48 protein-coding genes (1 of these 48 running past the window's edge) are annotated in these 57433 nt (G+C 71.5%); 29 read left to right on the forward strand and 19 right to left on the reverse strand.

Annotated features, from left to right (window positions below; genetic code table 11):
• Positions 1–177 precede the first annotated feature (177 nt).
• The gene (locus ACLVWQ_RS07915) at positions 178–345 is read left to right on the forward strand and encodes a DUF3117 domain-containing protein (RefSeq protein WP_003966491.1); all 168 of its coding nucleotides are present in this window, start codon (positions 178–180) and stop codon (positions 343–345) included.
• A gap of 241 nt (positions 346–586) precedes the next feature.
• Here the strand turns inward: ACLVWQ_RS07915 and ACLVWQ_RS07920 are convergent, their stop codons facing one another.
• The gene (locus ACLVWQ_RS07920) at positions 587–1285 is read right to left on the reverse strand and encodes an O-methyltransferase (protein ID WP_414107818.1); all 699 of its coding nucleotides are present in this window, start codon (positions 1283–1285) and stop codon (positions 587–589) included.
• A 214-nt stretch (positions 1286–1499) separates the two neighbouring features.
• Between ACLVWQ_RS07920 and sigE the strand changes: the two genes are divergently transcribed.
• The 5 genes from sigE to ACLVWQ_RS07945 all read left to right on the forward strand — a co-directional run bounded on the left by sigE (position 1500) and on the right by ACLVWQ_RS07945 (position 6726).
• Positions 1500–2198 (forward strand): RNA polymerase sigma factor SigE, encoded by a 699-nt coding sequence (sigE, locus tag ACLVWQ_RS07925; protein ID WP_414107819.1) that lies wholly within the window; start codon positions 1500–1502, stop codon positions 2196–2198.
• Positions 2195–3169, forward strand: coding sequence for an anti-sigma factor family protein (locus tag ACLVWQ_RS07930; RefSeq protein WP_414107512.1), 975 nt, complete (start codon positions 2195–2197; stop codon positions 3167–3169). The genes sigE and ACLVWQ_RS07930 overlap by 4 nt, the downstream gene beginning before the upstream one ends.
• Positions 3170–3308: 139 nt before the next feature.
• A complete protein-coding gene (locus ACLVWQ_RS07935) occupies positions 3309–5144 on the forward strand; it encodes a trypsin-like peptidase domain-containing protein (RefSeq protein WP_414107513.1) in 1836 nt (611 codons plus the stop codon).
• A gap of 188 nt (positions 5145–5332) precedes the next feature.
• On the forward strand, positions 5333–5791 hold the full coding sequence (locus tag ACLVWQ_RS07940) for a sec-independent translocase (RefSeq protein ID WP_414107514.1): 459 nt from the start codon (positions 5333–5335) through the stop codon (positions 5789–5791).
• 278 nt (positions 5792–6069) lie between these two features.
• A complete protein-coding gene (locus ACLVWQ_RS07945) occupies positions 6070–6726 on the forward strand; it encodes a hypothetical protein (protein ID WP_414107515.1) in 657 nt (218 codons plus the stop codon).
• A gap of 169 nt (positions 6727–6895) precedes the next feature.
• Here the strand turns inward: ACLVWQ_RS07945 and ACLVWQ_RS07950 are convergent, their stop codons facing one another.
• From ACLVWQ_RS07950 to ACLVWQ_RS07960, 3 genes are read right to left on the reverse strand one after another with little or no spacing between them, the layout of a single operon-like run.
• A complete protein-coding gene (locus ACLVWQ_RS07950; RefSeq protein WP_414107516.1) occupies positions 6896–8029 on the reverse strand; it encodes an Mrp/NBP35 family ATP-binding protein in 1134 nt (377 codons plus the stop codon).
• Positions 8030–8073: 44 nt separating this feature from the next.
• Positions 8074–8694, reverse strand: coding sequence for a DUF1003 domain-containing protein (locus tag ACLVWQ_RS07955; RefSeq protein ID WP_414107517.1), 621 nt, complete (start codon positions 8692–8694; stop codon positions 8074–8076).
• The gene (locus ACLVWQ_RS07960) at positions 8684–10036 is read right to left on the reverse strand and encodes a magnesium transporter MgtE N-terminal domain-containing protein (protein ID WP_414107518.1); all 1353 of its coding nucleotides are present in this window, start codon (positions 10034–10036) and stop codon (positions 8684–8686) included. The genes ACLVWQ_RS07955 and ACLVWQ_RS07960 overlap by 11 nt, the downstream gene beginning before the upstream one ends.
• A 200-nt stretch (positions 10037–10236) precedes the next feature.
• Between ACLVWQ_RS07960 and ACLVWQ_RS07965 the strand changes: the two genes are divergently transcribed.
• Positions 10237–10995 carry a hypothetical protein gene (locus tag ACLVWQ_RS07965; RefSeq protein WP_414107519.1) on the forward strand — a complete coding sequence of 253 codons (759 nt, stop codon included), beginning with the start codon at positions 10237–10239 and terminating at the stop codon, positions 10993–10995.
• A 49-nt stretch (positions 10996–11044) separates the two neighbouring features.
• Here the strand turns inward: ACLVWQ_RS07965 and ACLVWQ_RS07970 are convergent, their stop codons facing one another.
• Entirely contained in the window at positions 11045–12196 is a 1152-nt protein-coding gene (locus ACLVWQ_RS07970) for a hypothetical protein (protein WP_414107520.1), read from the reverse strand.
• Between the two features lie 150 nt (positions 12197–12346).
• The gene (locus ACLVWQ_RS07975; protein ID WP_414107521.1) at positions 12347–13639 is read right to left on the reverse strand and encodes an MFS transporter; all 1293 of its coding nucleotides are present in this window, start codon (positions 13637–13639) and stop codon (positions 12347–12349) included.
• 74 nt (positions 13640–13713) lie between these two features.
• Between ACLVWQ_RS07975 and ACLVWQ_RS07980 the strand changes: the two genes are divergently transcribed.
• Positions 13714–14283: a TetR/AcrR family transcriptional regulator C-terminal ligand-binding domain-containing protein gene (locus tag ACLVWQ_RS07980; protein WP_414107522.1), complete on the forward strand. Its 570-nt coding sequence runs from the start codon at positions 13714–13716 to the stop codon at positions 14281–14283.
• Between the two features lie 203 nt (positions 14284–14486).
• Here the strand turns inward: ACLVWQ_RS07980 and ACLVWQ_RS07985 are convergent, their stop codons facing one another.
• Positions 14487–15113: a hypothetical protein gene (locus ACLVWQ_RS07985; protein ID WP_414107523.1), complete on the reverse strand. Its 627-nt coding sequence runs from the start codon at positions 15111–15113 to the stop codon at positions 14487–14489.
• A 74-nt stretch (positions 15114–15187) separates the two neighbouring features.
• Positions 15188–16297, reverse strand: coding sequence for a magnesium and cobalt transport protein CorA (locus tag ACLVWQ_RS07990; RefSeq protein WP_414107524.1), 1110 nt, complete (start codon positions 16295–16297; stop codon positions 15188–15190).
• A 506-nt stretch (positions 16298–16803) separates the two neighbouring features.
• Here ACLVWQ_RS07990 and ACLVWQ_RS07995 point away from each other — a divergent pair.
• A complete protein-coding gene (locus tag ACLVWQ_RS07995) occupies positions 16804–17445 on the forward strand; it encodes a suppressor of fused domain protein (RefSeq protein WP_414107525.1) in 642 nt (213 codons plus the stop codon).
• 111 nt (positions 17446–17556) lie between these two features.
• On the opposite strand, the gene ACLVWQ_RS08000 is transcribed toward ACLVWQ_RS07995, so the two are convergent.
• Positions 17557–18813 (reverse strand): MFS transporter, encoded by a 1257-nt coding sequence (locus ACLVWQ_RS08000; protein WP_414107526.1) that lies wholly within the window; start codon positions 18811–18813, stop codon positions 17557–17559.
• A 205-nt stretch (positions 18814–19018) separates the two neighbouring features.
• Between ACLVWQ_RS08000 and ACLVWQ_RS08005 the strand changes: the two genes are divergently transcribed.
• From ACLVWQ_RS08005 to ACLVWQ_RS08015, 3 genes are all read left to right on the forward strand, one after another.
• Positions 19019–19660: a DUF6758 family protein gene (locus ACLVWQ_RS08005; protein ID WP_414107527.1), complete on the forward strand. Its 642-nt coding sequence runs from the start codon at positions 19019–19021 to the stop codon at positions 19658–19660.
• A 137-nt stretch (positions 19661–19797) separates the two neighbouring features.
• Positions 19798–20664, forward strand: a complete 867-nt coding sequence (locus tag ACLVWQ_RS08010) for a PHP domain-containing protein (RefSeq protein ID WP_414107528.1) — start codon at positions 19798–19800, stop codon at positions 20662–20664.
• Between the two features lie 293 nt (positions 20665–20957).
• Positions 20958–21563, forward strand: coding sequence for a MarC family protein (locus ACLVWQ_RS08015; RefSeq protein WP_414107529.1), 606 nt, complete (start codon positions 20958–20960; stop codon positions 21561–21563).
• 127 nt (positions 21564–21690) lie between these two features.
• Here ACLVWQ_RS08015 and ACLVWQ_RS08020 read toward each other — a convergent pair whose 3' ends face one another.
• Complete coding sequence (locus ACLVWQ_RS08020) at positions 21691–21843, reverse strand: hypothetical protein (protein WP_007384531.1); 153 nt, start codon at positions 21841–21843, stop codon at positions 21691–21693.
• 213 nt (positions 21844–22056) lie between these two features.
• On the opposite strand from ACLVWQ_RS08020, the gene ACLVWQ_RS08025 reads away from it, so the two are divergent.
• The gene (locus ACLVWQ_RS08025) at positions 22057–22968 is read left to right on the forward strand and encodes an NYN domain-containing protein (protein WP_414107530.1); all 912 of its coding nucleotides are present in this window, start codon (positions 22057–22059) and stop codon (positions 22966–22968) included.
• A gap of 31 nt (positions 22969–22999) precedes the next feature.
• On the opposite strand, the gene ACLVWQ_RS08030 is transcribed toward ACLVWQ_RS08025, so the two are convergent.
• Together ACLVWQ_RS08030 and ACLVWQ_RS08035 are read right to left on the reverse strand one after the other, a co-directional pair.
• Entirely contained in the window at positions 23000–23887 is an 888-nt protein-coding gene (locus tag ACLVWQ_RS08030) for an alpha/beta fold hydrolase (protein WP_414107531.1), read from the reverse strand.
• Positions 23888–24058: 171 nt separating this feature from the next.
• Positions 24059–26620, reverse strand: a complete 2562-nt coding sequence (locus ACLVWQ_RS08035; RefSeq protein ID WP_414107532.1) for a DEAD/DEAH box helicase — start codon at positions 26618–26620, stop codon at positions 24059–24061.
• 480 nt (positions 26621–27100) lie between these two features.
• On the opposite strand from ACLVWQ_RS08035, the gene ACLVWQ_RS08040 reads away from it, so the two are divergent.
• Complete coding sequence (locus ACLVWQ_RS08040; RefSeq protein ID WP_414107533.1) at positions 27101–27838, forward strand: ferritin-like fold-containing protein; 738 nt, start codon at positions 27101–27103, stop codon at positions 27836–27838.
• 214 nt (positions 27839–28052) lie between these two features.
• Here ACLVWQ_RS08040 and ACLVWQ_RS08045 read toward each other — a convergent pair whose 3' ends face one another.
• From ACLVWQ_RS08045 to ACLVWQ_RS08060, 4 genes are all read right to left on the reverse strand, one after another.
• Positions 28053–28319 (reverse strand): hypothetical protein, encoded by a 267-nt coding sequence (locus ACLVWQ_RS08045; RefSeq protein WP_414107534.1) that lies wholly within the window; start codon positions 28317–28319, stop codon positions 28053–28055.
• Between the two features lie 186 nt (positions 28320–28505).
• On the reverse strand, positions 28506–28733 hold the full coding sequence (locus tag ACLVWQ_RS08050) for a DUF3107 domain-containing protein (protein WP_414107535.1): 228 nt from the start codon (positions 28731–28733) through the stop codon (positions 28506–28508).
• Positions 28734–28898: 165 nt separating this feature from the next.
• Entirely contained in the window at positions 28899–29540 is a 642-nt protein-coding gene (locus ACLVWQ_RS08055; protein ID WP_414107536.1) for a TetR/AcrR family transcriptional regulator, read from the reverse strand.
• A gap of 204 nt (positions 29541–29744) precedes the next feature.
• Positions 29745–29969 (reverse strand): hypothetical protein, encoded by a 225-nt coding sequence (locus ACLVWQ_RS08060; protein WP_414107537.1) that lies wholly within the window; start codon positions 29967–29969, stop codon positions 29745–29747.
• Between the two features lie 310 nt (positions 29970–30279).
• On the opposite strand from ACLVWQ_RS08060, the gene ACLVWQ_RS08065 reads away from it, so the two are divergent.
• From ACLVWQ_RS08065 to moeZ, 12 genes are all read left to right on the forward strand, one after another.
• Positions 30280–31305 carry an alpha/beta fold hydrolase gene (locus ACLVWQ_RS08065; RefSeq protein WP_414107538.1) on the forward strand — a complete coding sequence of 342 codons (1026 nt, stop codon included), beginning with the start codon at positions 30280–30282 and terminating at the stop codon, positions 31303–31305.
• A 440-nt stretch (positions 31306–31745) separates the two neighbouring features.
• Entirely contained in the window at positions 31746–33041 is a 1296-nt protein-coding gene (locus ACLVWQ_RS08070; RefSeq protein ID WP_414107539.1) for a DUF3152 domain-containing protein, read from the forward strand.
• A gap of 157 nt (positions 33042–33198) precedes the next feature.
• Entirely contained in the window at positions 33199–33291 is a 93-nt protein-coding gene (locus ACLVWQ_RS08075) for an Ms4533A family Cys-rich leader peptide (protein ID WP_318658070.1), read from the forward strand.
• A gap of 166 nt (positions 33292–33457) precedes the next feature.
• Positions 33458–35185 carry an ABC transporter substrate-binding protein gene (locus ACLVWQ_RS08080; protein WP_414107540.1) on the forward strand — a complete coding sequence of 576 codons (1728 nt, stop codon included), beginning with the start codon at positions 33458–33460 and terminating at the stop codon, positions 35183–35185.
• Between the two features lie 17 nt (positions 35186–35202).
• Positions 35203–36366: an ABC transporter permease gene (locus tag ACLVWQ_RS08085; RefSeq protein ID WP_414107541.1), complete on the forward strand. Its 1164-nt coding sequence runs from the start codon at positions 35203–35205 to the stop codon at positions 36364–36366.
• A complete protein-coding gene (locus ACLVWQ_RS08090; protein WP_414107542.1) occupies positions 36363–37361 on the forward strand; it encodes an ABC transporter permease in 999 nt (332 codons plus the stop codon). The genes ACLVWQ_RS08085 and ACLVWQ_RS08090 overlap by 4 nt, the downstream gene beginning before the upstream one ends.
• Entirely contained in the window at positions 37358–39040 is a 1683-nt protein-coding gene (locus tag ACLVWQ_RS08095) for a dipeptide ABC transporter ATP-binding protein (RefSeq protein ID WP_414107543.1), read from the forward strand. The genes ACLVWQ_RS08090 and ACLVWQ_RS08095 overlap by 4 nt, the downstream gene beginning before the upstream one ends.
• A 190-nt stretch (positions 39041–39230) precedes the next feature.
• Positions 39231–41132 (forward strand): DUF3492 domain-containing protein, encoded by a 1902-nt coding sequence (locus ACLVWQ_RS08100; protein WP_414107544.1) that lies wholly within the window; start codon positions 39231–39233, stop codon positions 41130–41132.
• Positions 41129–42640 (forward strand): hypothetical protein, encoded by a 1512-nt coding sequence (locus tag ACLVWQ_RS08105; protein WP_414107545.1) that lies wholly within the window; start codon positions 41129–41131, stop codon positions 42638–42640. Before ACLVWQ_RS08100 ends, ACLVWQ_RS08105 begins: the two co-directional genes overlap by 4 nt.
• 150 nt (positions 42641–42790) lie before the next feature.
• Positions 42791–43750: an NAD-dependent epimerase/dehydratase family protein gene (locus tag ACLVWQ_RS08110; protein WP_414107546.1), complete on the forward strand. Its 960-nt coding sequence runs from the start codon at positions 42791–42793 to the stop codon at positions 43748–43750.
• On the forward strand, positions 43738–44487 hold the full coding sequence (locus tag ACLVWQ_RS08115) for a spherulation-specific family 4 protein (RefSeq protein WP_414107547.1): 750 nt from the start codon (positions 43738–43740) through the stop codon (positions 44485–44487). Before ACLVWQ_RS08110 ends, ACLVWQ_RS08115 begins: the two co-directional genes overlap by 13 nt.
• A gap of 63 nt (positions 44488–44550) precedes the next feature.
• Positions 44551–45729 (forward strand): adenylyltransferase/sulfurtransferase MoeZ, encoded by a 1179-nt coding sequence (gene moeZ, locus ACLVWQ_RS08120; protein ID WP_414107548.1) that lies wholly within the window; start codon positions 44551–44553, stop codon positions 45727–45729.
• Between the two features lie 191 nt (positions 45730–45920).
• On the opposite strand, the gene ACLVWQ_RS08125 is transcribed toward moeZ, so the two are convergent.
• The 3 genes from ACLVWQ_RS08125 to ACLVWQ_RS08135 form a co-directional block, all read right to left on the reverse strand.
• The gene (locus tag ACLVWQ_RS08125; RefSeq protein WP_414107549.1) at positions 45921–47462 is read right to left on the reverse strand and encodes an alpha/beta hydrolase; all 1542 of its coding nucleotides are present in this window, start codon (positions 47460–47462) and stop codon (positions 45921–45923) included.
• Between the two features lie 167 nt (positions 47463–47629).
• Positions 47630–49192 carry an alpha/beta hydrolase gene (locus tag ACLVWQ_RS08130; RefSeq protein WP_414107550.1) on the reverse strand — a complete coding sequence of 521 codons (1563 nt, stop codon included), beginning with the start codon at positions 49190–49192 and terminating at the stop codon, positions 47630–47632.
• 135 nt (positions 49193–49327) lie between these two features.
• Positions 49328–51991 (reverse strand): lysylphosphatidylglycerol synthase transmembrane domain-containing protein, encoded by a 2664-nt coding sequence (locus ACLVWQ_RS08135; RefSeq protein ID WP_414107820.1) that lies wholly within the window; start codon positions 51989–51991, stop codon positions 49328–49330.
• Between the two features lie 329 nt (positions 51992–52320).
• Between ACLVWQ_RS08135 and ACLVWQ_RS08140 the strand changes: the two genes are divergently transcribed.
• The 3 genes from ACLVWQ_RS08140 to ACLVWQ_RS08150 form a co-directional block, all read left to right on the forward strand.
• On the forward strand, positions 52321–52695 hold the full coding sequence (locus ACLVWQ_RS08140; protein ID WP_414107551.1) for an MGMT family protein: 375 nt from the start codon (positions 52321–52323) through the stop codon (positions 52693–52695).
• 308 nt (positions 52696–53003) lie between these two features.
• On the forward strand, positions 53004–56414 hold the full coding sequence (locus ACLVWQ_RS08145) for an ATP-dependent helicase (protein WP_414107552.1): 3411 nt from the start codon (positions 53004–53006) through the stop codon (positions 56412–56414).
• A gap of 156 nt (positions 56415–56570) precedes the next feature.
• Positions 56571–57433: the start of a UvrD-helicase domain-containing protein gene (locus ACLVWQ_RS08150; RefSeq protein ID WP_414107553.1), read on the forward strand. The gene runs 2665 nt beyond the window's last position; 863 of the gene's 3528 nt are visible here — the first part of the coding sequence; its start codon is at positions 56571–56573; the stop codon falls past the right edge of the window.

Raw genomic sequence — 57433 nt, forward strand, 5'->3', positions numbered from 1 at the left:
TGCTCAAGCGCGTTGCGCAAGCGATGCCGACCGATGTTGGTCATCGGGTCCTGAGATGCGGGATAATGGCTTGGAAGCAATGTGTTCGATGCCGGTGACGCGTGTCCGACGAGAGGATGCGTGCCCTTCAACGGGGCCGTCGGCGACGATGAGCTGGTTTCAGGAAGGGGAACGAGCATGGCGGCCATGAAGCCGCGGACGGGCGATGGCCCGCTCGAGGTGACCAAGGAGGGGCGGGGCATCGTCATGCGCGTTCCGCTCGAAGGCGGCGGTCGGCTCGTCGTCGAGCTGACCCCCGACGAGGCCGACGCGCTCGGCGACGCCCTCAAGAAGGTCGTCGGCTGACGCGGAACGCGACCATACCCTTCCACTGCCCCGGCATCAACGCGATGCCGGGGCAGTGGTGTTTCCGGGGTGTGCGACGGGTGCCCGCCGAAGGTTTCGGCGCGGGGCGGCGGCTGCGTCTGTGCAGGTCGGTGCGTTGTTGTGAGTGTGTTGTGCGCATCGGTCCGGAGCGGGTCCGGAGCGGGTCCGGGGCGGGTCCGGAGCGGTCGGGGGTGGCTCGGCGGCAGGCGGCGCGGCCGGCTCAGCGCTTGACCGCGCACAGCAGGCCGTCGCCGACCGGCAGCAGCGAGGGGATCAGCTCCTGGCTCTCACGGACCGCGCGCAGCAGCTCGCGCAGGCGCAGCACCTCCGTGGGCTGCGGGCCCGACTCCACCGTCCGGCCGTGCGCGAAGACGCCCTCGAACGCGACGAGGCCGCCCGGCCGGAGCAGGCGCAACGATTCATCGAGGTAGTCCAGGCTCTCCAGCCGGTCCCCGTCGCAGAAGACGAGGTCGTATCCGGCGTCCGCGAGCCGGGGCAGGACGTCCAGCGCGCGGCCCGGGATGAAGCGGGCCCGGTTGCTGGCGAAGCCGGACGCGCGGAAGGCCTGACGGGCGAACTGCTGGTGCTCGGGCTCCGGATCCACGGTCGTCAGTACGCCGTCCGGGCGCATGCCGTGCAGCAGATGAATGCCCGAGACGCCGGTTCCGGTACCGATCTCCGCGACCGATTTGGCGTCCACGGTGGAGGCGAGCAGTCGCAGCGCGGCGCCCGTGCCGGGCGACACCGAGCGCAGCCCTGCTTCCCGGGCCCGGTCCCGGGCCCAGTGCAGTGCCTCGTCCTCGGCGACAAAGGCGTCGGCGAACGCCCAGCTCGTCAGCCGGTTGCCGGTAATGGCCCTCTCCTGTCCCCGTGGTTGCCTGGGCGTGACTGTATCCGTTGCCGCCGGGAACCCGCAGATGGGACCAGGCGTTTAGAGAGAGTGGGGAACTACGCGGGGGTGACGGATGAATCTGGACGTCCGGCAAGTGCCGGCGCGGCCCTATGGGCGCGCATCAATTTCTCGTAAAACCGCTTATCCGGAGCTAACGGGCGAGGTGGCTATGGTAGGGGCTCCACTGGACACCACCAGAGCCGACAGGGGAGGTGCGGCTGAACCTGTGGATCGAGGAGGGGTGCTCCGGCGCCTGCTCAGATCGGCGGGGGAGCCGAAATCCGTGAACAACACTGCTGACCGATCCCGCGCTGACTCCGCTCAGACTGCGACCTTCACGTCCGACGCGGACTCCCAGGCGTGGACTCCGCCCACCTGGGAGGAGATCGTCAGCACGCACAGCGGCCGGGTGTACCGGCTCGCCTACCGCCTGACGGGCAACCAGCACGACGCCGAGGACCTCACGCAGGAAGTCTTCGTCCGTGTCTTCCGCTCCTTGTCGACCTACACGCCCGGTACGTTCGAGGGCTGGCTCCACCGCATCACCACGAATCTCTTCCTGGACATGGTCCGCCGTAAGCAGCGCATCCGTTTCGACGCCCTCGGCGACGACGCGGCCGAGCGCCTGCCCAGCCGCGAGCCCTCCCCGCAGCAGGTCTTCAACGACACGCACTTCGACGCGGACGTCCAGCAGGCGCTCGACACCCTCGCGCCGGAGTTCCGCGCCGCGGTCGTCCTCTGCGACATCGAGGGCCTTTCGTACGAGGAGATCGCCGCGACCCTCGGCGTCAAGCTCGGCACGGTCCGCAGCCGGATCCACCGCGGCCGGTCCCAGCTCCGCAAGGCGCTCGCCCACCGTTCTCCCGAGGCCCGTGCCGAGCGCCGCGGTTTCGCGGTCACCGGTGTGCCCGCTCTGGGAGGAGGGGGCGCGAGCGCGTGAGTGGATCACGGCTGAATCCTGCCGACGGGCCCCTTGCCGAGCAGCACCTCGGCGACCGACTTTCCGCACTGGTGGACGGTGAGCTCGGCCATGAGGCGCGCGAGCGTGTCCTGGCCCACCTCGCCACCTGTGCGAAGTGCAAGTCGGAGGCCGACGAGCAGCGACGACTGAAGAACGTGTTCGCGGAGGTCGCCCCCCCGCCCCCTTCCGAGAGCTTCCTGGCCAGACTTCAGGGGCTCCCCGGAGGAGGTGACTCGGACGGCGACGGCTCGCGACCGGGCCGGGGAGCGTTCGGAGCGTCCGGAGTCTTCGACATGACGCCGGACTCCTTCGGTTACCTGCCCTCCGGCCCCCACGCGGCCACCCTGCCCTCGGAGCAGCGAGGGTTCCGTATCCATGACATGAGCCGCCGTGAGGCCGAGCGGTCGGCCTCCCGTGGCCTGCGCTTCGCGGCCGCCGCGGCCGGTGCCGTCTCGCTCGCCGCGATCGCGCTCGGCGGGGTGTCGACCGGCGTGCCCGCCGACTCCCCGGCCGACGCACGGGGCGGATCGGGCTCCGGGAGCAATGTGACCCCGATGCGCACGGCGAGCACCACCGGTGCGACCGGCTCCGAGTCGCAGCGCCGTCGGTCCGTCGCGCCGCTGCTCGCCCAGGGACAGCGTTCCTTCGGCGGCGAGGGAGGCGCGCAGACCGAGCTGTCCGCGCCGCTGCTGCCCGGTGCGCCGCCGCCCGGACCGCCCTCGCCCGGCGACCAGGGGGCGCTGCACGCGCTGACCACGCCCGTGGTGGCGGGTGCCGCCGCCATGTCCCCCCTCATACGTCCGTTCGCCCCGGCCCCACCGGTCACGCTGACCACCTGGTCGTCGGGCGCGGAGTTCGAGGCGTCCGTGCTGTCCGCCGTGCCGACGGCGCTGGCGGCCGCGCCGTCGCCCGTCCCGGCCGTCTCACCCACGCCTTCCTCCTCGGGCTGACCCGGCTCTCTGCGCGACGGCCCGTGAACCTGGTTGAATCCAGGGATGGGCCGCGCCCGCCGCAGTGATCCGGGCGCGGTGGTCGACATACCGCGGCGGGTGCCGATATGCCGTGCCGCGGGTCAGGTGTGGGGAGAACATGGACGAGGGGAAGCCCACGAAGCCGAACTGGTGGAGCCGGCCACGGACCCAGGACCACGTGCCGGACCCCGCTCCGGCGGACTCGGTTTCCACGGGGGACGGCGCGAGTGGGTTTCACGGGGGCGACATGGACGGCGATTTCGAGCTGGAGAAGCCCGCGGGTGCGAGTGCCGGTGCCGCCACCGGAGCGGGTACGGATGCGGGGGCGGGTCCGGGCGCGGAGGCGACCGCTGTGTCCGGTTCCGCCGGTTCCGCCGGCCCTGCCGTCGGACACCTCTCCGGCGAGGCGCGTGACGGACTGAGCGCGTCCGCTCCCGCTGAGCGGCCCAAGCCCCTGCACGATCCGGATCCCTACAGCACACCGCCGTACGGCGGGCCCGGCCCCTGGGCGTCCGCGCCGCCGGTGCAGCACCCGGGGACTCCCGCGCACGGCACGGCGGTGGAGGCCGTGGTCCCGCCCCAGGCCGCCCCCGGGGAAGCGGGGCCCGAGGCGCCCGCCCCGTACGCTCCCGCCCCGCCCGCGGCAGCGCCTGCGCCGCCCGCTCCCTTCCTGCCCGCGGCGACCGCCCCGCAGGCGCCCGGTCCGGCTGCGCCCGTCGCGCAGGCGCAGGGTCATCTCGCTCCGGAGCCGGCGGTGCACACCCCCTGGCAGAACTACGACCCCTGGGCCGCCGCGCCCCTCCAGCACCACGGGGCCGCGGCCGAGGCACCGGGCGTACGCCGCGGGACCACCAGGCGCGGCCTGGTCCTCGGCGCCCTGCTGCTCGCGCTCGCCTCCGGAGGCGTCGGCGGGGCCGTGGGCGCCCATCTGGAGCGCACCGGGGGGATCGACGACGTCGTGCTGCCGCAGGCCGGTGCCGAGGCCGAGAAGCGGGCACCGGACAGCGTGGCCGGTATCGCGGCCAGCGCGCTGCCCAGCGTCGTGACCCTGCACGTGAGCGGCTCGGACGCACAGGGCACCGGCACGGGCTTCGTGCTCGACCGGCGCGGCCACATCCTCACCAACAACCACGTCGTCGACCCGGCGGACGGCAGCGGCGAGATATCCGTGACCTTCAGCGGCGGCGAGACCGCCAAGGCCGAGATCGTGGGCCACGACAGCGGCTACGACCTCGCCGTGGTCAAGGTCACCGGCGTCAGCGGCCTGAGGCCCCTCTCGCTCGGCAACTCCGACAACGTCCAGGTCGGCGACCCCGTGGTGGCCATCGGAGCGCCCTTCGACCTGGAGAACACCGTCACGGCGGGCATCATCAGCGCCAAGGAGCGCCCCATCACGGCGGGCGGTGAGGAAGGCGACGGCAGCGACATCTCGTACGTGGACGCGCTGCAGACGGACGCCCCGATAAACCCCGGCAACTCCGGTGGCCCCCTGGTCGACGCCAAGGCCCGGGTCATCGGCATCAACAGCGCCATCCGCTCCGCCGACAGCGGCTCCGACCCCGAGGGCGGCCAGTCCGGCTCGATCGGACTGGGCTTCGCCATCCCCATCAACCAGGGCAAGCGCGTCGCCGAGGAGCTCATCAACACCGGCAGGGCGACCCACCCGGTGATCGGCGTGACGCTCGACATGGAGTACTCCGGCGACGGCGCCCGCGTCGGCGCCAAGGGCAACGGCGACGACCCACCGGTCACCCGGGGCGGGCCCGGCGCCCGAGCCGGCATCAAGGCCGGGGACGTCATCACGGAGGTCGACGGGCAGCGCGTGCACTCCGGCGAGGAGCTCATCGTCAAGACGCGCTCGCATCGGCCGGGCGACCGGCTGGAGCTGACGCTGGAGCGGGACGGCAAGGAACAGAAGGTCACCCTCGTCCTCGGCTCTGCCGACGGCAACTGACAGGAACTTCACAGGACGAGAGGCCCGAAGCCCGGCCCCACAAGGCAAACATCCTGGAAAACCCGCCGTGTACACGCAGTGCGGAGCCCCCGGACAGTACCGGACAGACAGGATGGCCGGGTACCGTGGACCCGGCCCGGACCACGGACGACCTGCCGAGCGCCGCGGACATCGCAAGGAGCTGCAAGGTGTTCAATGACATAGGACCGCTCGAGTTGGTGACGATCGTTGTCCTTGCCGTGCTCGTCTTCGGCCCGGAGAAGCTCCCGAAGATGATCCAGGACGTCACGCGCACCATTCGCAAGATCCGTGAGTTCTCGGAGAGCGCCAAGGCGGACATCCGTGAGGAGCTGGGCCCGGAGTTCAAGGACTTCGAGTTCGAGGACCTCAACCCCAAGACGTTCATCCGCAAGCAGCTGGACAACGACGAGCTGGGGCTCAAGGAGATCCGTAACGGCTTCGACCTGAAGAAGGAGATGGCCGACGTCACGGACGCCGTGCACGGCCGGGAGTCCGACAGCTCGTCGTCCTCCTCTTCGTCCTCCACGTCCTCGTCGGGCTCCACCGGTGGCACCGTCGACATGACGAAGAAGCCCGGGAAGCTCGCTCCGGACGAGCGTCCGCCGTTCGACGCCGACGCGACCTGACGTGACCTGAAGTGGCGTGACGTGACCTGAGGCGACGCGCCCGCCGTCCGCGGCGCGCTTCACTTTCAGTCGAACGCAGTCCCGCTCCCCGTACCGGACTGGGGTTCCACCTGCTCGGGACGGGCCGGATCAGGTGTGTATGTGAGCCATGTGCCGACTGGTTTCCGGGCTTGCCGCGAAGCTGTGGCTATCCTGCCTAGTTGTTGTGCGGACCGGAAGGACGCCCGAAGGGGGGCGGGCCCACCCGGTCCGACGAGAGCAAGGAGGCGTCCGGGCAGATGGAGACGACAAGTCGGGTAGGCGCGCAGGCGCCGGCAGCGGAGGGTGGACAACCACTCACCTCCGCCCGGCGCACGGTCGACGGCTACCTGCTGGCGCACTTCCCGTGGTACGGCCTCGACGAGGCGTTCACGGGGCCGCGCTGGCTGATGCAGGTCGGTGCCTCGGCCGACGGAGCCGTCGAACACGGCTCGATCGGGCACGGTGACGAGCCGTCGGTTCGCAGCGAGTCCACCGAGGACAAGGAGCGGTTCGCGGTCGTGGTGACCGTCGCGGCCAGCCCCGTGCGGCGCAGCGCCGACGGCACGGGGCTGCTGGAGGCCACCTCGGTGTCCTCGGCGGCCTGGCTCGCCGGGGTGGGGCTGCTGTCCTTCACCTGGCCCGGCCAGATGGACCACACCCGGCGCGACGACTGGCTGGACCAGCAGACCGAGACGGCGTGGGTCCTCGCGGACGACCTCGCGGGGGCCGACTGGTCGACGCTGTCCCTTCCCGTGGACGGGGTGCCGACGCCCTTCCACTACAGAGAATCCGAGTTCGGCTGGGTTCTCGCGGGCTCCACGCAGGAAGGGGTGCACGTGGGGGCGTACGGGCGGGGGATGAGCGCGTACGGGGTGGCTTTCGCCATGATCAAGGACATCGGTACGTACGCCTAGGCGGCGGGCTTCGTGGGTGACTGCGGGCGCGTCGTGGCTGGTCGCGCAGTTCCCCGCGCCCCTGAAAGCGGGGCTGCGCCCCGGCTTTCAGAGGCGCGGGGCCGCACGTTCCAGAGGCGCGACCGGCCCCCACCGGGCCCGCAGCCGCCCACGAAGCCCCGTTACCGTCCTAGAACTTGTTCCGCGGGGTGATTCCCAGGGACATGCCCGACAGGCCGCGCTGGCGCCCGCCCAGCTTGCCGGCGATGGAACGCAGGGCCGACCCGGCCGGCGAGTCGGGGTCGGTGAGCACCACCGGCCTGCCGTCGTCGCCGCCCTCGCGCAGCCGGACGTCGATCGGGATGGAGCCGAGCACCGGAACCGTGGCCCCGGTCGTGCGGGTCAGCCCGTCGGCGACCGACTGCCCGCCACCCGTGCCGAAGATGTCGACCATCTCGTCGCAGTGCGGGCAGGGCATGCCCGCCATGTTCTCGACGACCCCGACGATCTTCTGGTGGGTCTGCACGGCGATCGAGCCGGCCCGCTCGGCGACCTCCGCCGCGGCCTGCTGAGGCGTCGTCACGACCAGGATCTCCGCGTTCGGGACGAGCTGCGCGACCGAGATCGCGATGTCGCCCGTGCCCGGCGGGAGGTCCAGGAGCAGGACGTCCAGGTCACCCCAGTAGACGTCCGCGAGGAACTGCTGCAGGGCCCGGTGGAGCATCGGGCCGCGCCACACCACGGGCGCGTTGCCCGGTGTGAACATGCCGATCGAGATGACCTTCACGCCGTGGGCCGACGGCGGCATGATCATGTTCTCGACCTGCGTCGGATTGCCGTCCGCGCCGAGCATGCGGGGCACGGAGTGGCCGTAGATGTCGGCGTCCACGACCCCGACCTTGAGACCGTCCGCGGCCATCGCCGCAGCGAGGTTGACCGTCACGGACGACTTGCCCACGCCGCCCTTGCCCGAGGCGACCGCGTACACACGCGTGAGCGAGCCAGGCTGGGCGAAGGGGACCTCCCGCTCGGCCTTGCCGCCGCGCAGCGCGGACGCCAGCTCCTTGCGCTGCTCGTCGCTCATCACGTCCAGCGTGACGTCGACGCGCGTGACGCCCTCGACCCGCGCGACCGCCTCCGTCACGTTGTTCGTGATCGTCTCGCGCATGGGGCACCCGGAGACAGTCAGGTACACCGCGACCGCGACCGCGCCGTCCGCGCCGATCTCCACCGATTTGACCATCCCCAGCTCGGTGATGGGTCGGTGGATCTCGGGGTCGTTCACCGTCGACAGTGCTTCACGCACCGCGTCTTCCGTAGCCATGGGGTCGATGGTACGGCGCCGGGCCCGGGGGCCGGAAAGCCCCGTCACCGGTCGTCTACGTCACGTCCCCGAGGGTGTTCTGCCGGGAATACGCCGCGGCCGCCCCCGTACCCCTCGGAGGACCCTTCGGCGGACCGCTCGGAACGCCGGTCCGCCAGCTCCTTGACCAGGTCCTCCAGCTCGGACCTGATCCAGTCCCGGGTGGCGACCTCGCCGAGGCCCATCCGCAGCGAGGCGATCTCCCGGGTCAGATATTCGGTGTCCGCGATCGACCGCTCGTTCTGTTTGCGGTCCTGTTCGAGATTGACCTTGTCGCGGTCGTCCTGCCGGTTCTGCGCGAGGAGGATCAGCGGGGCGGCGTACGAGGCCTGGAGCGAGAGCATCAGGGTCAGGAAGATGAACGGGTAGTTGTCGAAGCGCAGATCGCGCGGCGCGAACACGTTCCACACCACCCACACGATGATGGCGACCGTCATCCAGACGATGAACCGCCCGGTGCCCAGGAAGCGCGCGATCCGCTCGGAGAGCCGTCCGAACGCCTCCGGGTCGTACTCGGGCAGGAACCTGCGCCGCGGCGGCTGCGGCTGGTCGAGCCGCAGCCGCGGCCGGGCGGTGGAGGCCGTCCCGGTGGCCGCCCGCTCGCGGGCCTCGCGCTCAGGAGCCATCAGCGGCCCCCTGGGAGGCACCGTGCCCGACGGCTTCCCCCGCTTCCTCTCCCCGCACCGCTCCCGCTGCTGCCTCGTCCAGGTGGAACTCCTTCTCCCGCCAGTCCTCGGGCAGCATGTGGTCGAGGACGTCGTCCACGGTGACCGCGCCGAGGAGAGAGCCGCTCTCGTCGACGACGGGCGCCGCGACCATGTCGTACGTCGCGAAGAAGCCGGCCACGACGGGCAGTACGGCCTCCGGGTCGAGCGGCCGCAGGTCGTCGTCGATCATCGAGCCCACGAGCGTGTAGGGCGGGTCGCGCAGCAGCCGCTGGAAGTGGACCGTGCCGAGGTACTTGCCGGTCGGGGTCTCGTCCGGCGGGCGGCACACGTACACCTGGGCGGCCAGTGCGGGGGAGAGGTCGGAGTTGCGCACCCGGGCGAGGGCGTCCGCGACGGTCGCGTCGGGCCGCAGCACGATCGGCTCGGTCGTCATCAGACCGCCCGCGGTGCGCTCCTCGTACGCCATCAGCCGCCGTACGTCCGCCGCGTCGGCCGGGCGCATCAGGGCCAGCAGCCGCTCCTTGTCGGCCTCCGGCAGCTCGCCGAGCAGGTCGGCCGCGTCGTCGGGGTCCATGGCCTCCAGGACGTCCGCGGCGCGCTCCTCCTTGAGCTTGCCGAGGATCTCGATCTGGTCGTCCTCCGGGAGCTCCTCCAGGACGTCGGCGAGCCGGTCGTCGTCCAGGGCCGCCGCGACCTCGGCGCGCCGCTTCGGGGACAGATGGTGCAGGACGTTCGCGAGGTCGGCGGGGCGCAGCTGTTCGAAGGTGGCGAGCAGGTTCTCGGCGCCCTGCCCGTGCTCCTCCAGCGAGAACCCGGTCACGGCGGACCACTCGACGGTCAGCGTCTCCCCCCTGGCCCGCCGGAACGCGCTGCCCGCTCTGCCCTTGCGTACGAATACCCGGTCGATCTCCCAGTCGCGGCGGGCGGGCAGTTGCTGGACGGACACGTCCAGGACGGTGACCGTCTCGGACGGCTCCCCGGGCTCGTCGAGCGTGACGCGCCGGTCGAGGAGTTCGCCGAGGACGAGCCGCTCGGTGGGGCGCTGCTCGAAACGGCGGACGTTCAGTACCCCGGTGGTGATGACCTGGCCCGACTCGATACCGGTCACGCGGGTCATGGGCAGGAAGATACGGCGCCGGGTGGACAGTTCGACGACCAGGCCGAGCAGCCGAGGGGGCCGCCGCCCGACGCGCAGCATGGCGACCAGGTCGCGCACGCGTCCCACCTGGTCGCCGCTGGGGTCGAAGACGGCGATGCCGGCGAGATGCGAGACGAAGATCCTGGGGGCGCCTGCGGCCATCCCCGCGCCTCCTTCTTCGTACGGGCTTCGGTTCGGGTGGTTTGGGCCTTCATGCCCGCTCGGGTGGGCTTCAGGCTAGCCCGTCCCGGTCGGATACGCCCTGGTGAGCGGTGCGGACGGACTGACTCCGAGTGACGTGCCGGGCCCCGGTACGCTGCGGTACGCCGTTGAGCACCACCGCACGAGAGGCAGCGCCACCTGTGACTGCGATTCCCCGGGGACGTACCCGTAAGGCCGTGTTGGTGAGGGCCGTCTGCGCGCTCGTCGTGGCGGGGGCAGGGGTGACGGGATGTGGCGGCGACGATCCGGACGCGGGCACCAACGGGGTCGGGAAACTGCCTCCCGCCAAGATCCGGAGCAGCACGATGCAGGCCGCGAAGGCCGCCGGGACGGTGCGCCTGTCCGGAGCCGTGATCAGCAACAAGCGCACCTACAAGCTGGACATGCAGCTCAAGAAGAGCGGCGGTACCGGCTCGGTCACCTCGAAAGGTGTGACGTTCCGGCTGCTGCGGGTCGACGAGCACCTCTTCCTGAAGGCCGACGCGGACTTCTGGACCCACCAGGACGGCAAGGGCGACGACAAGGCGTCCGACACGACGGCCGCGGGCAAGCTCGACGGCAAGTACGTGAAGGTCCCCAAGGGCGACCCCGCCTACCAGCAGCTCAGCGTCTTCACCGACAAGGACGTCCTCCTCGACGGCCTGCTCGGGCTGCACGGGGAGCTCGGCACCGACGGCCACCACGAGCTGGACGGCACCCGCACCATCCGCCTCACCAGCGACAAGGGCTCCGGCGGCAAGATCGACGTCTCTCTGGAGGGCAAGCCGTACCCGCTGCTGCTGGTCAGGGCCGGCGACGCGGGGACGCTTCGCCTGACGGACTGGGGCAAGGACTTCGCCCTGAAGGCACCGGCCAAGGACGACACGGTGGACTACGGCCAGCAGCTTCCGTCGTCCTGAGACCTTCGGCGCCCCAGGAACCACCTGCCTGTACGTGAACCCGTAGTACCTATTTGTTCGGGTCCCGGAAGCGGCCGAGTCCCTTTCTGAAGGCGTCCAGCGGGAAGGTGCCCGTCCTGCCCGTCTCCGGTGCGGGCGGGCGGGGCGCGCCGCCGCCCTTGGTGAACTCGGACAGCGCGGCCTGTGCCGCTTCGGCCGCCTCCCGGTAGAGGTCGCAGGACTTCGTCATGGCGTCGAGCGCTTCGGCGTACCGGGTGGCCATGGCCTGGGCGTGGACCAGTTCCTCGTCCGGGGTCAGCAGGTGCCAGCCCTGGCGCAGTTGTGCCAGGGCCCGCCCGGCGTCCTCGGGCAGGGGGCGCGGCAGCTTGGCGAAGTCCTCGATGCGGCCGAGGAGTTCCGCCGGTTCGGAGCCGTCGAGGAAGACGCTGTGCACGGTGAAGCGCTCCGCGTCGTACTCCGGGCTCCGTGGCTGGGTGGGCAGGACGACGGCGCCGCCGCGCGGCAGCCGTACCTTCAGCTCCCGCTTCAGCGCGAAGTCGACGACCTCCGCCTGCGCCGGCGTGGCCCGGTGCTCGATCACGCGGTGGCGCAGACCGGGCGGCAGGAACACAGAGGTCGGCTGCTGCCCGCGGGCGTCGGGGGTCATGGCCTCGTGCACCACGACATGGATGTACCAGCCGTCGCGGGAGCAGTCCCGCAGGTGGCGGCGCAGTTCGCCGTCGTCCGTCGGCAGGTGGTTGGCCGTCCGCAGGCGGACCCCGGGTACGAAGTCGTGGTCCCAGGCGACCCGGTCGCTGTCGGGCCAGAACATGGTGGCGGGCGAGGGCCACCGGGGGTTCCAGGCCCGCTCCGCCTCGGCGGCCAGCACCCAGGTGGTTCCCTCGCCGTCCGCACGGCGGGCACCGGGCTCGTACGTGGTCAGCTGCGCGCGCACCGTGACGCCGTCGGCCACGCGCCAGCGGGCCTCGAAGAGGCGGCGGGCCGACGGGGCGGGGGCGGCGGACTCGTCCCGCGGGTGCAGGACGGTGGAGCGGGCCGCCTCCACGGGGTCGAGGTCCAGGAAGTCGTCGAGGACCCCGGCGGCCTTGAGGGCGATCAGATTGCGCCGGACGTCCTGCTCGGGTTCGGGCCCGAGATGGCGTCCGCGTGCCAGCCACACGGTGCCGGGGACGGTCGTCGACGAGCTGCTGTTCTTGGACATGGAACCGTTCTGTGGGAGATCGGGGCCCGACCAGTATGGTCCTTGTCGCCGTACATGTCGCGCCCCGACCCCCGTTCAGCGGCAGGTCAATGAGGTGTTCACCGCGTTGACGCGCTTGTCCCCGCGCGTCCCCGGCCGGGTCAGGCCGGGTCAGGCCTGGGGGAAGGCGCCGGGGGCGGGGGCCTGACGGGAGCGGAGCCACTGGGCGAGCAGCGCGAGGGCGGCGAGGAAGGCGACCGTGGCGGCGTAGACGACGGACGTCTCGTGGAGTCCCGTGTGGGTGGCGGCGATCCCGGCGGCGACGGCGGGCACGCTGAAGGACACGTAGGAGATCACGAAGGCCACGGAGAACAGCTCACCGCGTTCGGCGGGTGCGGCTATCCGGGCCAGCGTGCCGAAGCTGGCGAGACCCGAGGCGCCGAAGCCGACCCCGGCGACCACGGTGCCGATCGCCGCGGTGAGCAGCGAGTCCTCCTCGACCCCGGTCAGGCCGATGACCGTGCCGGTGAGCAGGAGGCCGCCGCCGAGCGCGAGGGAGCGGGAGACGGGCCAGCCGCGCAGCGTGAGCGCGGTCAGGCAGGCCGGTGCGGTCAGCAGGGTGACCACGAGACCGCCGACGACGTGACTGGAGAGGCCGAACAGGCCCACGGCGACCGATGGTCCCAGCGAGAGGTACAGGCCGCCGAGCGCCCAGCTCGCGACGAGGATCGGCACCAGGCGCAGCAGCTCCGGCCGCAGGTGGGGCGCCACCCTGAGGCGGGGCTGGAGCGAGCGGGCCGCGCCGGGCCGCCGCAGCGACGTCTCGGGCAGTGTGGTGACCAGGGCCGCGGCCAGCACGAGGCCCACCAGGAGGAGCGCGTACACGAGCCGGGTGGGGTGGGGCCCGTACTCGACGAGGAAGCCGCAGCCCAGTGCGCCCAGACCCAGCCCGAAGGTGGGTGCCACGCCGCTGATGACGCCGGCGCGGTGTGGCGCGTGAGAGGGGTTCAGGTCGGCGAGGGCCGCGCCGAGAGCCGTCATGGCGGCCCCGGTTGCTATGCCCTGGACCAGCCGCGCGAACAGCAGCAGGGACACGCTGTCCGCGATGAGGAAGAGGGCCATCGACGCGGCTTCCAGCGCGATCGCGGACAGCAGCACCGGGCGGCGCCCGAGATGGTCGGACAGGGCGCCGAGCACCAGCAGCGCCGCGATCATCCCGAGGACGTAGACGGCGAACACCGTGGTGAGGGTGGTGGGGGAGAAGTCCCACTGCTGCTGGTAGACGACGTAGAGGGGTGACGGCGCGCTGGACGCGGCCATGAAGAGCACGAAGACGACCGCGACGGCGGCGAAGGCGGCGGGACGGCCCAGCTCGCGGCGACTTCGACGGGGCGGGGCCGGATCGGAGGGCGGGGGCGGCGTCGGGGGTGGTGTCTGGTTGTCGGGCAGGGCGGAGACGGACACGGCTTTCTCCAAACGCAGTGATCGATGCGTTAAGACGCTACCACTAACGCAACGATCGGTGCGATAATTTCCCCATGGTTGACGCTTCAGCTCAGGTACGCCCCGGTGGCCGCTCCGCGAAGGTCCGGGCCGCCGTACATCACGCCGTCGAACAGCACCTCGCGGAGGAACCCGCCGAGACCCTGACGATCCCCGCCGTCGCCGCCCGCGCGGGCGTGCACCCGACCACGGTGTACCGGCGCTGGGGCTCGGCCGCGCAGCTGCTGAACGACGTGGCCACCAGCCGGTTCAGCAGCGACGTGGTCGTGCCCGACACGGGCACCCTCGTCGGTGACCTCGCACGCTGGCTGGGCGATGTGGCCACCGACCTCGCGGACCCCGACTCGCTCGCCGTCATGCGCGCCGCCATCGGCTCCGGACCGCAGGGCGGCTGCGCCTGCATCGGGGACCGGCACGAGCAGCTCGCCGCCATGATCGAGCGCGAACGCTCCCGGGGCGGCCGCGCCCCCGAGGTGGAGAGCGCCGCCGACTTCCTGCTCGGGCCGCTGTACTACCGCGCCATCTTCAGCACGCAGCCGGCCTCCAGCGACTGGGCGCGGGAGCTGGTGGGCACGTTCCTCGAAGCGTCCGAGGCCTTGGCCTGAAGCGGAGTTCCGACGGGGGCCCGACCGGGTGCTGGGACCTGCCCGGCGCGGGGCTGTCGTGTGGTGTGGCTCCGTACGCGTGGGCGCGCCCGGCCCTCACCGACCTGCGGTCGGCGACGGCTGGGGTCGGCAAGGGTCGGGTGCGGCAACGGCCCGCAGCCAGGGGCGTACCGTCGTCGGCGGACCCGACCCGCGCGGAGCGCTCAGCGGTTCCAGTGGCGCTCGCGGCCCTTGCCGTTCTTGCGGCTCTTGAACAGCAGCCTCGGTACCCCTGCCGGAGCCGGCTGACGCGTGGTCGCCGACGTGGGCACCGGCACCGCGGCCAGCGACCCGTCCGGCAGCGAGCCGCCCGGCAACGACGTGGTCGACCCCGTCGGTACGAGACGGACCACCCGGCACTCCCGGGCCCACCGCCCCGGCATGTCCTCCCCGTCGGGCGCGTTCAGCCGCTTGCCCTTCAGCTCGGCGACCACCGTGTCCCACTCCCCGGACCCGGGGGCGAGTTCCACCACCTTCGCGGACCAGGAGACGAGACGGCCGCCCTTGTCCTTGCTGCGGACGGTGACGACGGCGGCGCCCCCGTCCACCAGGCCGGGCAGCGGCTGCTCACCGGGCCCGTCCCCGACCAGGCACACCGCCCCGTCGTGCCACACGTGCCAGAGGGCCCGCGACGCCGCCTCGTCCCCGCCGTCGCCGAGGACGGGGAGCCCCCGCACCCAGACGAGCCCGGACTTCTTGGTGGCCTCCTCGACGAGGGCCCGGTCCAGCAGGGTCCGGTCCGTCGCGAGAGGCGCCGCCGAGCGGCTCGGGGTGCTGGCCTGATCCGTCATGAGGTCAGCCTAGGGCCCCGGCCGGGGCCCCAGGGGTCGGCCGGGGCGGCTCACGGAGCGGGCCGTCGCGCCTCTCAGAGCCAGCCGTTGCGCTTCAGCGTCCGGTGGATCCCCAGGCAGAGCACGACCGTGATGCCCATGACCATGGGGTATCCGTACCGCCAGTGCAGCTCCGGCATGTGCTTGAAGTTCATGCCGTACACCCCGCACACCATCGTCGGCACCGCGATGATGGCCGCCCAGGACGTGATCTTGCGCATGTCCTCGTTCTGCGCGACGGACGCCTGCGCGAGGTTGGCCTGGAGGATCGAGTTGAGCAGCTCGTCGAAGCCGACGACCTGCTCCTGAACCCGCGCCAGGTGGTCGGCGACATCCCGGAAGTACTTCTGGATGTCGGGGTCGACCAGCCGCATCGGCCGCTCGCTCAGCAGCTGCATGGGCCGCATCAGCGGCGACACCGCGCGCTTGAACTCCAGGACCTCACGCTTGAGCTGGTAGATCCGGGCCGAGTCGACACCGCGCGACACCCCGCCCCTGCGGCCGGGCGAGAACACCTCGGTCTCGACGTCGTCGATGTCGTCCTGCATGGCGTCGGCGACCGCGATGTACCCGTCCACGACATGGTCGGCGATGGAGTGCAGCACGGCCGACGGGCCCTTGGCGAGCAGCTCCGGGTCGTCCTGCAGCCGGTGGCGCAGCGCCCGCAGCGAGCCCTGTCCGCCGTGCCGCACGGTGATGAAGAAGTCCCGGCCGGTGAAGCACATCACCTCACCGGTCTCCACGACCTCGCTGGTGGCGGTGAGTTCGTCGTGCTCGACGTAGTGGATGGTCTTGAAGACGGCGAACAGGGTGTCGTCGTACCGCTCCAGCTTGGGCCGCTGGTGGGCGTGGACGGCGTCCTCGACGGCGAGCGGGTGCAGCCCGAACTCGGCGGCGATACCGGCGAACTCCTCCTCCGTGGGCTCGTGCAGGCCGATCCACGCGAACCCCCCGTCGCGCCGCACCTGACGGATCGCGGCCCGCGGGGTGAGGGTGTCGTCGGACGGGAGGCGGGTGCCGTCGCGGTAGACCGCGCAGTCCACGACGGCCGAACTCTCCGCGGGCGAGCGGGTGGTGTCGTACGCGCCGCCGTCCTTGCGGAACGAGGGGCGCACCGCGGCGCGCAGGTCACGGATCATCGACATGGCTGGCTCCTTCGCGAACGAAGGCCGCCGACGACGGTTGGAACTACCCGGAATGGGGACGTCCTGACTGCGGATGTTTGGCACGTCCACAAAGCGGGGAGCACCGCACCGTCACGGTGGCGTCTTCGCTACTGATGCAGATCAGAAAAATTCAGACAGATCAGGAAAAACGAAGTGCTCTTCCGTTGTGCACCGGACCGGCCATGACGCAGGAGCGAGAGGCGGCAGTCAGGAGAGCGTGAGCTCGAGCAGCTGAGGGCGACTCAGCAGCCGGAAGAGCGGGTGGTACTACCTGGTCGACTTCGATCCATGGAGCCCCACCTCCTCCGGCCGGTCCCCCGTAGGGGAGGTCCATCCCCCGTAGGGGAGTCTCATGCGTCGAGACGTGGGCCGGGACTTGAGAGCGACGCTTCTGCGTGCTGCCCCGACCAGCGGCCAAGACTATCAGCCGACTGAAGTGTCAAGCCGTCGCTTTACCCGCCACTGACGAGTTCTATGCTCGGCGCATGGTTGATGTTCTTGCTCTGGTGGAAGCCCGTCTGCGGACCGCGCTGGGCGAACCGGACGCGCGCGCCGCGGTCACCTTCCTCGGCACCGACCGCATCGAGGTGCTCCGTTTCGCGGACTTCACCGACGCGGGCACGGGTGCGGGCACGGGCACCGGAACGGGCGCAGGCGCGGCCACAGGGGTCGTCCGGTACGCGACGCTGGGGATGTCCGCGCAGCCGATGGCCGACCCCACGGCGGTCCTCGCCGACCCCGTCGCCGGTCCGCGTGCCGAGCTGGTCCTCTCGGTACGGGCAGGCGTGGCCGACACCGACAAGGTGCTCCGCCCCCTCGCCGTACTGGCCGCGTCCCCGCAGGTGGAGGGCCTGGTCGTGGCACCCGGGGCCTCGCTGGACGTGGGCGGTCCGCTGTGGCCCGGAGCCCCCTTCACCTCGGTCCTGGTCGCCGAGCCGGGCGGCCTGGTCGAGGATCTCGAACTCGACGCACCCCTGGACCCCGTACGGTTCCTGCCGCTGCTGCCCATGACGCCGAACGAGGCCGCGTGGAAGCGGGTGCACGGCGCGGGGGCCCTCCAGGAACGCTGGCTGGCCGGCGGAACGGACCTGCGCGATCCCGCACGCAGGTCCGTGTCCCTGGACTGACCGACGGGGTCTTGCCCGAGGCCCGTTGAGGCCCGCTGAGGCGCTCCGAGGTGCCGCTCCCAACGGCCGGACGGGACCGGCCAGTTGGCAATCTCACACCTCGCGGCGGGCTCAGCTCGCGGCGAAGACGGTGACGCCGTCCTCGGCGGCGTGCCGCTCCTCCAGTTCCGCCGCCTGGTGCGTGAGGGCGTCCCTGCGTACGAGGACGACGAGCGCGTCCAGCGCCGCCGTGACCGCCGCGACCACGAACGGGATGTGGACGTCGGTCCACTCCTCGATCCTCGGCGCGAAGAAGGGCGCCGCGGCGGCCGCGAACCAGCGCACGAAGTTGTAGCCGGCGCTCGCCACCGGGCGGGGCGCGTCGGACACGCCGAGGGCGAGTTCCGTGTAGACGGTGTTGTTCACGCCGATGAACGCGCCGGACAGGATCGTGCAGACGACGGCCGTGGTGTGGCTGCCGTACCCGAGGACGAGCACATCGGCCGCGAGCAGCAGCAGCGAGCCGCCGAGCACCCTCAGCGAGCCGAACCGCGCCTGCATACGGGGTGCCACGAGCACCGAGAACACCGCGAGCAGCACACCCCAGGCGAAGAACACCGCTCCGGATTTGTACGGGGTCATGTTCAGCACGAACGGGGTGAAGGCCAGCACGGTGAAGAACGTGTAGTTGTAGAAGAACGCCGACCCGGCCACCGAGGCGAGGCCGCCGTGGCCGAGTGCCTTGACCGGGTCGAGCAGGCCCGTCCTGCGCGCGGGCTTCGGCTGCTCCTTCAGGAACGCCGTGATGCACAGGAACCCGATCGCCATCAGGAACGCGGTGCCGAAGAACGGGTAGCGCCAGCTGGCGTCGCCCAGCAGCGCGCCGAGCAGGGGTCCGCAGGCCATGCCGAGGCCCAGGGCGGACTCGTACAGCAGGATCGCCGCCGCGCTGCCGCCGGCCGCCGCGCCGACGATGACGGCGAGGGCCGTGGAGACGAAGAGGGCGTTGCCCAGTCCCCAGCCCGCCCGGAAGCCGACGAGTTCGCCGACCGAGCCGGACGTGCCGGACAGGCCGGCGAAGACCACGACCAGCGCGAGGCCCAGGAGCAGGGTCCGGCGGCCGCCGATCCGGCTGGACACGAAGCCCGTGACCAGCATCGCGAGGGCGGTGATCAGGAAGTACGAGGTGAAGAGCAGCGAGACCTGGCCGGCGGTGGCGTCCAGGCCCTTGGCGATGGAGGGCAGGATCGGGTCGACGAGGCCGATGCCCATGAAGGCGACGACGGATGCCCCGGCGGTCGCCCAGACCGCCTTCGGCTGACGCAGCAGGCCGCCGGCCCCCGCGTCGAACGTGTCCCCTTCGGTGGGACCTCCCGTGCTGATGCTCATGCCGCTCCTTCACTGCTCGCGGAGAGATCGTTGGTGTATACACATAATAAGTTAGAGCGGCTAATGAATGCAAGTTACATCTAGTTCCGTCCGGGGGTGGGCGCGGACAGGCGGTGGGCGGGCGCGGGCGGCCGGGGTGACGGGTGCGCGCCGGACGGGTGATCGTCCTTGACGTGGCGAAAGACGGAGAGGACCGTTGTGCCTTATGAGGGGCGAACCCAGTTGCCCGAAGTGTGGTGGCCGGGTCAGGGCTCCCGGCCTCTTTGCCGACTCCTGGCAGTGTGATGTGCATGGCATCGTGCACCCGCTGCAGCCCGTGATCCCGCCGAGCGTCGAGGCCCTCGACGTGGTGGTGCACAGGGCGCGCGTACCGGTGTGGATGCCGTGGCCGCTGCCCGTCGGCTGGCTCTTCACGGGTGCGGCGTTCGCCGGTGACGACCGCAGTGGCGGCCGGGCGACGGCGGTGGCCTGCTCGGGGCCCGGACCCCTCGGCGGTTTCGGGGAGCTGATCCTGGTGGCCGAGGAACTGGGTGTCGGCCTCGGCGCGCGGTACGCGGGAATCGAGGGGATCGACCCGGGCCCGTACATGGACGTCGGCAAGCCCCCGCAGGCGAAGGTGCTGGCCGCGGGCCGTCCGACACCCCTCTGGCACGTCCCCGGGTCACCCGACGACCGGGCCGTCTTCGCGGGCGAGGCGCTCGGGCTGTGGCTGTGGGCGGTCGTGTGGCCCGAGCAGACGGGGCTGCTGATGTACGACGAACTGGTACTGACGGATCTGCGGGACGCCGGAGCGGAAGTGGACCTGCTGCCGTGCGGCGCGCTGTCGCCCCGGATCCTCGAACCGTAGAGCGGCGGGCGGGCAGCTCTGAGGGTGTAGGGGGCGATCCTGGGCTGCGGGTGTGACATGAGTGGTTCGGAAGGCCGTTATCCTGGGGCGGTCCCCGGGTGCTGTGCCCGTTCCGTTCCGTGTCTGGAGTCCGCGTCGTGCGCATTGATCTGCACTGCCACTCCAAAGCCTCCGACGGTACGGACACCCCGGCCGAGCTGGTGCGCAACGCCGCCGCGGCCGGTCTCGACGTCGTCGCGCTGACCGACCACGACACCACGCGCGGATACGCCGAGGCTGTCGCGGCCGTGCCCGCCGGGCTGACGCTCGTGACCGGCGCCGAGCTGTCCTGCCGCCTCGACGGAGTCAGCCTGCACATGCTGGCGTACCTCTTCGACCCCGACGAGCCCGCCCTGCTGCGCGAGCGCGAACTCGTACGCGACGACCGGGTGCCGCGGGCCCGAGCGATGATCGGCAAGCTGCGGGAACTGGGCGTGCCCATCACCTGGGAGCAGGTGGAGCGGATCGCGGCCGGTGGGTCCGTGGGCCGGCCGCACGTCGCCACCGCGATGGTCGAACTGGGTGTCGTGCCCACCGTCTCGGACGCGTTCACGGCGGAGTGGCTCGCCGACGGCGGCCGGGCGCACGTGCAGAAGCACGATTCGGATCCCTTCGAGGTGATCCGGCTGGTCAAGGCCGCGGGCGGGGTGACGGTCTTCGCGCATCCCGCCGCCGTCAAGCGCGGGCGGACCGTGCCGGAGTCCGCGATCGTCGCCCTGGCGGCGGCCGGGCTCGACGGGATCGAGGTCGACCACATGGACCACGACGCGGCCACCCGGACCCGCCTGCGCGCCCTCGCGGGCGAGCTGGGCCTGCTGACGACCGGGTCGAGCGACTACCACGGCAGCCGCAAGGCATGTGAACTCGGCGAGTTCACCACGGACCCCGAGATCTACGGGGAGATCACCCGACGCGCAACAGGAGCGTTCCCGATCCCCGGCGCAGGCGGCCCGACAACCAAGTAGCCCACCTCGGCAGCCTGCCCAAGGACCGCGCACCCAGCCACAACACGGGGCTCGGGGCTGCAGGCAACTGCCCTAAGGGGCGCGGGGAACTGCGCACCCAGCCACAACATGCCCGCCACTTCACCAACGGGGCCGCAGGCAACTGACCTAAGGGGCGCGGGGAACTGCGCACCCAGCCACCACGCACCCGCACACGCCACACCGGCACCCACCCCCACCCACCTCCGCACCGCACGGCAACCGCACGGCACCGCGCAGGCACCCGTCCCCAACACCGCAAGGCCACCCTGCCCATGTTCGACCTCGCCGTCTTCGGCTCCCTCTTCCTCACCCTCTTCGTCATCATGGATCCCCCCGGGATCACCCCGATCTTCCTCGCCCTGACCTCCGGCCGCCCGGCCAAGGTGCAGAAGCGCATGGCCTTCCAGGCCGTCTGCGTGGCCGGCGGAGTCATCGCCGTCTTCGGGCTCCTCGGGCACCAGATCCTGAACTACCTCCACGTCTCCGTCCCTGCACTGATGATCGCGGGCGGGCTGCTGCTCCTGCTCATCGCGCTCGACCTGCTCACGGGCAAGACCGACGAGCCCAAGCAGACGAAGGACGTCAACGTCGCCCTCGTACCCCTGGGCATGCCGCTGCTCGCCGGACCCGGCGCGATCGTGTCCGTCATCCTCGCCGTGGAGAAGGCCGACAGCGTGGCGACCCAGGTGTCCGTGTGGACGGCGATCGTGGCCATCCATGTCGTGCTGTGGGTCGTGATGCGGTACTCGCTGCTGATCATCCGTGTCATCAAGGACGGCGGAGTCGTCCTGGTGACCAGGCTCGCGGGCATGATGCTCTCCGCGATCGCCGTGCAGCAGATCATCAACGGCGTCACCCTGGTCGTCCAGGGCGGCTGAACCACGATGAACCGTCACGTGTGCGAAGCCTCACAGAGGCCGGACGCGCGGAACCCCCGCCCGGCATCGTGCCGGTACGGGGGTTCCGAGGACTGGGCCGACCGACTCGGTCGACCGCGGTTATGCGTTATGAGGCCGAGGTGTCGGCCGGGCGGATCCAGAGGCGCTGCCCGATGGCCGCGGCCTGCTGAACGATCCGGTTGACGGAGGCGGCGTCCACGACGGTGCTGTCCACGGGTGTGCCGTCGACGTCGTCGAGTCGCATGATTTCGAAGCGCAAGGGCTTCTCCCTTCGTCTGGTCATCCTCCTGAAGGAGAACTACTGGGTGGGTGGGATGAGCGAGGCGTCTGCGTCCCGCGCTCCCGAAGGATTCAACGGAACGTTTGTTACGAACATTCCCTACGCTAAAGAAAACTTTCGAACGTCTAATTACTTGCGAGTATCGGAACTGGCTGTGTTCGCACAGTGACGTCCTGCGACAATGAGGCGCATATGAATGACGACTTCGCGGCAACCGACGACCTCGCCGCCCTCGAAGTGCGCATCGACCGCACGAACGAGCTGCTCCAGCGCATGCTCGCCGAGGTGGCGAAGACGCCGTCGACCCATGCGATCTTCGTCGATGCCGGGTATCTCTACGCCGCCGCGGGCCGGCTCGTCGCCGGGACGGAGGACCGCCGCGCCTTCGAACTGGACGCCGAGGGGCTCATCGACGCGCTCATCGACCGGGCGCGCACGATCTTCGCGGACAGCAGGCTGCTGCGCGTCTACTGGTACGACGGGGCGCGGCGCCGCATCCACACCGCGGAGCAGCAGTCCATCGCCGAGCTGCCCGACGTGAAGGTCAGGCTCGGCAACCTCAACGCGAACAACCAGCAGAAGGGCGTCGACTCCCTGATCCGTTCCGATCTGGAGTCGCTGGCCCGGCACCGCGCCATCAGCGACGCGGCGCTCATCGGCGGCGACGAGGACCTGGTCTCGGCGGTCGAGGCGGCACAGGGGTACGGGGCCCGGGTCCACCTCTGGGGCATCGAGGCGCCGGAGGGCCGCAACCAGGCGGAGCCGCTGCTCTGGGAGGTCGACAGCCAGCGCACCTTCGACCTGGACTTCTTCAAGCCGTACGTGGCCCGGCGCACCACCGCCTCCTACGACGCGGCGGTGGCCAGGCCCACCCGGGAGGACGTGCGGTTCGTGGGGGCGCAGATCGCCGCGAAATGGCTCGCCGCGCGGGGCCGGGAGGCGCTGGCGGAGCTGCTGCCCGGCCATCCGTATCTGCCGGGCCCGGTCGACCAGGACCTGCTCGTGGAGTCCGAGGGGCTGCTGCAGTACTCGCTGCGGGGGCAGGCCGATCTGCGACGGGCGCTGCGGGACGGGTTCTGGGACCACTTGCAGGGCCAGTACTGACTCGCAGGGCATGTGGCCCCGGGGGCAGGACCTAGCCCACCCGGTCGACCTGGCCCACCCGGTCCCAGAACGCCGCCAGGGCCTCGGCCGTCTCCAGCGGGCGGTCGGTGTTGGGCGAGTGCTCGGCCCCGTGGACGATCGTGCGGTGCGCCTGGAGGCGTACGGCCATGTCGTCGAGGAGCGGCACCGGCCAGGTGTCGTCGCTCTCGCCCGACACGACGTGCACGGGCAGCCGCAGCGCCGCGAGGGCGGCCACCCGGTCGGGTTCCTCGCACAGCTGACGGCCGGTGGCGGTGAGCTGAGCCGGGCTGTTGCCGAGCCAGCGCCGCCGCAGGTCCTCCTGGTCGTCGAGGCCGGCTTCCAGCTCGCCCTCGGCGTCCTCCGGCGGATCCATCGCCCGGATCGCCTCCCACACCCGCGCCATGTCCATCACGGTGAGCGCGTCCCGCAGCAGTTTCACGCGCTCCCGCTGGCTCGCGGATATCTCCGCGGGCCCGGAGGACACCAGGGTGAGGGACCGGAAACGGGCCGGCTCCAGCAGGACGGCCGCACGTGCCACCTGCCCGCCGAACGAATGGCCCACCAGGTGGAAGCGGCCGGCGGGACCGGCGGCGAGCGCGTCGATCTGCGCGAGCACGTCCTGGGCCAACTCGGCCTGTGCGTAAGGTGTTTCGTCGTCCCGCGGGCCCGGTGACTCGTACTGGCCGCGGCCGTCCACCGCGACGGTACGGTACCCGGCCGCCGCCAGTGGTTCGTGCAGCGAGATGAAGTCCTCCTTGCTGCCGGTGAACCCGGGCAGCAACAGGGCGGTTCCCTTCACGGGACTCCCCGCGTCGATCACGGCGAACTCCCCGCGCGCGGTGCCGAGGCGGTACGCGCGGGCCCCGGAGGGCGGGACGAAGGTGGCGGGCCTGCTCATGGGAAGGAGGCTATCCGGGGAACCTGACGGACCGCATACCGGACCGCATACCGGGCGGCGCGCCGGGCGCTCGCACGGCCGTGGTGTGTGCGGCCGTGGCGGTTCGGCGGTGTCGTGGAACGCCGACGGCCCGGCCCCCACGAGGGGGACCGGGCCGTCGGGTGCGAACTGTCAGCCCTCGACCGACTCGGCGGGCTCGGCGGCCGCGGCCTTGCGGGTGCGGCGGCGCGGCTTGGTCTCCGGCGCGGCCTCGGCCGTGACGGCCTCCGTGACCGCGTCCGTCGCGGTGGCCTTGGCGGCCGTCTTGCGGGTGCGACGGGGCTTGACCGGAGCCTCGGCGGCGTCCGCCGCGGCCTCGGTGGCCTGGACCGCCTGGGCCGGGATGTCGGCCTCGGTGGCCACGGCCTTGCGGGTGCGGCGCCGGGGCTTCGTCGCGGTCGCCTCGACCGTGTCCACGGCGCTCTCCGCCGCCTCCACGGGCGCGGCGGCGGCCTTGCGGGTGCGGCGCGGCTTCGTCACCGTGTCCGCCGGTGCCTCGGCCGTCGTGCCCTCGGCGGTGTCCACCGCGGTCTCGGCGGCCTTGCGCGTACGCCGACGCGGCTTGGTCTCCGCGACCGCCGCCTCGTCCACCGGGGCCACCGGGGCTTCGGCGGCCGGCTCGGCGGCCACGGCGGTCTTACGGGTGCGCCGACGCGGCTTGGCCTCGGGCTCCTCGGTCGTCTGCGCCGGGATACCGGACTCGGCGACCGCGGTGACCGCGGTGCCTTCGGCGGGCTCGGCGGCCGCGGCCTTACGGGTCCGGCGGCGCGGCTTGGTCTCCGCGGCCTCGACGGTGTCCAGGGCTGCCTCGGCCTCGGCCGTGGCCGTGGTCTTGCGAGCGCGGCGCGGCTTGGTCTCGGCGACCTCGACGGCTTCCGCCACCGCGACGGCGGTGCCCTCGGCGGTGTCGACCGCGGTCTCGGCGGCCTGGGTCGCCTTACGGGTGCGGCGGCGGGGCTTGGTCACGACTGCCTCGGCGGCCTCCGTGCCCTCGGCCTCCGGCACCGCGGTCGGCTCGGTCGCGGTGGCCTCCTCGACGACGGCGGCCTCAGGCCCGCCGGCCTCCGCCGTGCGGCGGGTGCGACGGCGGCGGGGCTTGGTCTCCTCCGCGTCCGCCACCGGCTCGGCGGCGGTCGGTGCCACGGTCGGCAGGACGGCGGGTTCGACGGCCTCGACGGTCGTGCCCTCGGCCGTGGCCACCGCGGTCGCGGCGGCCTCCGGGCCGTTTCCGGTGCGTGCCCGACGGCGCCTGCGCGGGGTGCGCGGCTCCGTGCGGGCCTCCGCCGACGGGGCCGGCTCGGTGGTGGTCTGCGGCGCGGCCTGCGACCCGGGCTGTGCCGTGGTCTGCGGCTCGGTGGCGTCGAGCGCCGTGCCGTTGCGCGTACGACGGCGGCGGCGCGGGGTGCGTGCCGGACGCTCACGGTCGCGCTCACGCTCGGCGACCGGGGCCGGGCCGGCGGGACGGCCACCACGACCGCCGCCGCCACGGGCGCCACGCCCACCGGTCTCGCCGAGGTCTTCGACGACCTCGGCCGACAGACCGGCGCGGGTGCGCTCGCCACGCGGCAGGACACCCTTGGTGCCGGCCGGGATCTTCAGCTCCTCGAACAGGTGCGGGGACGTGGAGTACGTCTCCGGCGGGTTGTTGAAGCCGAGGTCCAGCGCCTTGTTGATGAGCTGCCAGCGCGGGATGTCGTCCCAGTCGACGAGGGTGATCGCGATGCCCTTGGCGCCCGCGCGGCCGGTACGGCCGATGCGGTGCAGGTACGTCTTCTCGTCCTCGGGGGACTGGTAGTTGATGACGTGCGTCACGCCCTCGACGTCGATGCCGCGCGCGGCCACGTCGGTGCAGACGAGCACGTCCACCTTGCCGTTGCGGAACGCGCGCAGGGCCTGCTCGCGGGCGCCCTGGCCGAGGTCGCCGTGGACCGCGCCGGAGGCGAACCCGCGCTGCTGCAGCTGGTCGGCGAGGTCCGCCGCCGTCCGCTTCGTACGGCAGAAGACCATCGCGAGACCGCGGCCGTCGGCCTGCAGTATCCGCGAGACCAGCTCGGGCTTGTCCATGTTGTGCGCGCGGTAGATGTGCTGCTTGGTGTTGGCCACCGTCGCGCCCGCGTCGTCCGGCTCCGAGGCGCGGATGTGCGTGGGCTGCGACATGTAGCGGCGCGCGAGGCCGATGACCGCGCCCGGCATGGTCGCCGAGAACAGCATCGTCTGACGGCGCACCGGCAGCATGTTCATGATCTTCTCGACGTCGGGCAGGAAGCCCAGGTCGAGCATCTCGTCGGCCTCGTCGAGGACGAGGGCGCGCACGTGCTTGAGGTTGAGCTTCTTCTGGCCCGCGAGGTCGAGGAGCCGGCCCGGGGTGCCGACGACGACGTCGATGCCCTTCTTGAGGGCCTCGACCTGCGGCTCGTACGCACGGCCGCCGTAGATGGCGAGAACGCGTACGTTACGGACCTTGCCCGCGGTCAGCAGGTCGTTGGTGACCTGGGTGCACAGCTCGCGTGTCGGGACGACGACGAGGGCCTGCGGGGCGTCGGTGAGCTGCTCGGGCTGCGCCCGGCCGGCCTCGACGTCGGCGGGGACGGTCACGCGCTCGAGGAGCGGGAGGCCGAAGCCGAGCGTCTTGCCGGTGCCGGTCTTGGCCTGGCCGATGACGTCGTTGCCCGCGAGGGCGACGGGGAGCGTCATCTCCTGGATGGGGAAGGGACTCGTGATGCCGACGGCCTCAAGGGCCTCGGCAGTCTCGGGAAGGATCCCGAGGTCTCGGAAAGTAGTCAGGGTGCTGCCTCTTCTGTGTACGCGGTGCGAGGCGAGCGCGGGGGTCGTATCGGGGACCGTGCCGGGGACGTCGGCCGCTCTTGACCAGCGGGCCGGGTGGCATGGGACCACTGCCGACGCTCGAGCGTTCGTACCGCTGAGGGTTCCCTCCGGATGCCGTACGCGCTGTGCCGTACGGGCGAGAAGGGCTGTCGGGTCGGAGCCGATCGGGCCACCGACCGGGCATCCTCATTCCTGCGGCCCGTAGAGTTACGTAGATCAACTCAGCGACCGCATTACCACCATACCCCGGATCCGCGCATATGCGATGGCCGATTTGGTCACGTAGTCGTCGTCACACTGATTGACCAGGGCCTTACACCGTGCGGCGAGCGGGCTATTGTGCGCTTCATGACGACGCCTGACAACGCCACCGACGCATCCGCCGAAGACACCGCGGTCGCCGCCCAGGACTGGGCCAGGGCCTCCGTCGATCCCCAGTACCGTGCCGCGGTCGTGGATCTGCTCGGAGCGCTCGCGTACGGGGAGCTGGCGGCGTTCGAGCGGCTGGCGGAGGACGCCAAGCTGGCGCCGACTCTCGGGGACAAGGCGGAGCTGGCGAAGATGGCCTCGGCGGAGTTCCACCACTTCGAGCAGCTCAGGGCCCGGCTCACCGAGATCGGGGCGGAGCCGACCGCGGCGATGGAGCCGTTCGTGGCCGCGCTCGACGGGTTCCACAAGCAGACGGCTCCGTCGGACTGGCTGGAAGGGCTCGTCAAGGCGTATGTCGGCGACTCGATCGCCAGTGACTTCTACCGGGAGGTGGCGGCGCGGCTCGACGCCGATACGCGGCTACTGGTGCTGGCGGTCCTCGACGACACGGGGCACGCGTCGTTCGCCATCGAGAAGGTGCGGGCCGCGATCGACGCGGATCCGCGGGTGGGGGGGCGGCTCGCGCTGTGGGCGCGGCGGCTGATGGGGGAGGCCCTGTCGCAGTCCCAGCGGGTGGTCGCCGACCGGGACGCTCTGTCGACGATGCTGGTCGGTGGGGTCGCGGACGGGTTCGATCTCGCTGAGGTGGGGCGGATGTTCTCGCGGATCACGGAGGCGCACACGAAGCGGATGGCCGCGTTGGGGCTGGCCGCCTGATCTTTTCGCGCCGGGTTCGCTGTGGCTGGGTGCGCGGTTCCTCGCGCGCCCCTGGCCGGGCTGATGCCTGATTCTTCGGCTGCGGGTGCGCTGTGGCTGGGTGCGCAGTTCCCCGCGCCCCTGACCTGGGCTGGTGGCTGAGTCTTTGGCTGCGGGTGCGTTGTGGTTTGGTGCGCGGTTCCCCGCGCCCCTTTGGTCTTTGGTGGGGCTGGGCTCAGACCGTTGCTGAGTGGTGGAGTCTTGGCGTGGGGCGCAGGAGCAGGGAGACGGAGGCTGCCGAGACGGCTGTCGCTCCGAGCATCACCGGCAGGAAACCCACGGATCCGAGAGCCGTGTGGGTCAGGAAGGCGCCGAAGAGGCCGCCTGCGACGCCGGTCGGCAGGACGATCCGGCGGGTCGGGAGGCGGTGCGCCAAGCGGTGTGCCACCGCCAGCGCCAAGGCCAGACCGAGCATGGCGGAGCCGAGCGCTTCCAAGATCATCAGGGGGTCCCTCCCGCACGGCCGTGTGCACTTCGGTCGTAGGCCGTCATACCCGTGACCTGCGGAATGCAATCCTCCCGTGTGGATGAGTTGTGACCCATCTGTGAAGCACACCGCGCGTGGGCCCCGCATGAGAAAGGGGCCCGGCGGCCGATGCCGCCGAGCCCCTCCTCCACGCCCTGAGCCCTACAGCGCGCTGAAGCCCACCTTGCGGGTCGTCGGCTCGCCGAGCTCCACGTAGGCCAGGCGGTCCGCCGGGACCAGAACCTTGCGGCCGTGGTCGTCCACGAGGCTGAGCAGCTGCGACTTGCCTGACAGCGCCTCGGACACCGCGCGCTCGACCTCTTCCGGGGTCTGACCGCTCTCCAGAACGATCTCGCGAGGCGCGTGCTGCACGCCGATCTTGACCTCCACGGCTATGTCCCTCCGACGGTCACTGATGTGCGCGTTCGTCCGCGCCGTACGCAGCACACATTAGCCCGGTGCGGGGACGTACATGCTCCGCCCGGGAACGCCAAGAGCGAACACCCCGCGGGAACAAAACGGCGGTCGTCGGTGATCCGCCGAGGCCGGCCGCGGTCAGTGGTGCTCGCTGCCGTGCAGTGGGAAACCGGCGATGCCGCGCCAGGCGAGCGAGGTCAGCAGGTTCACCGCCTGCTCGCGCGGCACACTGCGGTCGCTGTGCAGCCAGGAGCGGGCCACCACCTGGGCGAGTCCGCCCAGCCCCGAGGCGAGCAGCATCGACTCCGCCTTGGACAGGCCGGTGTCCTCCGCGATGACCTCGCAGATCGCCTCCGCGCAGCCGAACGTGACCCGGTCGACCCGTTCACGCACCAGGGGCTCGTTCGTCAGGTCCGACTCGAAGACCAGCCGGAAGGCGCCGCCGTCGTCCTCCACGTACGCGAAGTAGGCGTCCATGGTGGCCTGCACACGCAGGCTGTTGTCCGTGGTGGACGCCAGCGCGGCTCGTACGGCCTGCAGGAGCGACTCGCAGTGCTGGTCCAGCAGGGCCAGGTACAGGTCGAGCTTTCCGGGGAAGTGCTGGTAGAGCACCGGCTTGCTGACGCCCGCGCGTTCGGCGATGTCGTCCATCGCGGCCGAGTGATATCCCTGCGCAACGAAGACTTCCTGGGCGGCGCCGAGGAGCTGATTGCGTCGGGCACGGCGCGGCAGGCGTGTGCCCCGCGGGCGTGCTGCCTCTGTCTGCTCGATGGCTGTCACGCCGCCTCCCAAAATCGTCCACATGCGGTGAGCGCCGCGCGGCCATCGTACTTTTCGGTAACCCTGGTGTGCGCGGTGCGAGCGGAGAATTTCACGGACCGGACGCCGGTGAAACAGTGCAGATCGCGCCATACGGGGGCACGGTGGGCTCGCGGGTCTCCCGATGTTCTCCGGTGTTCTCCCGACGGGCGCCCCCGGGAGGCTTCAGCGGTAGTCGTCCTCGTCCAGTTCCACGACCCTCGCCTGTTCGGCGAGGTCCGCCTCGCTGGCGCTGTCCGGGTCCGCGTCGGTGAGTGAGTCGTCGCGTCGCGGCGCGAGGTCCGCCTGCTGCTCGGCGGCGTCGGCCTCGGGGGCCTCCACGCCGATCTCGGTCCCGTCGGGGTCGTCCGTGTCCTCAAGTGCCTCGGGGTCGGTGGGGTCGACAGTCATATGTCCTCTTCCCGGGCGGTGCGAGTGCGCTCTTGCACGAGGACGAGTTCCCACGACCTCGTTCACGAAGCGTATGAGACCTGGCAGGAGGGCGCTACGCGATCGGGCCGCCGCCGACGACGGCCCGGGAGCCGCCGAGGCCGGGGAGTGGCCGACGGCCACCCGGGTGGTGCGGGCCACCGTTCAGGGGGCGGCCGGTGGTCCCGGCGGCGGCCGACCGGCCCACTCGCTGTGGTACGCCCGGGTTGTGGTTGCTCCTGTGATGGCGAACACACGATCCAGTGCGTGATCGTCTCGTAACATTGCCCGCATGTCTTCGACCGAACTGCCCTCAGTGCTGGCCACCTCCGTCGCGCCGAAGGTCAGTTCCGTCAGGGTCGCGGCGGGGGAGCGGCTGCGCGAGGTCGGGCTCCCCGGGGTCACGCTGACGGTCCGTTCGAGGCCGCCGGCCAGGGACGGGCTGCCGCCCGCGCTGTACGTACACGGGCTGGGCGGTTCCTCGCAGAACTGGTCGGCGCTCATGCCGCTCCTGGACGGCCTCGTGGACAGTGAGGCCGTCGACCTGCCGGGCTTCGGCGACTCACCGCCGCCGGACGACGGCGACTACTCGGTGACCGGGCACGCCCGCGCGGTCATCCGCTATCTCGACGCGGCCGAGCGCGGTCCCGTGCACCTCTTCGGGAACTCGCTGGGCGGGGCCGTCACGACCCGTGTCGCCGCGGTACGGCCCGACCTCGTCCGCACGCTCACCCTGGTCTCGCCCGCGCTCCCGGAGGTCTGGGTGCAGCGCAACGCGGTGCCGACGGCGCTGCTCGCCCTGCCCGGCGTGGCGCCCCTGTTCACCAGGCTCACCAGGGACTGGTCCGCCGAGCAGCGGGTCCGGGGCGTCACCGCGCTCTGTTACGGGGACCCCGGCATGGTCACGCCGGAGGGCTTCCGCAACGCGGTCGAGGAGATGGAACGGCGGCTGGCCCTCCCCTACTTCTGGGACGCCATGGCACGTTCGGCGCGCGGCATCGTGAACGCGTACACCCTGGGCGGCCAGCACGGACTGTGGCGCCAGGCCGAGCGGGTGCTCGCGCCTACACTTCTCGTCTACGGGGGCCGCGACCAACTCGTCTCGTACCGTATGGCCCAGCGTGCGGCGCGTGCCTTCAGGGACTCCCGGTTGCTGACGTTGCCTGACGCGGGCCATGTGGCGATGATGGAATACCCGGAGTCCATAGCCGTGGCCTTCCGTGAAGTCCTCACGGACACAGGTGAGTTGGCAGACATCGGCGCCACTGGCGCCACCGGCACGACTGGCACGACCGGTACTACCGGCGCGAGGAGCTGAAGCGGCACGTGGGACGTCACAGCCGGCGCAAGTCCGCCCCCAAGGGCGACGCCGCCGACCCGCCCGCGGTCCCGGCTGCCCGGCCGGAGGCCGAGAGGCAGCCGGGGACGAGCACGAGCGCGGGGACTGGCGCGAGCGCCGGGGCGACAGGGGCAGGGGCATCCGCTCGGGGGATGCCCGGCCTGCCTGAAGGATGGGTTCCGCAGGGGCCAGGAGGCCCGTCCGGTCAGGGAGTTCCCCGTTCCGGAGGTCAACTGCCCGGAGGCGGACCGCGGACGGGTGGTGCGCCCCGGCTTCCCGACGGCACACCCGCACACGGATTTCCGCGCCTGCCGGACGGCGGGACGCCCGCCCATGGCTTCCCCCGGCTGCCGGACGGGACGCCGGCCCACGGTTTCCCGCGGTTCCAGGACGGCACTCCGGCCCACGGCTTCCCGCGGTTGCCCGACGGCACCCCGGCACAGGGTTCCCCCGTACAGGGTGCGCCGCGTCGCGCCGACGGCACCCCGGCTCACGGCACGCCCCGAGTCCGCGGTGGGCACCCCGAGCAGCGGGAGCCCGGCGGCGGCTGGGGCGAGACGAGGGCGGGCACGGCCGGGCACGGAGGTTCCCAGGCGTTCCGGCAAGGACCTCAGCAAGGACCAGGAGGACGCCCGGCTGCCGGTGGGCGCTACGCGGCGGCGACCGGCGGGCCCCGGCAGGCCTACGTCGACGCCTTCAGTGGGGACGACGACACCGTCGCGCCCCGCACGGCCACCGCGACGGCGGCGGCACTCCGCGCCGATCCCTTCGCCCCCGTCGCCGACCGGGACGAGGAGACCGGCCACAAGGCGTCGCCGTCCCGGGGGCCGAAGGCGCCCGAGGGCGGGTCGGGCTCGGGCCCTGACGCCGGCGCGGGCAACGACGGCGAGGACGACGACAAGGACAAGGGCGGTAAGGGCCGGGCCTTCACCGGTATCGCGGCCGCCGCCGTCATCACCGTGCTGGCCGTCGTCGTGGCCGGTCAGGTGGCCGACGGCGGTGGCAAGGGCTCCGCGGGCACGCAGGCGGCCGGTGGCGCCAACCGGGGGAGCAAGGACTCCGTGGCACGCACCGACAAGCGCTCGGTCCCCTCCACGAAGCCGAGTGTGGCCACGCTGTCGTACGCCCAGCAGATGGCGGTGAAGTACCCCCTGGCGGCCGACCTGGAGGGCGGCAGGAAATTCGAGGCGGTTCCCGGCCTCGACAAGGCGCCTGGGAAAGGGCGGAAATACACCTATCGCGTCGATGTCGAGAAAGCCCTCGGCCTCGACGGAGAGCTTTTCGCGCAGGCCGTTCAGAAAACCCTCAACGACCAGCGGAGCTGGGCCCACGACGGCGGCCGCACCTTCGAGCGGATCTCCTCCGGCAAGCCCGACTTCGTGATCACGCTCGCCAGTCCCGGCACCACCGCCTTCTGGTGCGCCAAGTCGGGCCTCGACACCACCCAGGACAACGTCTCCTGTGACTCGGCCGCCACGGACCGCGTGATGATCAACGCGTACCGCTGGGCGCAGGGCTCCGAGACGTACGGGGACAAGATGTACGCGTACCGGCAGATGCTGATCAACCACGAGGTGGGCCACCGGCTCGGCTTCGGCCATGTGAGCTGCAGTGTCGACGGCGGTCTCGCCCCTGTCATGCAGCAGCAGACCAAGTTCCTGAACCACGACGGGATCACCTGCCGGCCCAACCCCTGGCCCTTCCCCGGCAAATGACCGGGGCGGGCGCCCCACCGACCAGGGACGGGCGAGCGACGGTCCAGGGGTGCGGCCGGGGGTGCGGCCGAGCAGCGGTCGCGGGACAGCCGCGGGACGGTCGCGGCACGAACATCTCACATTGACACCCGGGAAAAGTTCGTTCATATTTTCACGCATGTCGCCTCGTCACATCTCCGCACGCGCAGCCCTTGAGCTGGCGCTGTTCGGTGTGACCGCGCTCTGCGTCGCCGACATTCACTGTCGCTGACCCTCGCCCCTGGCGCGCGTCGGCGTTCCCTCGCTTTCCACCGGTACCGCGATGACGGTGCCGGGTGATTTCCGGCGTGCCCTCGGGGCGATCTCGCGTTTCCTCCCGCCCGCCGCGCCCTGTTTCGCGCGCGGCATTCGCCGAATTCTCCGAGGGGTTTCCTCCCATGCGTCGATCGTCCGTCAGAGCGCGCCGTCTGGCCGCCGTGTCCGTGAGCCTTGTCGTGGCAGCGGGTGCAGCCGCCTGTGGGCCGGAGGACAACGATGCCAAGGCCGACAAGTCCGGTGGCGCGGGCGCCGAGCCGAGCAAGGGCGGCACCCTCACCGTCCTCAACTCCAACCCGCAGCAGGACTTCGACCCCGCCCGGCTCTACACCTCCGGCGGCGGCAACGTCCCGTCTCTCGTCTTCCGTACGCTCACCACGCGCAACCGCGAGGACGGAGCCGAGGGCGCCGAGGTCGTGCCCGACCTCGCCACGGACACCGGCAAGCCCAGCAAGAACGCGACAGTGTGGACGTACACCTTGAAAGAGGGCCTCAAGTACGAGGACGGCACCGCGATCACCTCGGCCGACATCAAGTACGGCATCGAGCGCTCCTTCGCCGCCGAACTCTCCGGCGGCGCGCCCTACCTGCGGGACTGGCTGATCGGCGGGGCCGACTACCAGGGGCCGTACAAGGACAAGAAGGGCCTCGACTCGATCGAGACGCCCGACGACCGGACCATCGTCTTCCATCTCGACAAGCCCGAGGGCGAGTTCCCCTACCTCGCCACGCAGACGCAGTTCGCGCCCGTTCCGAAGGCCGAGGACACGGGCACGAAGTACGAGGAGCACCCCGTCTCGTCCGGCCCGTACAAGGTCGTCAAGAACGAGAACGACGGCGAGCGGCTGCTCCTGGAGCGCAACACGCACTGGTCCGCGACGACGGACGCCGAGCGCAAGGCCTACCCCGACAAGATCGACGTACGCTCCGGGCTCGACTCGTCCGTCATCAACCAGCGGCTGTCCTCGTCGCAGGGCGCGGACGCCGCCGCGGTGACCACGGACACGAACCTCGGCCCCGCCGAACTCGCCAAGGTCAGCGGTGACAAGACCCTCGCGGCCCGGGTGGGCACCGGGCACTTCGGCTACACGAACTACATCGCCTTCAACCCGAAGGTGAAGCCGTTCGACGACCCCAAGGTGCGCCAGGCGATCTCGTACGCCATCGACCGCACCTCCGTGATCAACGCGGCGGGCGGCTCCTCGCTGGCCGAGCCCGCGACGACGTACCTGCCGGACCAGAAGTCCTTCGGCTACACGGCGTACGACCACTTCCCGGCGGGCAAGTCAGGCAACGCGGCCAAGGCCAAGGAGCTGCTGAAGGAGGCGGGTCATGCCGACGGCCTCACGGTGACGCTCACCCATTCCAACGCCAAGGACTTCGAGACCAGCCCCGAGATCGCCACCGCCGTCCAGGACGCGCTGAAGAAGGCCGGTATCACCGTCAAGCTCCAGGGCCTGGAGGACAACGACTACAAGGACAAGATCCACGGCGCCAAGACCGAGCCAGGCTTCTTCCTCGCGCACTGGGGTGCCGACTGGCCCTCGGGCGGTCCCTTCCTGGCCCCGATCTTCGACGGCCGGCAGATCGTCGAGGACGGCGCCAACTTCAACACCGGCTTCCTCGACGACAAGTCGGTCAACGCCGAGATCGACGCGATCAACAAGCTGACCGATCTGGACGAGGCCGCCACCCGCTGGGGCGCGCTCGACAAGAAGATCGGCGAGCAGGCACTGACCGTGCCGCTCTTCCACCCGGTCTACAAGCGGCTGTACGGCAAGGACATCAAGAACGTCGTGATCAGCGACTGGACCGGCGTGCTGGACATCTCCCAGGCCGCGGTCAAGTAGAGCGGTGACGTAGAGCTGTGAGTGAAGTACTTGTCGCCTCCCAGGCCCCCGGGGCGGACCTGTCGGTCCTCCCGGGGGCCTCGGGGGCTCGTCAGTTCTGGCGGCGGCTGCGCGCACACCGCGCCGCCCTCGTCGCGGCGGCTGTCGTCGCGCTGCTCGTCCTGATCGCGCTCGCGGCGCCGCTGCTCACCGCGATCGAGGGCCAGGACCCGACGACGTACCACCCCGACCTGGTGGATTCCGCACGCGGCGGGGTGCCCGTCGGATCGTTCGGCGGCATCAGCGGCGACCACTGGCTCGGCGTGGAGCCGCAGACCGGACGCGACCTGTTCGCGCGGCTGGTGTACGGGGCCCGGGTCTCGCTGGGTGTCGCGCTGGCGGCGACGGTCGTACAGATCGCCATCGGTGTGGTGGTGGGTGTCGCGGCCGCGCTCGGGACCCGGTGGGTCGATCAACTGCTGAGCCGGTTCACCGACATCATCGTCGCCCTGCCGCTGATGATCATGTCGCTCGCGCTGCTCGCGATCGTGCCGGCGAGTTTCCCGCGGCCCGTGCTGGTCGCCCTCGTCATCGGTCTGATCGCCTGGGGCAACATCGCGAAGATCGTGCGCGCGCAGACGCTCACGCTGAAGGGGCTCGACTACGTCTCCGCCGCCCGGCTCAGCGGCTGGGGAACCTGGCGGATCGCCCGCCGCGAACTCCTGCCGGGACTGGCCGCGCCGGTCATCACGTACGCCGCGCTCCTCATCCCGTCGAACATCAGCGTGGAGGCCGCGCTGTCCTTCCTCGGCGTCGGTGTGAAGCCGCCGACGCCGTCGTGGGGGCAGATGCTCACCGCCGCCGACGTCTGGTACCAGGCCGCACCGCAGTACCTACTGTTGCCGGCGGGCGCGCTCTTCGTGACCGTGCTCGCGCTGACGGTCCTCGGCGACGGGGTGCGGACGGCCCTCGACCCGCGCGCGGCCTCGCGGCTGCGGGTGGGCACGGGGCGCCGACAGGAGGCCAAGGCCGACAAGGCTGCCGGGATCGGCAAGGCTGCCGGGACCGGCAAGGCTGCCGGGACCGAGAAAGCTGCCGGAACCGAGAAGGCTGTCGAGACCGGTAAGGCGGACAACGCTGTTGTGGGGGCCGGTGGGGCTCGGGATTCGGCGGGCGGGCCGGAGCGGGGAGGTGCCTCATGAGCGGGTTCACGGGGTTCGTCCTGCGCCGGGTCGTCGGCACCCTGGTCACGCTGCTGGCCATCTCGGTGGTCATCTACGTCATCTTCTACGTCACCCCCGGCAACGTCGCCCAGATCACCTGCGGCCCGCGCTGCTCGCCCGCCCAGGTCCAGCAGGTCTCCGACCAGCTGCATCTCGACGACCCGCTGTACACGCGCTACTGGCACTTCCTGGATGGGCTCGTCGCCGGCCAGGACTACTCGACCGGCACCTCGGTGCAGCACTGCCCGGCGCCCTGCCTCGGGCTGTCGTACCAGAGCGACCAGCAGGTCACGAAGCTGATCCTGACGAAGCTGCCGGTCAGCCTGTCGCTCGTGTTCGGGGCGATGGTGATGTGGCTGATCCTCGGCGTCGGCACGGGTGTGCTCTCGGCGTGGCGGCGCGGCCGGCTCACCGAGCGGGTGCTGACCGGCATCACGCTCGTGGGCGTGGCCACGCCGGTGTTCGTCATCGGCCTGGTCCTGATGATCGTCGTCTGCGGCGAACTGGAACTGCTGCCCTTCCCGCAGTACGTGAAGCTCACCGACGACCCCGAACAGTGGGCGTGGAACCTGCTGCTGCCCTGGCTCTCGCTCGCCCTGATCGAGGCCGCCGCGTTCGCCCGGCTGACCCGGGCGTCGATGCTGGAGACGCTGGCCGAGGACCACATCCGGACCTTCCGCGCGTACGGCGTCGGTGAGCGCTCGATCATCGGGCGGCACGCGCTGCGGGGGGCGTTCGCCCCGGTCATCGCGCTGAACGCCAACAACGTCGGTTCGGCCGTCGGGGGCGCGGTGCTCACCGAGACGCTCTTCGGCCTGCCCGGCATCGGAAGGGAACTGGTCCACGCCGTCGACGTCGTCGACCTTCCCGTGGTCGTGGGGATGGTCCTGGTCATCGGATTCTTCGTCGTCATCGCCAACGCCCTCGCGGACGTGCTCTACGCGGTGGCCGACCGACGGGTGGTACTCGCATGAGCCTGGTCGAAGTCACCGGACTCACTGTCGGGTTCGGCGGGCTGCGCGCTGTCGACGGGCTCTCCTTCCGGCTGGAGAGGGGCGCCGCGCTGGCCCTGGTCGGCGAGTCCGGCTCGGGCAAGTCCACGGTCGCCTCGGCCCTGCTGGGGCTGCACCGCGGCACGGGCGCGCGGGTCGGCGGCTCGGTCGACGTCGCCGGCGTCGACGTACAGCGGGCGTCGGAGGACGAGCTGCGGCGGCTGCGCGGGGCGGGGGCCGCGATGGTCTTCCAGGACCCGCTGTCGTCCCTCGACCCGTACTACGCGATCGGGGACCAGATCGCCGAGGTGTACCGCGTGCACACGCGTGCGTCGCGGCGAGCGGCACGCGCGCGTGCCGTCGAGGTACTGGACCGGGTCGGCATCCCGGACGCGCGGCGGCGGTCGCGCGCGAGGCCGCACGAGTTCAGCGGCGGGATGCGCCAGCGCGCCCTGATCGCGATGGCGCTGGCCTGCGAACCCGAGCTGCTGATCGCCGACGAGCCGACCACCGCGCTGGACGTGACCGTGCAGGCGCAGATCCTCGATCTGCTGCACACGCTGCGCGAGGAGACCGGGATGGGGCTGCTGCTCGTCACGCACGACGTGGGCGTCGCGGCCGAGAGCGTCGACGAGATCCTCGTCATGCGGCACGGGCGCGTGGTCGAACACGGCCCTGTCGCCACGGTCCTCGGGAAGCCCGCGGAGTCCTACACCCGCGAACTGCTGGGCGCGGTTCCGCGCGTGGACGCGCCGCGTACGGCATCCGCCGTGAGCGCGCCGGGCACGGCGGCTGTCTCACCTGTCTCTTCTGCCTCTCTCACCTCTCCCGTCTCCGCCGTCTCTGCCGGCCCCGCGGTCTCCGGCGACGAGGTGGCGCTGGAGGCCGTCGGGCTGCGGCGCGAGTTCGGGCGCGGCAAACGGGCGTTCGCGGCCGTCGACGACGTGTCGCTCACGGTCCGCCGGGGCGAGACGCTCGGCATCGTGGGGGAGAGCGGCAGCGGCAAGACGACACTGGGCCGCATGCTGGTCGGGCTGCTGGAACCGACGGCGGGGACGATCAGCCCCGGCGGTGGCGTACGCCCCGACGTGCAGATGGTCTTCCAGGACCCCGTCTCCTCCCTCAACCCCCGGCGCAGCGTGGGCGAGTCGATCGCCGACCCCCTGCGAGCACGGGGAGAGCGCGACGAAGGGCACATACGGGGGCGCGTACGGGAACTGCTGGAGCGAGTCGGGCTCGAAGGGGCCCACTACGACCGCTACCCGCACGAGTTCAGCGGCGGCCAGCGGCAGCGCGTGGGTATCGCGCGGGCCCTCGCCGCCGACCCGCGCGTCATCGTGTGCGACGAGCCGGTCTCCGCGCTCGACGTCACCACCCAGGCGCAAGTGGTCGCCCTGCTCGACGAACTGCGCCGGGAACTCGGCCTCGCCCTGGTCTTCGTGGCCCACGACCTAGCGGTCGTACGCCAGGTCAGCGACCGGGTCGCCGTGATGCGCCGCGGCAGGATCGTGGAGTACGGACCCGTCGACGAGGTGTACGAGTCGCCGCGGGACCCGTACACGAAACAGCTCCTCGCCGCTGTTCCCGCGCTGGATCCGGCGGTCGCCGCCGCCCGTCGGGCGACCCGCAGGACCGCCCGCCAACAACTGGCCGCGGTATGACGAAACGTGTTCGGTTGATCTCTTAGCGCGACGGAACGCGACCCGCACGGAAAAGTTACGACCGTTCACCCCTTTTGGTGGTGCGACGGACAACCGTCCATCGCACCACCGCCTTGTCCGCATACGTTCGTCCCGCTGCGAGCCGCCGGGTCAACGGCGGCTCCCCATACGGGAGATCGGGGGTGCGCTCGTGCGCATCGGACTGCTTACGGAGGGTGGCTATCCGTATGTGAGCGGTGAGGCCAGGCTCTGGTGCGACCGGCTTGTGCGCGGGCTCGGACAGCACGAATTCGACATCTACGCCCTGAGCCGTAGCGAACAGCAGGAGGACGAGGGCTGGATCCAGCTCCCCTCCCAGGTCAGCCGCGTACGCACCGCCCCGCTATGGACGGCGGACGACGACGGCGTCGGTTACGGGCGACGGGCCAGGCGGCGATTCGCCGAATGCTACGGGGAGTTGGTGGCGGCCATATGTGCGGGCGACGCGGTCGACGACGCGCTTGACGGTGGTCCGGGCGCGTCGAGGCACTCAGGTGCCTCGGGTGTCTCCGGCGCTTCGGATGCCTCGGCCGGTGTGGCAGGCGTGGTCGGCGTGGCCGGTGTGGCGGACCGTTTCGCCAGGGGGCTGTACGGGCTCGCCGAACTGGCCCGGGACGAGGGCGGCCTGGTGGGCGCCCTCCGCTCGGAGACCGCCGTCCGCGCCCTCGAACGCGCCTGCCGTGCGCCCGGCGCACTGCGCGCCGCGCGCACCGCACGCGTGCCCGATCTGCTCACCGTCGCCGCCCAGGTGGAACGCGCGCTGCGACCGCTCTCCCTCGACTGGTACGAGGACGACGGGCTCGACGCGGTCGACCTGTGCCACGCCACCTCCGGCGGCGCCGCGGCCCTGCCGGGCCTGCTCGCACACCACTTCTCGGGCATACCACTGCTTGTCACGGAGTACGGCGTCCAGCTGCGGGCGCACTACCTGGGCCCGCGTGAGGACGCGGCGGGGCACGCGGAGTCGGCTCCGACGCGGGCGCTGCTCGCGGCGTTCCACGGCCGGCTCGCCGCGGAGGCGTACCGGCAGGCCGCGGTCATCACCCCCGGCAACACGCATGCCCGCCGCTGGCAGGAGCGCTGCGGCGCCGACCGGACCAGGATCCGCACCGTCTACCCGGGCATGGAGGCGTCCCGCTTCGCCGAGGTGGGCGAGAGCGCCGACTGCGCCGATCCCGACACCCTGGTGTGGGTCGGCCGCATCGAGCCCGCCAAGGACCTGACCTCGCTGCTGCACGCCTTCGCGGAGATCCGCAAGGAGGAGCCGAAGGCACGCCTGCGGATCGTCGGCGCCCCGGCGGACGGGCCGGACGGCGCCACATATCTGGCGCACTGCAAGGCGCTGGCCGCGCAGCTCTTCCCCGACGAGGCCGACGGCGTACACGCCGTCGGCGACAACCCCGTCTCCTTCGAGGACATCGGCGGCCCGGAGGTGCCGACCCTCCCCGAGGCGTACGCGGCGGGTTCCCTCGTCGTCCTGTCCAGTGTCGTCGAGGGCTTCCCGATCAGCCTCGTCGAGGCGATGTTCTCCGGACGCGCCACGGTGTCCACGGACGTCGGCGCGGTCGTCGAGGTCATCGGCGGTACGGGACTCGTGGTCCCGCCGCGCAATCCGCGGGCGCTCGCCCAGGCGTGTGTCACCCTGCTGCGCGACCCCGAGCGCCGGTCGCGCCTCGGCGCCGCGGCTCGCGCCAGGGCGCTCGAACTGTTCACCGTCGAACAGAACATCACGGCATTTCACAGCATTTACCTTGAGATCGTCTCCCGTTGTCCGGTCCGGCGGGTCGCCGTCGATGAATCGGGTGAACCGCTTCCGTTCGCCATACCCGCCGAGGCGCATGTGCCGGGCCGGTGGTCGGAGTCCGGGACACGTCTGGTGGCCGGACGGCCGGGGCCGACATGGGCGGCGGGACCACCGGTGCGGGGCGTTCCCCTGGGGTCCCTGGGGCCACTGGGGCTTGCCTCGGCGTCCACCGCCTCCACCGCGTCCACCGCGTCCACCGCGTCCGCCGTCTCCGGCGAACCGGTGCCCGTGGGGGAGGGGGCGTGGTGAGCGCGCGACGGATCGGGGACGTGGACCGGGTCGACGCTCCGGCGAGTCCGGGTGCCTGGGACGCACGGTCCGAGGCGTGGCTGACCGGCCGGCAGGACGTGGACGCCGAGGTGGGCGAGACGAAGGTGGTGGACGTCCAGCCGGGCGAAACACGCGTGGTGGACATCCAGCTGGGCGAGGCGCGAATCGCCGCCGCCCGGAACGCGTGGGACGCGGTGACGGTCACGGCGGAGCCCTCCCCGCCCGACGAACAGCCTCTGCCACAGAGCCCGGGGCCACAGATTCAGGGTCCGGCTTCGTCGTCGGTGCCGGCTTCGCCTTCCGCCCCGGCTCTCGCTCGGGGCGCGGCACAGTTCGGCACGCCCGTCGCCTCCGACCGTATGCCCACCGCCCCCTCGACCGAGACTCCCTCCGTCCGCCGCGGGGCCGCGGACCCGGTCAAGGCACTCATGCACCGCCATCGTGAACTCTGCGAGCGCGCGGTGGACCCGCTGGAGATCGCGGCGGGTCTTGAGGCCCACGGGGTCACCGACCGGACCGCCACCCGCTACCGGCACCGGGACGTCTTCTCGCTCGCCGAGGAGATGTACGCCCGCGTACCCCGCGCCGGGGACACGGCCGCGCGCTCCGAGGCACCCGACATCCCCAGGGCGCGCGCCGACTGGGCCGTACGCGCGCTGCTGCCGGGCGCCCTGTGCGCGGCGGTCGTGGCCGGGCTGCGCTACACGGAAGGGCGCCCGCGCCTCGCGGTGACCGTCGGGGGCGTACTCGTCGTGGCGCTCGCCCTGCGCGCCGCGCTCGGCCGTGGCCCGCTGCACGCCGCACGGGCGTGGACCCCGACCGGGTTCACGCGGGCGTGGACCTGCTGGCTCGTCGCCTACGCGCTCCTCGGTGACGGCATGCTCTCCGCGGGAATCGAGGGCGGTCCCGCCGGCCTGCCCACCGGCGGCCCCGACAGCCCCTGGCCCATCGCCCTCGCGTCCGTCCTGGCGCTCACCGCGGCCTGCGCCCCGGCCGCCTGGTGCGCGCACCTCTTCTCCGTACGCGCCCGGCGCCGGCTCGCAGGCAGCCGAGCCCTGGAGGAGTTCGCCGCCTCCGTGCGGCCACTGCTCCTGGGCGTGTTCGGGCTGTTCCTCTGTGCTCTGGGCGGCCTCCTCGCCCTGAGCGGGGCGGTACTGGACGAGCCCGCCGCCTACGCCGGAGCCGGCGCCCTCGGCGCGCTCCTCCTGCTCGCCAGGCTTCTCACCGTGCACGGCTTCACGCACGCACCCGCCGTCGTCGTCGCGTCCGCGGGCGTGGCGGAGACAGCGGCGCTCGTGAGCGTCTACGCGGGCCGCCTGCCCGGCTGCCGGGTGCTGGCCGTGCCCGTCGAGACCGTGACCGACGCCTGGGGGGCGGGCGCGGTCCCGGCTCTCGTGTGCGGGGGAGCGGCGCTCGTCCTGCTGCTCCACGCGACCAGGACCCTCACCCGGGCCTCGGCCCACGCGGTACGCGGCGAAACGCCGTGAACCGCCACCGACTCTCGGCCCCCGGGCCGAGTGCACCCCTTCCCGCGGAGCCGACACCGCGGGCCTCCCGCACGACCCATGGCAAAACCCTGAAGGAGAACGCGAGATGATCACCCTCCGCATCGGAGAGTCCGCCCCGGGAGCCGCCCGATGAGGGTGCTGCTGATCGGAGCCAACGGATACCTGGGCCGGTTCGTCGCCGACCGCCTGCTCGCCGACCCGGCCGTGCAGCTCACCGCGCTCGGCCGGGGTGACGACGCGGACGTACGCTTCGACCTCGCCAGCGGCAGTCCGGGAGCGCTCACCCGTTTCCTGGACGCGGTGCACCCCGGGGTCGTCGTCAACTGCGCCGGCGCCACCCGCGGCGGCGCCCGCGAGCTCACCCGGCACAACACCGTCGCCGTCGCCACGGTCTGCGAAGCACTGCGCCGCAGCGGCTGCGGGGCACGCCTCGTACAGGTCGGCTGCAGTGCGGAGTACGGCCCCAGCCAGCCCGGCTCCTCCACCGCCGAGGACGCCGTGCCCCGCCCCGGCGGCCCCTACGGCGTCAGCAAGCTCGCCGCCACCGAACTGGTCCTCGGATCCGGCCTGGACGCCGTCGTCCTGCGGGTGTTCTCGCCCGCCGGACCCGGCACCCCGGCGGGCTCCCCGCTCGGGCGTCTCGCCGAGGCCATGCGCCGCGCCATGCAGTCCGGCGACGGCGAACTCAAGCTCACCGGCCTCGGCGTCCAGCGCGACTTCATCGACGTACGCGACGTCGCCCGTGCCGTCCATGCCGCCTCCCTCTCCGCCGCACAGGGCGTCATCAACATCGGATCCGGTCGTGCCGTACGGCTGCGCGACACCGCCTCCGTCCTCGCGCGCGTCGCCGGATACGGCGGAGCCCTCCACGAGGTCGACGGACCTTCCGGCCCCTCCAGGCCATCCATCGGCCACCCCCGCTCCGAAACAGAGCACACGGCCCCGGCCACGTACCCCTACCCGGACGGCTGCGGCAGCTGGCAGCAGGCCGACGTGCGCACCGCACGCGACCGGCTCGGCTGGCGGCCCCGGATCAACCTCGAGGAATCCCTCGCCGACATCTGGATGGAGGCCGCGTGCCGTATCTGACCAGCACAGCGAAGGGCACCGCGAGCACGGACCTGCGGATCGGGTTCGGTGTCCCCGGATATGCCCACCCCCTGGTCGCCCCGGTCGAATGGCGCGAACTCACCCGCCCCGGAACCCCCTTGCACTGGGTCGTCCTGAATGTCTCCGACGGCCCCGGAGCGCGCCCCGACCCCCACTGCCTGGAAGCCGCCGGACGCCTGCGCAACGCGGGCGTCCGCGTCCTCGGCCACCTGGACGTGACCTACGGCGCACGCGCCTTCGGTGAACTCGTCTCCGACGCGCACCGTCATCTCGACTGGTATCAGGTCGACGGCTTCTTCCTGGACCGCTGTCCCAGCGAGCGGACAGCGCTCCCGGAGATCCGGCGCACCGCCGCCACCCTGCGCGCCCTCCTGGGGGACGGCCACATAGTCCTCGGCCACGGCACACACCCGTATCCCGGATACGCCGAGACCGCCGACCAGTTGGTGACCTTCTCCGGGCCCTGGAGCGACTACCGCTGGTCGCAGGCGGCGGAGTGGACCGCCGCGTACCCGCCGGAGCGCTTCTGCCACCTCGTGCACGGTGTGCCCCGAGGGCATCTCGACGAGGCGCTGCGCATCGCCCGCTGGCAGGGCGCCTCGACGATCTACTTCACCGACCGCACCGACCACGGTGGTACGGCCGACCCCTGGACGAGTCTGCCCGGCTACTGGGACGAGATCGTCTCGCGGATCGGAACGGGTGTCTCGGAATGAAGAAGGGCGTGGCAGTGTTACTGGGAGAACAACCGTAGTGATTGACCGACCAACGGAGTCCCCGTGTCGCTGCCACCCCTGGTCGAGCCAGCTGCTGAGCTCACCGTAGACGAGGTCCGCAGGTACTCCCGCCACCTGATCATCCCCGACGTGGGCATGGACGGGCAGAAGCGGCTGAAGAACGCCAAGGTGCTCTGTGTGGGCGCCGGCGGCCTGGGCTCGCCGGCGCTGATGTACTTGGCCGCCGCGGGCGTGGGCACGCTCGGCATCGTGGAGTTCGACGAGGTCGACGAGTCGAACCTGCAGCGCCAGATCATCCACAGTCAGGCGGACATCGGCCGCTCCAAGGCCGCGTCGGCCCGCGACAGCGTCCTCGGCATCAACCCCTATGTGAACGTGGTCCTTCACGAAGAGCGGCTCGAAGCCGAGAACGTGATGGAAATCTTCAGCCAGTACGACCTGATCGTCGACGGCACGGACAACTTCGCGACCCGCTACCTGGTCAACGACGCGTGCGTGCTGCTCAACAAGCCGTACGTCTGGGGTTCGATCTACCGCTTCGACGGCCAGGCCTCCGTGTTCTGGTCCGAGCACGGCCCCTGCTACCGCTGCCTCTACCCGGAGCCCCCGCCCCCCGGCATGGTCCCCTCTTGCGCCGAGGGCGGTGTCCTGGGCGTGCTGTGCGCGTCCATCGGCTCCATCCAGGTCAACGAGGCCATCAAGCTCCTCGCGGGCATCGGTGAGCCGCTCGTCGGCCGCCTGATGATCTACGACGCCCTGGAGATGCAGTACCGCCAGGTCAAGGTCCGCAAGGACCCGGACTGCGCGGTCTGCGGCGAGAACCCCACCGTCACCGAGCTCATCGACTACGAGGCCTTCTGCGGCGTCGTGTCCGAGGAGGCCCAGGAGGCGGCGGCCGGCTCGACGATCACTCCCAAGCAGCTCAAGGAGTGGATCGACGACGGCGAGAACATCGAGATCATCGACGTCCGCGAGATCAACGAGTACGAGATCGTCTCGATCCCCGGTGCCAAGCTGATCCCGAAGGACGAGTTCCTCCTGGGCACCGCCCTGGCGACCCTCCCGCAGGACAAGAAGATCGTCCTGCACTGCAAGACGGGGGTCCGCAGCGCGGAGGTCCTCGCGGTCCTCAAGTCGGCCGGCTTCGCGGACGCCGTGCACGTGGGCGGCGGCGTGATCGGCTGGGTCAACCAGATCGAGCCGCAGAAGCCGATCTACTAGACACACCCTGTACGGAGTGGGGCTCGGCGCCATGTGCGCCGGGCCCCTTCCCGTTGCCCGGACGCGGATGCGGACGCGGGCGTGGGTGCGGGTGCGGACCGGGATGGGGGTGAGGGTGAGGGCGTCGGTACGGAGGGCTGGGGGCGCCGTGAGCCCCCTGAGCCCGCCGAACTTCCCGGGCCCGCCGAACCCTACGAACCGCAGACCTTGCCGTCGTCCGGCACCGATCCGTCCAGCAAGTAGTCGTCCACCGTGCTGTCCACGCAGTCGCTCCCGCTCCCGTACGCCCCGTGTCCCTCGCCCTTCCAGGTGAGTTGCACTCCGACGCCCTTGCCGAGCTCGTCCGCCATCTTGCGAGCGCCCTCGTACGGTGTGGCCGGGTCGCCGGTGTTGCCCACCACCAGGACGGGCTCCGCGCCGGGCGCGCTCACCTCCGGCGTCTCGTGCTGTCCGGCCACCGGCCAGTCGTGGCACCAGCCGGCCGTGTCCCAGCCCATCGAGTCCCCGAACACGGGCGAGATCTTGCGGAACTCGGCGAGCCGCCGCTTCGCCGCCGCGGCCGTCGGGCGGTCCTTGTCGTCCAAGCACGATATGACCCGTTGGGAATGCGTGGTCGTGCCGTAGCGGCCGGAGGCGTCACGGTCGTTGTAGCTGTCGGCCTGCGCGAGCAGTTCCGTACCGTCGCCGTCCTCGGCTGCTTCGAGCGCGCCGGTGAGGGCGGGCCAGGACGACTTGCTGTAGAGCGGGTAGATGATGCCGGTGAGGGCCAGTTGTTGTGAGAGGTCCCGGCCGCTAGCCGTCGGCAGCGGTTCGGAGTCGATCCGCTTCAGCAGGTCCGCGATCTTCCTGGAGCCTTGCTTCGGGTCCTGGCCGGTGGATTCGAGGTAGTCCTCCAGGGCGCGCTGGAAGCCTCTGGCCTGGTTCTCCGCGTGGCCCACCGTGCCGGCGGTCGGGTCGACGACGGCGTCGAGGACCAGCCGCCCCACGTTCTTCGGGAACAGGTGCGCGTACACGCCGCCCAGTTGGGTGCCGTACGAGATGCCGAAGTAGTGCATCTTCGCGTCGCCGAGGGTGTGCCGCATCAGGTCCATGTCCCGGGCGGTGTCGGTCGTCGAGACATGTCCGAGGAGCTTGCCCGCCGACTTCTGGCAGCCCTTGCCGAAGTCGGCGGCGTCCTTGAGGAACGCGGTCTCCTCGGTGGAGGTGTCCGGTGTGGTGTCGACCTCCTCGGCTGCCTGGATCTCCTTGTCGCTGCGACAGCGCACGCCCTCGCTGGCGGCGACGCCGCGCGGGTCCCAGCTGACCAGGTCGTACCGCTCGTGGAGCTTCGCGAACGTCGGCCCGTACGGCGGCAGGTAGTCGACGCCCGAGCCGCCCGGACCGCCGAAGTTGAACAGCAGCGAACCGATCCGGTCCTTCGAGGATCCGCTCGACTCGCTGCGGATCAGTGCCAGACCGATGGTCTCGCCCGTCGGTTTCGACCAGTCCAGCGGCACCTTGAGCGTCGCGCACCGCCAGTCCCCGCCCGGTGCGGGACCGGTCTCCGTGGCCCTGCAGTCGCCCCAGTCGAGCTTCTGCGAGGTGAGCGAGGCGGGCAGTCCCGGCATCGGGGCGGAGGCGGCCGTCCTGCCGTCGTTCTTGTCGTCCCCGTCGTCGCTCCCGGACGAACCGCTGCAGCCGGCCACCAGCAACGTGGCGGCGGCCAGTGCCGTCCACCGTGCGATACGCGCCATGAACTTCCCCCCTCGCATCGTCCTCCGCCGGATGCCGCGGATGACAGTCAGGCCATACTAGGCAGATCTCCACGAGCCACGTGAAGCCCTGTGGATAACCTTCTGACCTGCGGATTGGCGAGTTCGTTCCGGTATCTTCCGGCATCGTCCGGGAGCAGAGCGGGCTCTCAGGAGCAGACCTTGCCGGCCGTCGGAGCCTTGCCGTTCAGCAGGTAGCCGTTCACCGCGTCGCGCACGCACTTGTTCCCGCTGTCGTACGCGCCGTGCCCCTGCCCCTTGTACGTCAGCCCGACACCGACGCCCTTGCCCAGCGCGTCCACCATCTTCCGGGCACCCTCGTACGGGGTCGCCGGGTCGCCGGTGTTGCCGACCACCAGGATCGGTGCCGAGCCGGGCGCGCTCACGTCGGGATGGTCGGCGGCGCCCGCCACCGGCCAGTCGGTGCAGCCGACCATGCCCCACGCCAGATACTCGCCGAAGAGGGGAGAGGCCTTGCGGAACTCCGGGAGCTTCGCCCGTACGTCGGCGGGGGTGTAGCGGGGCTTGTCGTCCGCGCAGTTGATGGAGACGTTGGCGGCGCTGATGTTGCTGTACTCGCCGTCCTGGTTGCGCCCGTTCATCGAGTCGGACAGCAGCATCAGCACCTTGCCGTCACCGTCGTACGCCTGCTGGAGCCCCTCGGTCAGGTACTCCCAGAACTCCTGGGAGTACAGGGACTGCGCGATGCCGCTGGTGGCCGCGGTCTGGGTGAGCCGGCGGGGGAAGACGCCCGGGATCGGCTTGTTGTCGAGGTCCTTGAGCAGCTTGGCGATCCGGTCCTTCACGTCCTGCGCGCTGTCGCCGAGCGGGCACTCCTGCTTCTTCGACGTGCAGTCCTCGGCGAAGTTGTCGAGCGCGAGCTGGAAGCCCTCGGCCTGCCCGAGGGACCCCTGTTCGGAGTTCTGCGTCGGGTCGACGACCGCGTCGAAGACGGCCCGGCCCACCTTCTTGGGGAACAGGTGCGCGTACACACCGCCCAGTTCGGTGCCGTACGAGATGCCGAAGTAGTGCAGCCGGTCGTCACCGAGGACCTGGCGCATCAGATCCATGTCGCGGGCCGCGTCGGTGGTGCGTACGTGCGGGAGGACCTTGCCGGAGTTCTTCTCGCAGGCCTTGTTGAACTCCTTCGTGCTCTTCAGGAGGTTCCGCTGCTCGGCTTCGTCGTCCGGGGTGGCGTCCTGCTGGAAGTACTCGTCGAGCTGTTCGTCGTCCTCGCAGGTCACACCGGCGCTGCGGCCGACGCCGCGTGGGTCGAAACTGACCAGGTCGTACCGGGTGCGCAGTTGTTCGTAGTCCTGGCCGAACGCGGGGAGCGTGGTCACGCCCGAGCCGCCCGGACCGCCGAAGTTGAAGAGCAGCGAGCCGATGCGCCGGTCCTTGGCGCCGCTCGCCTCCGCGCGGATCAGCGCGAGCCCGATGGTGTCGCCCTTGGGTTTGTCCCAGTCGAGGGGTGCCTTCAGGGTCGCGCACTTCCACCGGCCGCCGTCCGGCAGGGGCGACGGGGCGTCTCCACCGCCTTCGGAGTCGGACGGCTCCGGGCAGGTCTTCCAGCTGAGCTTCTGCGCCGACAGAGCCTCGTCCGGGGCACCGGCGTCGGCAGAACTGTCGCCTCCGCATCCGGCGAGAGTCCCCAGCAGCAGGAGTGAGGTGGCGGTCAGAGCGGTGGCACGCAGCGGGAGAGGGTTCGGCATGCTCCCATCCTGAGGTCGCTCAGGGCGGGCCGCTCGGGGCGCGGGCCGTGCGGGTGAGGACCTCGCGGTCCGCGTGAGGCATCCCGCTCCGGGCGAGCCCCCGGACTCCGGGCGCAGATCCCGTGCACCTGGCCCCTACAGCGCGCCCTTGCGGGTCAGGTGGTTGAAGAACAGCCATCCCGGCAGTACGGGCAGCCACAGCGTGAGAAGGCGGTACAGGAGCACCGCGGGCGCCGCGACCTCCTTGGGCAGCCCGACCGCGATCAGACCGACCGTCAGGGTGGCCTCGACCGCGCCCACGCCACCCGGGGTGGGCGCCGCGGAGCCGAGCGCGTTTCCGGCGAGGAAGACGACGGCCACGCTGGCGATGCTGATCGCGGGCATGTCGTCGCTGCCGAAGGCCCGGATCGACGCGTCCAGGCACATCACGAAGCAGGCCGTCAGCAGGAGCATGCCGCCGATGCCGGTGATCAGCTTCTGCGGCCGCTGCAGGACGTCCAGCATGCGCGGGACGACACCCGCGAAGAGCGACCGCACGCGCGTGGCCACGAATTTGCGCAGGAACGGTACCGACGTCACCACGAGGACGAGGACCGCGACGGTCAGCAGCCCCGCGATGACCGTCCTGGACGGTGACAAGGAGGGTGTCTTCTCGGTCCCGGTCAGATAGCCGAACGACAGCAGCATCAGGATGTGGCAGCCGAGCCCGAACAACTGCGACGCGCCGACGCTCGCCACCGCGAGTCCCGGCCGTACGCCGGCGCGCTGGAGGAACCGCGTGTTGAGGGCGACACCGCCCACCGCCGCGGGCGCCACGATCTTCACGAAGGACCCGGCGACCTGCGCCGCCACGGCCCGGACGAACGGCACCCGCTCGGGCACGAAGCCCAGCAGGCTCATGGCCGCCGCGAAGTAGCTCAGCATCGAGAAGAGCGCGGCCGCCGCGACCCAGCCCCACTGGGCGCTCTCGAAGAGCGTGCCGAATTCGATGTGCGTCAGCTGCGTCAGCAGGAAGTACGCGCCGAACGCGCCCGCGATGAAGCTGATCAGTGTGCGGGGGCGGATGCGCTCCAGGCGGGCCGGCTCGACCGGTGCCTGCGGCCTGATCAGCAGCACCTGGTGGCGGATCTGGGTGAGCAGATCCTCCTCACGGGCCTCCTCCAGCGCGTCGTCGATGGCCCGCTTCTCGGCCCGCTGCTCGGCGCGTACGGATCTCTTGTCGGGCTTCTCCAGGACGGGCCTGGTCTCCTCGGGCGTGTCCTCGTGTTCCTCGGCGCGGGCCAGTTTGGCCTGCCTGGAGGCTTCCAGGACCGCCTCGCGCTCGCGCTCCGAACGCTCCCTGGCCAGCTTCCGCAGCGTCGCGCGGTGGGAGCGCGTGAGCGCGATGGGCTGCAGCATGGGCAGACAGTCGGCGACCGCGTCCGGGCCGAGCACGCCGACGGCCGAGGCCACCGCGCGTTCCGCGCCGACCCGCAGTCCGAGCGTGGTCACCAACTGCGCCACGTCCATGCGCAGCAGCAGTTCACCGGCTGCGATCTCGCCGTTGCGCAGGTCCGTGAGGATCACGGTGCCGGAACGATCCACCAGGATCGCGTCGCCCGCCAGCCTGCGGTGCGCGATGCGCCGTGACTGCAGTGCCTGCACCTGGTGCCAGGTCTCGCGCAGGAGGTCGTCGGTGATGGCCTCGTCCGGCAGCATGTCGAGAGTGCGGCCGCCGATGTGCTCGTAGACCAGCATCACGGCGTCCGGACCCAGCTCGGAGGTCGCGATCAGCTTCGGCGCGTTGGCTCCGGCGGCGATGGCCGCGTAGGCGAGGAGCGCTTCCTGTTCCAGCGCCTGGCGCAGTGACTGGAGACTGCGGCGCGTGGTGATGCCGCGCAGCGTCAGCCGGCGCCACACGCGGTAGAAGAAGCCCTGTGCCTGCTGTTCTCGGTCCACCACCGTGACGTCCAGTGGAGCTCCGTCCTGGAGCGTCACGAAGTACCGGCGGCCGCGGTCGCCGTCCGGGGCCTCCGGAGTCTCGTCCCGGGCCGCGCTCACCGGATGGAATCCGACGTGCCGCAGGCCCGCCATGAGGGTGCGGCCGGTGGGCCGCACGTTCGGCGAACCGACCGCGTACAGCGTCCCGTACGCCACGCTCCAGCCGATCAGCACCGTGAGGACGATCGAGAAGGGGGTCGTGTAGCCGGTGACCAGCATGGAGAAGGCGTCGAGCATCAGCACGACCCACAGGACCGCACGCCAGCGCGGCCGTCGCGACATGCCGACGGCCGTCATGTACGCGATGACCGGTGCGAGGTAGCCGTGCACCGGGTCGGTCAGGGCGTGTATGTCACCGGGCGAGGGCTGCGTGAGCGCTTTCTGGATCGAGTCCGGGGCGCCTTTGGCGACCCACAGATCGGTGGCCAGGGTCACTCCGTGGGCGAGGACCGCGGCCAGCACACCGTCGGCGATCCGCAGCCCGTCCCGTTTGATCAGCCGCTCGATGGCGAAGGCGACCGGTACCAGGAGGATCGCGATGCTCGACGCGAGCCCGGCGATCTTGATCAGCAGGTCGGGGGCTTCGTTGGTGCCCTTGTTGATGTCCTGCGCCAGCCCCGACGTCGTGCCGTGTGCGAACGCCGCGATCGACAGCAGCACGGCGATCGCGAGGACGCCCACCAGAAGGCGTACGAGGTCGGAGGGACGGTGCACGCGCGCGGGGAGCAGCGGTTCGTCGCCCTCGACCTCTTCGACGAGGGCGTCGTCGGCCGCGCACTCGGCCTCCTCGGCCTCTGTGGCTCGGCTCTCCTCGCGCATGTCCTTCTTCTGGGACGTGTCCGGATGTCCGGACGTCACGGACACCTCTGATGTTTCCGGAAGGCTTTCGTCCGTATCGTCGCCGGAATCAGGGCGCGACGAAACCTCAGAGGTGCCCTCCGCGTCTTCGGGGTGCACACCCTGCTGTTTCATCGTCTCTTCTTGATCTCGTATCACCAGTAACCGCCCGCACGATGGTGGCATGCCCCGCCGACACAGGGGGGCATCAGGGTGCAATGCGGGGGCGCACAGTCTGCCTGAAGCGCTGTCGCGCGGCGAGGGACACCCACAGTCGCCGCCGCGTCACAGTGTCGGCGCGGTGGTGCAGGATGGGCCGGATGAGCGAGCAGAGCCTCCCGGCGGACGCCTTGCCGGAGTACGCGGAACGGGTCCTCGACGTGGCCGAGCACATTCCGCCCGGCCGCGTCATGACGTACGGAGACGTCGCGGAGTGGCTGGAGGAGGGCGGTCCGCGACAGGTCGGGCGGGTGATGGCCCTCTACGGAGGGGCCGTTCCGTGGTGGCGGGTCGTACGCGCGGACGGCACGCTGCTCCCCGGCCACGAACTGGAGGCGCTGGCGCGCTACCGGGCCGAGGGCACGCCCCTCAAGGAGGCGAGCAGGGCCTCGGAGGGCCATCTCCCGCGCCTCGACATGAGACAGGCCCGATGGGACGGCGGAGACCGCGCGGAGGGACACACCTGACAGCTTCCGGCACAGGGCAACAGGAAGGAGGACGAATGACCCGTACGGGGGAAGGCGGGCACTCCCGAGCCATGGCGTACGTTCGTGAGGGCGGGGACACCGGTGCCGGGAGGGAACACAGGGAAGCACTGCTTCCACGGCAGCCACCGGCGTAGCGTCGACGGTACGCGTCCCGTTCATCCCGCGGCCACCGCCCACCACCTCGCGTCGCCGATCTCCCACCCGTCGCCCGAGCACGATCCCTCACCGACGGCGTTCCGCGCCGGCGGTGGCAACCTCCAGCACACCCACCAGGACCGGCGAACCACGTGAGCTCCTCTTCATCCAGCAGGCGCCTGTCGTACCCCCAGGGCCGACAGGGGACCCCTGGCGCGTACCGGCTGGTGCGTACCCCGCCGGCCCGGGTGGCTCCTCCTGTGCTGGACGCAGCACAGCGCGCGGCGGTTGACCACGAGAGTGGTCCGCTGCTCGTCCTCGCCGGTCCGGGCACCGGCAAGACGACCACACTCGTCGAGTCCGTGGCGGCCCGGATCGCGCGCGGCGCCGACCCCGAGCGGATCCTGGTGCTGACCTTCAGCCGCAAGGCCGCCGTGGAACTGCGCGACCGCATGGCGCTGCGCATGGGAGCGGCCCGCGCGCCCCAGGCGACCACGTTCCACTCCTTCTGCTACGCCCTGGTCCGGGCCCACCAGGACAGCGACCTGTTCGTGGAACCGATGCGGCTGCTCTCCGGCCCCGAACAGGACGTGGCGGTACGGGAACTGCTCGCGGGCCAGCCAGGACTGGAGCGGCTCGGCCTCGCCCATGTGCGCTGGCCCGACGAACTGCGCGCCTGCCTGACGACACGCGGCTTCGCCGACGAGGTCCGCGCGGTCCTCGCCCGCAGCCGTGAACTGGGCCTGAGCCCCGAGGCCCTCCAGACCTTCGCCCGGCGCATCGGCCGCCCCGACTGGCTCGCGGCCTCCGCCTTCCTCGCCGAGTACCTCGACGTGCTCGACATGCAAGGAGTGCTCGACTACGCGGAACTGGTGCACCGCGCGGTGCTGCTCGCCCGGCGGCCGGGCGTGGCCGAACGTCTCGCCGAGCGGTACGACGCGGTCTTCGTCGACGAGTACCAGGACACCGATCCGGCACAACTGCGGCTCCTGAAGGCGCTCGCGGGAGGCGGCCGCACGCTGGTGGCCTTCGGCGACCCCGACCAGTCGATCTACGCGTTCCGGGGCGCCGACGTGAACGGCATCCTGGAGTTCCCGGACACCTTCCCGCGCGTGGACGGCACACCGGCGCCGGTCGAGGTCCTGCGGACGTCACGGCGGTCGGGCGCGGACCTGCTGGAGGCCACCCGGCGGCTGACCCGGCGCATGCCCCTGACCCGCCTGCCGTCCGAGAAGGTACGCGCCCACAGGGAGCTCGGTTCGGTACGGGAGGGCGGCCGGGTGGACGTCTTCACGTACCCGACCTCCGGGACGGAGCTGGACAACATCGCGGACATCCTGCGCCGCGCCCATCTGGAGGACGGCGTCGCGTGGAACGAGATGGCCGTACTGGTGCGCGCCGGTTCCCGCACCATCCCGGCGATCCGCCGCACGCTCACCACGGCCGGTGTCCCCCTCGACATCGACGGCGACGACCTGCCACTGCGCCACGAACCGGCGGTGACGCCCCTGTTGACGGCGCTCAAGGCGGTGGCCGCGGCGGAACTGGGGGAGCCGGCATCCGAAACGGTCTCGGAGGCTGAGCCGGTCCCAGCCCCGGTCCCCGAGCCGGAGTCGGAGCTGACGCCGGAGCCGGAGCCGGTCCCGGAACCGGAGCTGGAACCGGTCCCGGAGCCGGTGCTGGAGAAGCCGTGGCTCGACGTCGAGACCGCGCTCACCCTCCTCGCGTCCCCCCTGGCCGGCATGGACGCCGCCGATCTGCGCCGCCTGGGCCGCGCCCTGCGCGAGGAGGAGCGCGCCGCGGGCAACCATGTGCCGCCGCCCTCCGACGAACTGCTGGCACGGGCCCTGGCCGAGCCGGAGCGGCTGGTCGCCCACGATCCGTCGTACGCGCGCGGGGCCCAGCGCCTCGGCGCCCTGCTGCGCAAGGCACGAGAGCGCCTCGCGGGGGGCGGCACGGCCGAGGAGGCGCTCTGGGAGCTGTGGGACGGCACACCCTGGCCGCAGCGACTGGAACGGGCGGCCCGGCGCGGCGGCGCGGCGGGCCGCAACGCGGACCGCGACCTCGACGCCGTCTGCGCGCTGTTCGCGACCGCCGCCCGCGCCGAGGAGCGCACCGGCGGACGCGGCGCCCTCAACTTCCTCGAAGAGGTCGAGGCCCAGGACATCGCAGCGGACACACTCACCCGAAGGGCCGCGCGTCCCGACGCCGTACGCCTGATGACCGCGCACCGCTCCAAGGGCCTGGAGTGGCGCCTCGTCGTCGTCGCGGGCGTCCAGGAGGGACTGTGGCCCGACCTGCGCCGTCGGGGCTCACTCCTGGAGGCCGACCGCATCGGCCGGGACGGCCTCGCGGAACCGCTCACGCCCGGAGCGCTCCTGTCCGAAGAACGCCGTCTGTTCTACGTGGCCGCCACGCGCGCGCGTGAACGCCTGGTCGTCACCGCGGTGAAGGCCCCCGCCGACGACGGCGACCAGCCTTCCCGCTTCCTCACCGAACTCGGCGTGGAGCCCAAGGACATAACGGGCCGTCCCCGCCGCCCCCTGTCGGTCGCCCCGCTCGTCGCCGAACTGCGGGCCACGACGGTCGACCCCCGCGTCTCGGACACCCTCAGGGAGGCGGCGGCCCGCCGTCTGGGCAGACTCGCCGCGCTCGGCGACGAGGACGGCCGCCCCCTGGTGCCGTCCGCACACCCCTATCGCTGGTGGGGCATGTACGAGCCCACCGAGAGCAAGGTGCCGCTGCGCGACCGCGACCGTCCCGTCGTGCTCTCCGGGAGCGCCCTCGACCAGCTCGCCAACACCTGCACCCTGCAGTGGTTCCTGGGCCGCGAGGTGAAGGCCGACGCCCCCGCGACCGTCGCCCAGGGCTTCGGCAACGTCGTGCACGTCCTGGCCGACGAGGTCGCCTCCGGGCGCACCCCCGCGGACCTCGCCGTCCTCATGGAACGCCTGGACTCCGTGTGGGAGGCCCTCGCCTTCGACGCGCCCTGGAAGTCGGCGCAGGAGAAGGAGCACGCGCGCGTGGCGCTCGAACGCTTCCTGAAGTGGCATGTCATGGACCGCGCCGAGCGGACCCCCGTGGCCAGCGAGCACGACTTCGACGTCACCCTCGAAGCGGGCTCCTACGAGGTCCGTATCCGCGGCTCCATGGACCGCGTCGAGCGGGACGCCGAGGGCCGCGCCTACGTGGTCGACTTCAAGACCGGCAAGCAGGCCCCGAGCGCCGCCGACGTGGCCCACCATCCGCAGCTCGCCGTCTACCAGCTCGCTGTCCGCGAGGGCGCCGTGGACGAGGCCTTCGACGGCGAACGCCCCGGCCCCGGCGGCGCCGAACTCGTCCAACTGCGCCAGGGCGCGCCCAAGAAGGACGGCGGGGAGACCCTGCCCAAGGTGCAGGCCCAGGAGCCGCTGGAGGGGGAGTGGGTCGGCGACCTGCTCGCCACCGCCGCCGGGAAGGTCCTCGACGAACGGTTCACACCGACGACCGGCCAGCACTGCACGCACTGCGCGTTCCGGGCCTCGTGCAGCGCGCGCCCGGAGGGCCGCCACGTCGTCGAGTGACCGGACGGAGCCCTCCGGACGGCCCGTTCGAAGGCCGCCCCGGCAGCCGTGCGTCAGCGGAGTGACATACGGCACCACACGTGCTGACCTGCGCATCCTGCGGCCCGGCCAGCGAATCGGCACCGACTGTCAGTGGGCGCGACTAGCCTCACTGACGTGCCAGCCCGTATCTCCGATCCCGAGCAGCTCAAAGAGCTCCTCGGCATCCCGTTCACCCCGGAGCAGACGGCCTGCATCACCGCGCCGCCCGCCCCGCAGGTGATCGTGGCCGGAGCCGGCTCCGGCAAGACCACGGTGATGGCCGCGCGCGTGGTGTGGCTGGTCGGCACCGGACAGGTCGCCCCCGAGCAGGTCCTGGGCCTGACCTTCACCAACAAGGCGGCGGGCGAACTCGCCGAGCGCGTACGGAAGGCACTGGTCAGGGCCGGCGTCACCGACCCCGACGTGATCGACCCGGACAACCCGCCGGGTGAGCCGGTGATCTCCACCTACCACGCCTTCGCCGGCCGTCTGCTGACCGACCACGGGCTGCGCATCGGCCTCGAACCGACCGCGCGCCTGCTCGCCGACGCGACGCGCTACCAGCTCGCCGCACGCGTCCTGCGCGAGGCACCGGGCCCCTACCCCGCCCTCACGCGCTCCTTCCCCGACCTGGTCGGCGACCTCCTCACCCTCGACTCCGAGCTCGCCGAACACCTCGTACGGCCCGAGGAACTGCGCGCGTACGACGCCCGGCTGCTGCACGACCTGGAGAGCGCCAAGCTCACCAACGCCGAGCTGCGCAAGGTCCCGGAGACGGCCGCCGCCCGGCGCGAACTGACCGAACTGGTGAGCCGCTACAGGAAGGCCAAACGCGAGCGCGACCTCCTCGACTTCGGCGACCAGATCGCCCTCTCGGCGACCCTCGCCCGCACCCGCTCCGAAGTCGGCGGCATCCTGCGCGACGAGTTCCGGGTGGTCCTCCTCGACGAGTACCAGGACACGTCCGTGGCCCAGCGCATCCTCCTCGCGGGCCTGTT

It is taken from the genome of Streptomyces sp. CWNU-52B, from assembly GCF_047444975.1.
Taxonomy (GTDB): Bacteria; Actinomycetota; Actinomycetes; order Streptomycetales; family Streptomycetaceae; genus Streptomyces.

Excerpts from the sequence above, each read along its gene's own strand:
- ACLVWQ_RS07980 (WP_414107522.1), top strand. The coding sequence starts at position 13,714 with ATGGTTGACGCTTCAGCTCAGGTACGCCCCGGTGGCCGCTCCGCGAAG.
- ACLVWQ_RS07945 (WP_414107515.1), top strand. The coding sequence starts at position 6,070 with ATGGAGACGACAAGTCGGGTAGGCGCGCAGGCGCCGGCAGCGGAGGGT.
- ACLVWQ_RS07960 (WP_414107518.1), bottom strand. The coding sequence starts at position 10,036 with ATGGCCGCAGGCGCCCCCAGGATCTTCGTCTCGCATCTCGCCGGCATC.
- ACLVWQ_RS08015 (WP_414107529.1), top strand. The coding sequence starts at position 20,958 with ATGTTCGACCTCGCCGTCTTCGGCTCCCTCTTCCTCACCCTCTTCGTC.
- ACLVWQ_RS08140 (WP_414107551.1), top strand. The coding sequence starts at position 52,321 with ATGGGCCGGATGAGCGAGCAGAGCCTCCCGGCGGACGCCTTGCCGGAG.
- ACLVWQ_RS07985 (WP_414107523.1), bottom strand. The coding sequence starts at position 15,113 with ATGACGGATCAGGCCAGCACCCCGAGCCGCTCGGCGGCGCCTCTCGCG.
- ACLVWQ_RS07955 (WP_414107517.1), bottom strand. The coding sequence starts at position 8,694 with ATGGCTCCTGAGCGCGAGGCCCGCGAGCGGGCGGCCACCGGGACGGCC.
- ACLVWQ_RS08025 (WP_414107530.1), top strand. The coding sequence starts at position 22,057 with ATGAATGACGACTTCGCGGCAACCGACGACCTCGCCGCCCTCGAAGTG.
- ACLVWQ_RS08065 (WP_414107538.1), top strand. The coding sequence starts at position 30,280 with ATGTCTTCGACCGAACTGCCCTCAGTGCTGGCCACCTCCGTCGCGCCG.
- ACLVWQ_RS08005 (WP_414107527.1), top strand. The coding sequence starts at position 19,019 with ATGAGGGGCGAACCCAGTTGCCCGAAGTGTGGTGGCCGGGTCAGGGCT.
- ACLVWQ_RS08080 (WP_414107540.1), top strand. The coding sequence starts at position 33,458 with ATGCGTCGATCGTCCGTCAGAGCGCGCCGTCTGGCCGCCGTGTCCGTG.
- ACLVWQ_RS08095 (WP_414107543.1), top strand. The coding sequence starts at position 37,358 with ATGAGCCTGGTCGAAGTCACCGGACTCACTGTCGGGTTCGGCGGGCTG.
- ACLVWQ_RS07970 (WP_414107520.1), bottom strand. The coding sequence starts at position 12,196 with ATGTCCAAGAACAGCAGCTCGTCGACGACCGTCCCCGGCACCGTGTGG.
- ACLVWQ_RS08125 (WP_414107549.1), bottom strand. The coding sequence starts at position 47,462 with ATGGCGCGTATCGCACGGTGGACGGCACTGGCCGCCGCCACGTTGCTG.
- ACLVWQ_RS07990 (WP_414107524.1), bottom strand. The coding sequence starts at position 16,297 with ATGTCGATGATCCGTGACCTGCGCGCCGCGGTGCGCCCCTCGTTCCGC.
- ACLVWQ_RS08110 (WP_414107546.1), top strand. The coding sequence starts at position 42,791 with ATGAGGGTGCTGCTGATCGGAGCCAACGGATACCTGGGCCGGTTCGTC.
- ACLVWQ_RS08000 (WP_414107526.1), bottom strand. The coding sequence starts at position 18,813 with ATGAGCATCAGCACGGGAGGTCCCACCGAAGGGGACACGTTCGACGCG.
- ACLVWQ_RS07950 (WP_414107516.1), bottom strand. The coding sequence starts at position 8,029 with ATGGCTACGGAAGACGCGGTGCGTGAAGCACTGTCGACGGTGAACGAC.
- ACLVWQ_RS08030 (WP_414107531.1), bottom strand. The coding sequence starts at position 23,887 with ATGAGCAGGCCCGCCACCTTCGTCCCGCCCTCCGGGGCCCGCGCGTAC.
- ACLVWQ_RS07935 (WP_414107513.1), top strand. The coding sequence starts at position 3,309 with ATGGACGAGGGGAAGCCCACGAAGCCGAACTGGTGGAGCCGGCCACGG.
- ACLVWQ_RS08075 (WP_318658070.1), top strand. The coding sequence starts at position 33,199 with ATGTCGCCTCGTCACATCTCCGCACGCGCAGCCCTTGAGCTGGCGCTG.
- ACLVWQ_RS07995 (WP_414107525.1), top strand. The coding sequence starts at position 16,804 with ATGGTTGATGTTCTTGCTCTGGTGGAAGCCCGTCTGCGGACCGCGCTG.
- ACLVWQ_RS08045 (WP_414107534.1), bottom strand. The coding sequence starts at position 28,319 with ATGATCTTGGAAGCGCTCGGCTCCGCCATGCTCGGTCTGGCCTTGGCG.
- ACLVWQ_RS08135 (WP_414107820.1), bottom strand. The coding sequence starts at position 51,991 with ATGCGCGAGGAGAGCCGAGCCACAGAGGCCGAGGAGGCCGAGTGCGCG.
- ACLVWQ_RS08090 (WP_414107542.1), top strand. The coding sequence starts at position 36,363 with ATGAGCGGGTTCACGGGGTTCGTCCTGCGCCGGGTCGTCGGCACCCTG.
- ACLVWQ_RS07915 (WP_003966491.1), top strand. The coding sequence starts at position 178 with ATGGCGGCCATGAAGCCGCGGACGGGCGATGGCCCGCTCGAGGTGACC.
- ACLVWQ_RS08060 (WP_414107537.1), bottom strand. The coding sequence starts at position 29,969 with ATGACTGTCGACCCCACCGACCCCGAGGCACTTGAGGACACGGACGAC.
- ACLVWQ_RS08130 (WP_414107550.1), bottom strand. The coding sequence starts at position 49,192 with ATGCCGAACCCTCTCCCGCTGCGTGCCACCGCTCTGACCGCCACCTCA.
- ACLVWQ_RS08040 (WP_414107533.1), top strand. The coding sequence starts at position 27,101 with ATGACGACGCCTGACAACGCCACCGACGCATCCGCCGAAGACACCGCG.
- ACLVWQ_RS08035 (WP_414107532.1), bottom strand. The coding sequence starts at position 26,620 with ATGACGCTCCCCGTCGCCCTCGCGGGCAACGACGTCATCGGCCAGGCC.